Raw genomic sequence first — 53401 nt, 5'->3', positions numbered from 1 at the left:
TGTCAACTTTTGGTTTTTCGGGTCATCGATTGCAACTTATTGATGTGCATGCGATACGAACTTCGGATTTAGCGTCTGCACCGGAGATCAACCCTGGGGTCGTGAACCTTGTCGAGGTTCCGCCGGATGTGCAAACGCGGGAGGGCAGCGGCATCATACCGCTGGACGACATGGCGCATGATCGGCTGCAAGCCATCGAGCGGTTCATCCGCTCGATCCACAGGCAGTACCTTCCCGACGCACTCTTGACCGCAACCCAGCGGCGGCGCCGTGCTCACATGCTGCGATGCCTCGATGGCCGGCAAGAGCGGGCATCCCATTTTGAAGTCGCGACCGCCTTGTTCGGTCGGCGACTGGTCGGCGCCGCCGACTGGCACGACTCGGCTTTTCGCTATCAGACGCATCGCTTAGTGCGCGACGGCTTGAAGATGGTCGAGCGCGGCTATCGCCAATTGCTGCGCGCGCGACGGCGCCTCTCCTGAAGGGGTTCCGACGCCGCTAGTTCACTTATGGCGTTGTCTGCAGGCCAGGCCTGGATCTTGAAGTGAACAGCAGCTCTGCGCCTCATGTCAGCCATTGAGCAAACTTTGCCTCCGCCCGGAAGCGGACACTTCAGGTGACATGCTGGAGGTCGCCGTGCGCCCGAAGAAGACGATGCGAAGTGGACGCCTATCCGCATGTCAGCGTTCGGGCATCCAGCCAGCCTCGATGCTTGGTTCGGCGCCTACCGCCTACTGGGCGCCAGGCGTCCATTCGGGCAGAGGGGCCAGGCTGCGGTTGAACTGCTTCCACCACATGGTCTCATCAATCTCGCAGCAGGCGCGAAGCATAGCGTGCGCCTTCTCAAAAGCCTGGGTAGCGAGATCATCGAACGTCATTTGCGCATCGTACGGCACCGACACAACCAGTTCCTGTCCCGTCTGTGTGCCGCCTTCGTCGACCTGAAGATAAAGCCAAACGACAAAATGCGCGCCTTGGCCACTTGCATCCGCATTGCCGATCTTGATGCGGTCGATGCCTGCTGCGGTGACTTTCATGCCGGGCCTCTTCATTAGATTTCACAACAAACCCCAAAAGTCCGCTGCGATCGTGAAGGTTCCGTAGCAGTTGTCGGCATGGTGAAGAGCTGGTTAGGCCCATTCCACCTTTCTTATGGACTTCACATGGATTGGTGAAAATCAGGGATTGGTGAAAAATCAGGCCAACTGATTGCACCTGGGACATCCCTTGATTGCATTGGTCTGGCCGGCAACCTAATCATGACTCGGAAGGCGTCGGGTGATTTCGGCAGATCGAGATCCACCTCGGATCACGATTTTTTTGTCGAAAGGAACCAATTGCACCCGCTCTGGTTGCTCAAGCGCGGGTTGGGCATTGGAGGCGACTTGCGGCGCGACGACGACCTTCAGGAAACCCGGTCCGGGTTCCAGGCTGCCTGGCAGCCACGGCAGAACATTCAAGGCGGGCTCTCAGCTCGCTGCGTGCGAAACCTGCGGTCCTTCTTGACGGAGAATTTTTCCCGCAAGGTCTCGGTCGCCGAGATGGCGGCGGTGTGCGGGCTCTCAACCTCTCACTTTGCGCGCGCCTTCTCCAGAACGTTCGGGAAGTCACCCCATCAATATGTTCTCGATCTGCGGCTGGATCATGCCGAGAAACTGCTGAGCGACGGACGGCTGTCGATCGCCGATGTCGCACATCAGTGCGGCTTTGCCAGCCAAAGCCACCTCACCACGATGATGAAGAAGCATCGGGAAATAACGCCGATGCAGGCGCAAGCGGGAGCGTTTACTTTCAGGTCCCGAGCGTAGAGCGGACCTAGGCATCTCGCCGGCTAAGTTACTGCTGACTTACTAAAGCGACATCTAAAGTAACAAGGTGTTAACCGCTGCCAAGTCTTGTCGACTTTTTCGAATATCACAGCAGATTCTTGAAATACGTAAGTCTTCGAATCATGTCTTGTTGAGATCAATTGAAACCATGCTGGGTTTCATACGGCTGATGCATGGGCAGGCGACCATCGCCAAGCGCCTTCGCGGGCCGAAACGTGCCGAGGAGGACGGGGGACATGCCGAGCTTTGCCCGACATTGCGGGTTGCAGCACGCGCCTGTCGCCGCCGATTTCCGAGGAGCTGCAGGCATGCTCGATGCACAGGCACCGTCCTTTCGGCCGGCTGCTTGCGATCTCGACCATTGACGCGATGCAACGGCGTTCCGCAGAACCCTGGATTGCCAATTTTGCCCCAAGCCCATCGGGTTTCCGGCGGATGCCTTCGGGGGCGGGGCAGATTACGCAGCACCGGAATCATTCAAATCTCACAGGCACCGGTTGCTGCCGTCGCATGCGCTTTTCAGCTCAAGCTTTGCCGGACAGCGACTATCGCGTGATCCCGGCGGTTTCATCCGCGGCAGCCGGCTTCGGTCCGAATCTTCAATTGCAATCGCATGTGCGCGCCAGATCGCGACCACTCGTCGCGAGACCCGCCAGGCTGGCGCCAAGGGGGAACAATGAGCCTGCTCCAGGATAGTTCAGCTGAGACCCTGAAGCGCGGAAAGCGCTCGCCGGCAACCGCGCCCCGCGCCGCCGCGTACGGCCCGCGGCTGATGCGCGGCGGGCGGATGACCAAATGGAAAGGCCATGTGGCGAGCTGCGCGCCGCATCTGGCGCAATTGGCAACCGCGACGATGGTGATGGCGCTGGCAACGGGCCAGGCCGGCGCCGCGAGCCGCTATTGGGATCCGAGCCAAACCACGGCCGGCCGCGGCGGCAGCGGTACCTGGGACACGACTTCGTCATTCTGGAGCCCGAACAGCGACGGCCTCAGCGGCCCCTATACAACCTGGAACAACGGCAACCTCGACGACGCCTTCTTCGGCGGGACGGCTGTCGGCGCGGTCAATCTCGCGGCCCCGATCACCGTCCACAGTCTGATCTTCGACGATCTCAATTCTCCCAATACCGCCTATACGTTCTCGGGCAGTACGCTGACGCTGGGAGGAATCTCGCCGACGATCACCGTTAACGGTAGCGCCGGCATCGCACTCGACCCTAGCAACACAGACAGCGCCACATTCAACAATGTGATTGCCGGGACGGCTGGTCTGACGAAGGCCGGCGCTGGCGCGCTGGTGCTGAACGGCGCCAACACCTTCTCGGGTGGCATCGCAGTGAATGCAGGCACGCTGAGCGTTAATGGCGATGTGGCACTCGGCGCGGCCGGCAATGGCATTACGCTTGCCAACAACACCACGCTGCTAAGCAGTGGGGCTTTGGCTGCAACACGCGTGGTCACTCTGAGCAGCGGCACGGCAACGATCGGAGGCGCGGGGGTTGGTTCGGCGCGTTTTACCGGCGCTGGCGGCCTCTCGGTGAACGGCAGTGTGGCGGATGTGACGCTGACCAATGACGCCAACGATTACACCGGGCAGACGACATTTTCCGCCGGGCAGTTTGGCAACGCGTTCAGCGTCAGTTCGATCGCCGACTACGGCGTTGCAAGCGCGGTGGGAAAGGGAACAGCCGGCGTTGCGATAGTCCTTGCATCCGGTGGCAATGGTGGTGCCAATTTCAACTACATCGGCGGAGGGGCCAGCTCCAACCGCGATTTCATTTTGCTGCGGAACTTCTACGGATATCCCGCGATCACCAACGCGGGCACCGGCACATTGACGCTGACCGGCAACATGGCGGCTTCCGACGCTGGCATTTTCAACGCACAAACCGCCGATCTCGTACTTTCGGGAGTGATCAGCGGTGGTGGCGTTGGGATTACTTTCACCAGCAGTGGTGCCGGATCCAGTCCGACGCGTACCATCACCCTGGGCGGCAGCAACACCTATACCGGTGTGATCAACATCAATGGCGTGACCGTGCGCGCCAGCGTCCTTGCCGACACGGGCACTAACAGCTCGCTCGGAGTCGCCACCGCTCTCGGCACCAATCCTGCAATTACCTTCAACAGTGGGACGCTGAGTTACATCGGTTCGGGTGCCAGCAGCAACCGCACAATGCAGGTCAATGGCAGTGGCCGCATCAGCAATGACGGCACGGGAGCCCTGACGCTGAGCGGTGCAACGACGCTTCAGAACGGCACCCTTACCTTGGGTGGCAGCTTTGCCGGCAACAACACGTTCTCCGGTGTAATCTCGGGCGTCGGCAACCTGGTGATGAACGGTGGCGCCTCCGATGTGTGGGTGCTCACCGCGGCCAACACCTTTTCTGGCGCCAACACCACCACACCGCAAAGCGTCACGGTTCAGAGTGGTACGTTGCGGGCTGGCAACGCCCAGGCTTTCGGCTCGGCGCCCAACGCGATCGTCAATGGCGGTACGCTCGATCTCGGCGGGTTCGACCTTGCCTTCTCCTCGCTCGCCGGCACCGGCGGCGCGGTGGCGCTCGGCGCCAACAACGCTACCATCAACGGCTCGACAACCACGAGCTATGCCGGCGCCATCACCGGCACGGGATCGCTGATCAAGCGCGGCACCGGCACGCTGACGCTGTCGGGGACCAACACCTATACCGGCGCTACGACCGTCAATGGCGGCACATTGGCGCTGAACTTCGCCGGGGCGGGCGCGCCGTTGAGCAACATCGTCTCGGCTTCCTCCACGCTCAACATGAGCGGCGGCACCTTCTCGATGACCGGTGCCGCAGGCCAGGCAAATACCCAGACGTTCAACGGCATGACGGCCACCGCCGGCAGCAGCACGATCAGCGTCACCTCGGGCGCGGGCGGCAGCGCCACGCTCAATCTGGGGGCTATGGCGAGCACCGGAGGGCTGGTCAATTTCGTGCTGCCGGCCAACGGCGCCATCACCACCAGCAATGCCGACGGCACGCTCGGCTGGGCGACCGTCGGCACCGGAAGCAGTATCGATTATGCCCAGGTGTCTGGCGGCAACATCCAGGCATTCACAGCCTATGTGAACCAGGACAACGCCGCTCTTTGGGCGAATGGCAATGTCGTGAGCGACGCCGGCGGCGCCACCAACACGCCCTATTTCGGCACCGTCGCGGGCAATGTGCAACTCGGCGGCCTCAAATACACCGCGGCCGCAAACTCCACGGTCACGGTCGGCGCCAGCAACACGCTGGGCGTCAACGGCACAATCCTCGTTGCGCCGTCGGTCGGCAACAGTTCGATGACGATCACCGGCGGCTCGCTCACCGGCCCGGCGGGGGGCGGCACGCTCGGCCTGCTGCAAAATGGCGGCGCCGGCAGCAATTTCACCATTGGCTCGACCATCGTCGACAATGGCGGTGCCGTCGGTTTCACCAAGGCGGGCACCGCGCAAGCTACGCTGAGCGGCGCCAACACCTATACCGGCGCCACCACGCTGGGCGGCGGCACGCTGTCCGTTGCCACGATCGGCAACGGCGGATCGGCGAGCAATATCGGCGCCTCGGGCAGCGCTTCTTCCAACCTAGTGCTGCAGAGCGGCACTCTGAACTATACCGGCGCGACGGCGACGACGGATCGCGGCTTCACGCTGGTCAATGGCGGTCCCTCGCGAACCATTACGGTCGCCAATGCGGCAACGAACCTGACGTTTTCGGGCCTCGTCACCAGCCCCGACGATGCGGGTCTGACGAAGGCAGGCCCCGGCACGCTGACGCTGGCCAATGGCGCCAACGACTATGTCGGGCCCACCTCGATCACGGGCGGCGTTCTCTCCGTCGGCACGCTGGCCAATGGCGGCGCGGTGAGCGGTATCGGTAAATCCAGCAATGCCTCGAGCAACCTTCTGCTTTCCGGCGCCGGCACGCTGCAGTACACGGGCGCGACAACCAGCACCGACCGGGGATTCACGCTTGGCGCGGGCGGCGGCGGTTTCGACGTGGCAAATGCAGGCACCAGCCTGACCGTCAGCGGCACCGGAGTTGGTCCGGGCGGCTCGGGCGCGCTGGTCAAGAACGGCGCCGGGACGCTCATCCTGTCCGGCACGAACACCTACACCGGTGGCAATGTGGTGAATGCCGGCACGCTGGTCGCAGGCTCGGCGCAGGCGCTCGGCTTGAACACCAGCCTGATGACCGTCAATCTGGGCGCGACGCTGGATGTGAGCGGGTTCCCGGTCACCGTCGGGGCGCTTGCCAATGGCGCCGGCGGCGGCGGGAGCGTGCTGCTCGGCTCGCAGACCCTCACGCTCCTCAGCAACACCGGGACGTTCGGCGGCGTCGTCAGCGGCACCGGCGGGCTGCTGGTCGGTAACACCCAGACGATGTCCGGATGCAACAACACCTATACCGGTGGCACCACCATTAGCGGCTCACTCACGACCGATTGTCTGGCCAATGGCGGGCAGGCGAGCGGCATCGGCGCTTCGACGAGCAATCCTGCCAATCTCGTTCTCACAGGCTACGGTGCCCTCACCTATACCGGGCCGAGCGTCACTATCGATCGCGGCTTCACCGACACGAGTGGCGGCGGCGCCCGCAGCACCTTTGCGGTGGCCAATGCCGGCACGACGTTGGAATTGACGGGTCAGGTGACCGGCGGCGGGGCATGGAACAAGAGCGGTCCCGGCACGCTGGTGCTCTCCGGCAACAATACACTCAGCGGCGATATCCTGGTGGCGCAAGGCATCCTTCGGGCAGGTTCGAACACCGCCTTCGGCACGGCCGCCATCAATTTGAACAACACCGCCGGCGCCACGCTGGACGTCAACAACTTGAACCTCTCTGTAAGGTCGTTGGGCGGCGGCGGCACCACGGGGGGCAATGTCACGCTGGGCAGCGGCACGCTAACTGTGGCCGGCGGTGGCGGCATCTATGCCGGCGCGATCAGCGGCACGGGGGGGCTGACGAAGAGCGGCAGCGGCGTGCAGACCCTAACCGGCTGCAGCAGCAGTTACACCGGCGCCACCACTATCACCGGCGGCACGCTTGCCGTGAGTTGCCTCGTCAACGGCGGCGTCAACAGCGCGATCGGCGCTTCGAGCAATACGGCCTCCAATCTCGTGCTCAACGGCGGCACGCTGCAATATGTGGGCGCTGGCGGCAGCACCGACCGGCTGTTCACGCTCGGTCCGTCGGCCACGAGTGCTCTCGATGCTTCCGGCACCGGCGCTATCGCCTTCACCAATACCGGGGCGATTGCATTTTCCAGCCCGAACACCGCCCAGACGGTGACGCTGACCGGCGCCAACACCGGCAACAACAGCCTGGCAGCGCTTCTGGCCGACAACGGCACCGGCAAGACCTCGCTGACCAAGAGCGGCGCCGGCACCTGGATTCTCAACAATCCCGCCAGCACCTATACCGGCGTCACCAGCATCACCGGCGGTGTGCTGGGTGTCAGCAAGCTTTCGAACGGCGGCGTCGCCAGCTCCCTTGGCGCGTCGTCGAATGCCGCCTCCAACCTCGTGCTCGGCAACGGTGCAACCCTGCGCTATACCGGCACTGGCGACTCGACCGACCGCCTGTTCACGCTCGCCGCCGGCTCGACGTCGATCGAATCCTCTGGCACTGGTGCCGTCAATTTCACCAACACCGGCGCCGTGACCTATTCGGGCAGCGGCCCGCGCACGATCGGGCTTGGCGGGACCAACACCGGCCTCAACACCATGGGCGGGCTGATCACCGACGGCCCGGGCGGCGCGACCACGCTCGGCAAGAGCGGCCCCGGCACCTGGGTCCTGACCGGCAACAACACCTTCACCGGCAACACCACCATCAACGACGGCAATCTGATGATCGGCAATGGCGGCACCAGCGGTAACGCCGGGGCCGGCAACGTGATCATCGCCAGTGCGACGTCGACTCTATCGTTCAACCGCAGCGATAGCTTCAACTTCACCGGCACGATCACGCCGAACCCGCCTGGCACCGGCATAGGCACGATCGCGCAGATCGGCACCGGCACCACGGTGCTGACCGCGGCCGGCAACAATGTGGGCGCGACCAGGGTCGACGCCGGCACGCTGCAGGTGAATGGCGGCCTGACCACGGCAACCGTGGCGATGAACGGCACCGGTACGCTTACCGTCAATGGCACAGTCGGCGCCGCGGCCGGCGCCACCTCGACCTTCACCGGCGACGCCGGCGCGAGCACAATCAATATCAACAATGGCGGCACGCTGAGGGCCAATGGCGATCTCGGCGCCGGCAACGACACCGTCAATGTGAGCGGCACGCTCGCCACCGGCGCAGCAGCGCTGAACCTCGGCGCCGGCAATGACACGCTGGTGCTCAACGACACTGCCGTATTCACTGGCGCCGGCGTCGACGCCGGCACAGGCGGCGAGACCGGCCCGGGCGATACGCTGCAGGTGAACACGGCGGCCGGGCGCACGCTGGACGGCGCCAATGTCAGCAATTTCGAGACCCTCGCCAAGCAAGGCGCCGGCACGCTGACGCTGACCGGCAACCACAGCTACAGCGCCGGCACGACGATATCGGCCGGCACGCTGCAGATCGGCACCGGCGCCGTCGCCGGCGCGCTGGCGACGCCCAGCGTGACCAACAACGGCACGCTCGCCTTCAACCTGAACAACACCTACGCCTTCGACGGGGCCATCTCCGGCACCGGTTCGGTCAACAAGCTCGGCACCGGCGTGACCACGCTCACCGGCAACAACAGCTATGGCGGGGCCACCAACGTCAATGCCGGGACGTTGCTGATTAACGGCAACCAGTCGGGCGCTACCGGCCAGACCAATGTCGCGAGCGGGGCAACGCTGGGCGGCACCGGCACGATCGGCGGCAGCGTCACCGTCGCCGACGGCGGCACGCTAAGCCCCGGCGGGGTCGGCAACGCTCCAGGCACGCTGAGCATCAACGGCAATCTCGCGCTGGGGAACTCCAACCTCAACGTCAACTTCGGCCAGGCGAACGTCGTCGGCGGCGCGCTCAACGACCTGATCAATGTCGGCGGCAATCTCACTCTCGACGGCACGCTCAACGTGACGCAGAGCCCGGGCGGCAATTTCGGACCCGGCACCTACCGCATCATCAGCTACAACGGCTCGTTGACCGACAACGGGCTCAATGTCACGGACCCGAACTATTTCGTGCAGACTTCCGTGGCCAACCAGGTCAACCTCGTCAACTCGGCCGGGCTGCAGCTCAGCTACTGGGATGGCGATGCTGGTCCCCATTCCAACAGCATCGTCAATGGCGGCAACGGCACTTGGCGGGCCGCCGGCGACCAGAACTGGACCGATGCCAGCGGCACCTTCGCCGCGCCCTTCGCCAACGCCAGCTTCGCCATCTTCCAGGGTGCTGCCGGGACGGTCACGGTCGACAACACCAACGGCCAGGTGCAGGCGGCGGGCATGCAATTCGCCACCGGCGGCTACCTCGTGCAGGGCGGCGACATCGGCCTGGTCGGGCCGCAATCGACGATCCGCGTCGGCGACGGCACTGCGGCCGGCGCAAGCTATGTGGCGACGATCACCTCCAACCTCATCGGCGCCAGCCAGTTGGTGAAGACCGACCTCGGCACGCTGGTGCTGTCCGGGACCAACAGCTACAGCGGCGGCACGGCGATCAACAGCGGCACGCTGCAGGTCGGCAGCAATGGCAGTCTTGGTGCCGCTTCCGGCGGTCTTTCGCTGAACGGCGGCACGCTGCACACCACCGACACCTTCACTTCTGCCCGCGCCGTAACCCTCAATGCCGCAGGCGGCACCTTCGACACCGACAGCGCGACCAAGCTGACGCTGACCAACACCGTGAGCGGCGCAGGCGCGCTGACCAAGGCCGGTGCCGGCACGCTGGTGCTGGCCAGCGATGCCACGCACAGCGGAGGCACGACGATTACGGCCGGCACGCTGCAGGTCGGCAATGGCGGCACCGCCGGCAGTCTCGCCGGCAATGTCAGCGACAACGGCACGCTGGCTTTCGACCGTTCCGATACTCTGTCATTCGGCGGCGTGATTTCCGGCACGGGTAACCTGAACCAGATCGGCACCGGCACCACCATACTGACGGGCGACAGCACCTACAGCGGCGGCACGACGATTGCCGCCGGCACGCTGCAGCTCGGCAATGACGGCACATCGGGCTCGATCCTCGGCGACGTCGTGGACAACGGCACTCTGGCCTTCGACCGGTCGGATGCCGTCACCTTCGGCGGCACCATCAGCGGCAGCGGCGGCATCAGACAGTTCGGCAGCGGCTCAACGACGCTCACCGCCAACAACAGCTACACCGGCGCGACGGTGGTCGACGGCGGCACGCTCTTCGTCAATGGCGACCAGTCGGCGGCCACCGGCCCGACCTCGGTCGATGCCGGCGGCACGCTCGGCGGCACCGGCACGATCGGCGGCGACGTCAGCGTGGCGGATGGCGGCTCGATCAACCCGGGTGCGGCCGGGGCAGCCGGCACGCTCACCATCAACGGCGCTCTTGGGCTGAGCGGCGGATCGAGCCTCAATTACGATTTCGGCCAGGCCAATGTCGTCGGCGGCGCCCTCAACGACCTGACGGTGGTCGCAGGCAACCTGACGCTCGACGGCACCATCAATGTTGCTGTCGCGCCCGGCGGCACCTTCAGCCCCGGCATCTACCGGGTCATCAGCTATGGCGGCACGCTGACCGACAACGGTCTCGATGTCGGCACGATCCCGTCGCCGGACTTCTTCGTCCAGACCTCGGTCGCCAACCAGGTCAACCTGGTCAACACCGCCGGCCTGCTGCTCAACTTCTGGGACGGCGACGCCGGACCGAAGAACGACGGCGCTGTCAACGGCGGCAACGGCACCTGGCAGAACTCGGCCGGCAATGACGACTGGACCGAAGCGACCGGTGCGATCAACGCGCCCTACCAGGACAACGCCTTCGCCATCTTCGCCGGGGCGGCCGGCACCGTCACCGTCGACAACGGCCTGGGACAGGTCAGCGCCGCGGGCATGCAGTTCGCCACGGACGGCTACCTGATCCAGGGCGATGACATCGCTTTGGTCGGGCCGCAGTCGACCATCCGTGTCGGCGACGGCACCGCGGCCAGCGCAACCTTTGTGGCGACCATCGCCTCCAACCTCACCGGCGGCACCCAACTGGTCAAGGACGACCTCGGCACGCTGGTTCTCTCGGGAACCAACAGCTACAGCGGCGGCACCGCGGTCAACGGCGGTACCGTGCGGATCTCCCAGGATGCCAATCTCGGCGCTGCCGCGGGCGGCCTGAGCTTCGACGGCGGCACGCTCAACACCACCGCGGACGTCACGAGCGCTCGCGCCGTCACGCTCGCCGGCGCCGGCACGTTCCTCACCGATGCAGCCACGACAACCACCCTGAGCGGCGGCATCACCGGCGCCGGCGCGCTGACCAAGGACGGCACCGGCACGCTGGTGCTGACGAGCAATGCCGCCCATACCGGCGGCACCACGATCGCCGCCGGCACGCTGCAGGTCGGCAATGGCGGCGCCCTCGGCAGCCTTGCCGGCAATGTCGTCGACAACGGCACGCTGGCCTTCGACCGTTCGGATGCCATCACCTTCGGCGGCGTCATCTCCGGCACCGGCGGCCTGAACCAGATCGGCACCGGCACCACGATCCTGACCGCCGCCAACAGCTATGGCGGGCAAACCAACGTCAACAGCGGCACTTTGCTCGTCAATGGCAACCAGGCCGGCGCCACCGGCCTGACCGCGGTGGCAGGCGGGGCGACGCTCGGCGGCACCGGCATCATCGGCGGCGATGTCACCATGGCGGATGGCAGCACGCTGAGCCCTGGCGGCAGCGGCAATTCCGCCGGCGCGCTGACCATCAACGGCAATTTGACGCTCAGCGGCGGCACCAGCCTTGCGTATAATTTCGGGCAGGCCAACGCGCCCGGCGGCGCGCTGAACGACGTCGTCAATGTCGGCGGCAATCTGACGCTCGACGGCACGCTCAACATCACGGCGACCGCCGGCGGCAGCTTCGGACCCGGTGTCTATCGCGTGTTCAACTACAATGGTTCGCTGATCGACAACGGGCTCGCCCTGACGTCACCCGACTATTCGGTGCAGACATCGATCGCCAACCAGGTCAACCTCATCAACACGGCCGGGCAGCTGCTGACCTTCTGGGACGGCGATGCCGGCCCCAAGAACAACAGCGTCGTCGACGGCGGCAATGGCACCTGGCAGGTGGCCGGCTCCGGCAACAACTGGACGACGCCAGGCGGCGAGGTCAATGCGCCGTGGAGCAACGGCCAGTTCGCCGTGTTCCAGGGCACGCCCGGGACCGTGACGGTGGACAACGGCAACGGCGCGGTCACCGTCAACGGCATGCAGTTCGCCGCCGACGGTTATCGCATCCAGGGCGATACCATCACGCTGACCGGCGGACCGGCAATCATCAATGTCGGTGACGGCACCAGCGGCAGCGCTGGCTACAAGGCGACCATCGCATCGGATCTGGTTGGAAATGCCGGGCTGACCAAGGTCGATTACGGCACCCTGATCCTTTCCGGCAACAGCTCCTATGTCGGGGCGACGACGGTGCAGGACGGAACCCTGGCGGCGGGCAAGGCCGGAGCCTTCAACGCGACCTCCGCCTTCACCGTCCAGTCGGGCGGCACGCTTGACCTTGCCGGCTTCGACCAGACGGTCGCCTCGCTCAACAACAGCGGCGCGGTGCGGCTCGGTGCTGCGGCACCCGGCACGGTGCTCACGGTCAGCGGCGACTATGTCGGCAATGGCGGAAAAATCCTCATCAATGCCGCGCTGGACGGCGATGCTTCTGCGACCGACAGGCTGGTCGTGCATGGCGGCACGTCGGGCACCGGCATCCTGGCGGTCAGCAATGTCGGCGGCGCGGGCGCGCAGACCAGCGAGGGCATCAAGATCGTCGACATCGACGGCAGCTCGGCCGGCACCTTCACGCTCGCCGGCGACTATGTCTTTGAGGGCGACCAGGCCGTGGTCGGCGGCGCCTACGCCTATCGGCTCTACAAGAACGGGGTGAGCACGCCGGCCGACGGCGACTGGTATCTGCGCTCCACGCTGATCAACCAGACCGGCCCGCTTTATGCGCCCAGCACGCCGCTCTACGAGGCCTATGCCGGCGTGCTGCAGAGCTTCAACGAACTGGGCACGTTGCAGCAGCGCATCGGCAACCGGGCCTGGGGCGAGGGCGCGACGCCGCAGGGCGCGGACGTGCCCGGCCAGGGTCCTGTCGACGGCAACGCCATCTGGGCGCGTATCGATGCCGCCCATGGCAAGTTCGAGCCCAAGACCTCGACCACCGGCACCGACTACGACGTGACAACCTGGAAGCTCAATGCCGGCGTCGACGGGCTGCTGCATGAGAGCGAGGCCGGCATGCTGCTGGGCGGCATCACCGTCCATTACGGCACCGTCTCGTCGGACGTGTCGTCGACCTTCGGCACCGGCTCCATCTCGGCCACCGGCTACGGTGTCGGCGGCACGCTGACCTGGCTCGGCAACAGCGGCTTCTATGTCGACAGCCAGGCCCAGGCGACCTGGTATGACAGCGACATCAACTCGGCCGTGCTGGGCAGGCTTGCCGACGGCAACAAGGGCTTCGGCTATGCGCTGAGCATCGAGAGCGGGCAGAAGATCGCGCTGCGCTCCAACTGGTCGCTGACCCCGCAGGCGCAGCTGTCCTACTCGGCGGTCGACTTCGACACGTTCACCGATCGGTTCGGCGCGATCGTGTCGCCCGGCAGCGGCGACAGCCTGGTCGGCCGCCTCGGCATCTCGGCCGACTATGAGGACCAGTGGGCCGACAGCGCCGGGCAGGTGAGCCGGGCGCATGTCTACGGCATCGCCAACCTCTACTACGACTTCCTCGACGGAACCGATGTCGATGTCTCGGGCGTGAAGCTTTCCAGCCAAAACCAGAAGTTCTGGGGCGGTGTCGGCCTCGGCGGCTCGCTCGACTTCGGCGACGGCAAATACTCGGTCTATGGCGAGGCGCTGGCCAAGACCAGCCTGGCGAGCTTCGGCGACAGCAATGTCATCAGCGGCAAGCTCGGCTTCAGCGTGCGCTGGTAGCGGCGTCGGCGAGGCACCGGGCAAAGCCTGGTTGAGCAATAGAATGCGCGAATGTGCGCATTCTCTGTAGTTCGCCTTCTGGGTGGTCCGACTTTTGAGAGATGGAAACGAGATGAAACGAAACAGACAAATTGGATATGCCACGCTGATCGCCGCAAGCCTGCTCTCGCTTGCCACCGCATTCGCGCAAGAAACCGCGGCCCTGCCGGGAGGCGCGACCTCGCTCAGGGAAGGGCATGGCGACTGGACCGTGTCCTGCAATCTTGCCAGCCAGAACGGCGCCGGCGTGAAGGTCTGCGCGCTGTCGCAGGAGCAGACCGACAGCCAGTCGCGCCAGCGTGTGCTGGCGATGGAGTTGCGCCCGGCCGGCGAGGCCGTCCAGGGAACGCTGGTGCTGCCGTTCGGCCTGGCGCTGGACCAGGGCGTGACGCTGCAGGTCGACGACGGCCCGACCCTGCCGCCGCTGCGCTTCCGCACCTGCTTGCCCGGCGGCTGCATCGTGGATCTGAGCTTTGACGCCGAGACCTTGGCGACCCTTCGCGAAGGCAAAAGCCTCAAGGTCAAGGTGGTTGCGGACGGCGGCAAGGAGACCAACCTGCCGCTCTCGCTGAACGGCTTTCCCAGCGCTGTCGACAGGACGGTGGCGCTGTTGAAGTAGGCGTCCTGTATCGCTGCTCCAGCGCTTCGGCAATGTGTTCGCAAAGCAGCTCCCCGGTGACGATGGTCACGCGGAGACGGATGCGTGCGCTTGCTCAGCCGCGCGGGTCAGGGCGCCGTTGAAGCTGTTGGGCTCAGGGTGAGCATGAACGATGAAGATGCGCATCGTGCTTTGCCATAGGTCGGGATGTTCACCTGGCGGATGCCGAGAGGTTTCGCTCAGCGATATAGTCGAGCGAGAACATGCCGGCGCCGCGCGTCAGCACGAGGAGCAGCAACGAGGCCCACAACAGGTGTTCGGCCCAGTTCTCTGGATAGACGAAGATCTGGATGACGGAGACGACGCCGAGCAGCATCAGGGCCGCAAGGCGCGAGAACAGTCCAAAAAAGATCAACACGGAGCCTGTGATTTCGGCCGTTGTCGCCAATGGCGCCGCTATCGAGGGATCGATGAACGGCAGGTTGTATTCGTTTGCGAACAACTGCAGCGTCACTGGCCACGAGGCGAGCTTGCTCTGGGCCGATTGCCAGAAGACATGCGCCACCGCCACGCGCGCGGCGAGTTGGACCAGCGAAAATGGAACGTGTTCGGGCAGCTTGATGACGCGCCTGTAGAGGCCGACAAGGCCGGCCACGCCGGATGGGGAATGATCTGATACTGCGATCATGACTGTCTCCATGAGTTTGAGTGGGAGTTCGCTGCGGCTCGCATAGCGGTGACGAGCCCGTCGCCGAAAAGGCGCACGAGCGCGGATACGAGATCGAAGCCTGGATCGAGCGCGAGAGCGCGGTCGGCGGCGTGTTCAAGGCCGAGGCCATGCTTCAGGGAGTGCAGGAAAGCAAAGTTCGCACGATCGAGCTGAACGAGCCGGATGCTGTCTCCCGCTCGCCACAGCGCCACGCGTTCGGGGCGCCTTGTCCAGGCGCTGTTCCGGTCGACGGGTCCTTCCTGCTGATGCGCAGTCCATACCGAAAGGATCGACCAGTGGGAAATGATCAGCCGCAGCGAAGGCTGCAACACGATATCTGGCGACGGACCGAGCTCTGTACTGTCGTATTCGGCGAGGCTGCGGGGCTGCGACGAAGGTGCATCGAGCGCTTCGGCTATGGCCCATTCGAGCCGCGCCGTTTCGGCAACGATCGGCATGTCGGACAGCGTGTCGGCCGACTTGAGGAAGCGCGGGAAGCCGGCGCCATAGCCTGCCAGCCGCGATTCCGTCGGCGGATGGCGACGAATGAACTCGCTCGCAGCGTAGCGGAAGAAACGTTCGTCGACCAGGCGAACCGTGACCGGAAAGACCGCCATCAGCACCGCTGTCAGCGAGCTGCGTGTGTTGTTCTGGTAGATGCTGAGGCGGGCCAGCGGATCGGCATTGCCCGCGGTCAGCAATCTCGCGCCGATCATTGGGTCCACGGCCAGCACCGCGCGCGCCATGGTGGTCTGCAGGTGTTCAAGCGGCAGCATGGTATTCCTCCTCGAGCGGAGGCAGCGCCAGGGAGATGGATGGTCTCGCGGCCCTGGCAGCCGCGAACGCTGCAAGGACGGGCATGCTGGTCGTCGTTTCGCCTTCGATCGGGATTCGGATCGGCGTCGCTCGGGCCTCTGTTGTTTGCTCGCGCCGCGCGGCTTGCCTGCGGTTGAACATGATCGATGCGGTCAGCATGTCGGCCCACATCGCTTCGCCAAGCAGCACATCGAGAACGGGAACGTCGGTGTCCCACTCGATCAATGTCGGGCGCGGCCCGAGCCGTTCGATGGCATGTCGATAGAGCGTCCACACGATCGGCGGCACGCGCGAGCCGTGATCGTCGATCAGCACGGTGTCGGTCCCGACCCGGTTGGTCGCATGGCCGGCAAGGTGGATTTCGCCTATAGCCTCCGCAGGCAACGCGTCGATGAAAGCCTTGGCGTCATATTGCAGGTTGTGCGCGGAGACCTGGACATTGTTGACGTCGAGCAGCAGACCGCAGCCGGTCCGCGCCACGAGCGCCGCCAGGAACTCGGCCTCGTTCATCAACGAGTCCGCGAAAGCCAGATAGGCCGACAGGTTCTCGATCAGCACACGTCGCTTCAGCGTGTCCTGAACCGTCTCGACGTTGCGGGCAACGATCGCCAGCGCCTCTTCGTCATAGCGCAGCGGCAGGAGATCGTTGAGGTAGGCCCCGTCGGCGACGCTCCAGGCAAGGTGCTCGGAAACCAGATCGGGCTCAAAGCGCTCGCAGACCTTGCGCAGCCTTTCGAGATGATCGCGATCCAGGCCTTGCGCGCTGCCCAGCGACAGACCGACGCCATGCACTGACAGCGGGTACATCTGGCGCAGCTTTTCCAACGCTTGGACGCCGGCGCCGTCACCCATATAGTTCTCGGCGTGGACCTCGAGCCAGCCCGCGGAGGGACGCCGTGTCAGCATCTCCGCGATGTGAGGCGAGCGAAGACCGATACCCGCCGATGCGGGGATTGCGAGTGGTGAAAACATGCCGGACATCGGTCTCCTCCTTCTGGTCTGATTGCTCGAGGTGGAAAGTCGGCTAGGCCTTGGGCTTGTCGCTGCCCCCGGAAATCTTCGCGCAGCTGCCGGCCGGCACGTAGAGCCAGGAGTCAGGCTGGTTGTCGGCGGTCGAAGTGCCGGCGCATGAATGCGTCGCGGTCTGGCAGTCATTCTGGCCGGCCTTGACGACGCCGTAGCACTTCTCGAAGGCGAAGCCGGGCTTGGCGGCGGGGCCGCTATATGCCGCCGTGGCGGCGAGCGAGGTGGCGGCCGCGAGGGCCGAGCCGATAAGGGTCTTGGTGTTGATCACAGGCTTGTCTCCTGGTTGGCGTTTCGACGGAAAGACCGGCCCTGAGGCCCGTCTGCAGATCAGTTTCCACGATCGCCCTGCCGAGCTGAAATGCTGTCTCGGCATGGAATTGATAAGCGGGCCACTATGTGCTGGAGGGCGGCGCGAAAAGGCCCTCCGGCCGGGAACCGGAGGGCCTGGCGCCTGCATTCGGGAGTATGCGAAGCAGGCGCGGCTAGGCGGGAGGGATGCGCCTAGATGTATTGGGTCCTGCAGTCGTTAACCGGGCGCTCGTCGGTGCTGGAAAGATCAGCGGCAAGCCAGTCTTCGGCACATTGCCGTCCCCTGTCGCGAATGTCAGTCAGCTCGCCCCAGTCGATCCAGGGCCTCACAAGCAGCGGAGTGCCAGCTCGATAGTGGCTGTCGAAGATGCTGTGAACCGGGGCGCATCCGGGTACGCATTGGGTGGCGCCGAGGCTGCGATCCGGACACCGCGCCATGAATATCGACCGCTTGCCGGTGACCATCACACGATGGCAGACTCCCATCGATGCCGCAGGCGGCAATTGCGAGATGTCGCCGTCGCCCCAATAGAGATCGCCGTCGATCTCAATGGCCGCGGAAAGGAACGGAACAGTGGCTGCCGCCACGATCGCCTCGACCGACAACTGTTCGCCCGAGAATATCTTCACCGCATCTGTGCGAGCGTTGACGGCCGCCACGCGCAGCTTCCCCGGGCAATCGTCGTCACGGATAGTCTTGAGCTCGATTGACTGTTCCAGCATCGATCGAAGCAGGCTCGTTCTGTCGATGGCCAACATCGAGGCATGGCTGACACGCCGCCAGAAGTTGGCGAGCGCCGTCCGCGCGCCGCGCCTTCCGCCGACGGTCAGCCCATAAGCAAAGACCGCCGCCTGCATCGCTGCAAAGCCCGACGCGGTAATGCCGCTCACGCTGCAGTTCGGCTCGTCCAGCAGCCGATCGAGCACACCCCAGACGAAAGCGGCATGCGCGTCATTTGCCAGGACGATGTCGATCGTCCGGCCCTCGACATTAGGATCCGTCACTGACGTGATAAGATCCGTCGCTGACGTGATCGATTGGACTGTGCTCACTGCGGACTGGGCAAGCATGGCCTGGTCTCCATCCCAAGGTCGCCAGCAAGGGCGATTGGAGAGAGACTGCCGCATCTTCTTGTTCAGCCGAAATGCCAAGGTGGCATGAAGTCCATAGGCAGCTTGCATTGGCTGCCGGGCCTCACGTGCCGCAATCTTCATCCCGGTCAGGCTGGCAGCATTGCCGGAGCCGCGCCTGCAAGGGAGATGAATGATGATGAGACAACCTGCGTGTGGGGCTGTGCTTGCTGGTTGTCTTGGCGCGGGCCGGGCGTCGGCTGATCCGTTCAGCGACCTCGCTGCATTGCCGACCTTCTATGCAGACGCCACGATGAAGACGATGAAACCGATGGCCGGGTTCAAGAAAGCCTGGCTTGCTCTGTCAAAGCATGACCGGGTCAAGATGACAAAGGCGTGCAACGACCCGGCGATGCGCAAGCCCCACGCACAATTCTGCGCCAACGTGCTTGCTTTGCGCGGAGCCAACTAACGAGTGCGCCCGGAAAGCATCTGCGGGATGCAGAAGCGGCATAGTCTTCATACGCAGATGGCATTGGCGAGTTGTCAGGCGATTGCGGCAAGGTTCACCACCAGCAAGGAGGAACCCAGTAATTCTGAATTGCTGTCAATGCAATCAAACGGTAGTCGACAGGACGACTACCTAACCAGAGAAGGACTTGAAATGAATCTCAAAGCTATCTGCCTCGGCGCCTTTGCCCTTTCCGTTCTTGGTAGCGTGGCCTTCGCCGACGCGCTCGACGAGCCCTCCACCATGCAGCCCTTCTTCACCGATTCCGGCATGAAGACGATGAAGTCGAGCGCCGATTTCGAGACGGCGTGGAAGGCGCCCCCCAAGTCGATGCAGGGCGCAATGATGAAGGAATGCAACGACGCCGCCATGAGCAAGCCGCACGCGCAGTTCTGCGCCCAGCTCTTTGCCCTGGGCCATCACAGCTGATACCCCTCGGCATCAGCCACAATCGGACAGTTGGATGGCGGGCCTTGGCCCGCCATCGTCGCATGACGAAACGCTATCGACTTCATAGCCGCCGCGCATTGGCGTGATCCGGTTCATTGCGGCAATCTTCGAGCCGGCAAATGCATTTGTGCAGCCGAGGGACGATACGCATGGACATCCATCACATCCGCTATTTCCTGGCCGTCTGCGAGACCCGGAATTTCACGCGCGCGGGCGAGAAGTGCAACGTTACACAGCCGGCGCTCTCGCGCGCCATCCAGCAGCTCGAGGATGAGGTCGGCGGTCTGCTGTTTCGCCGCGAGCGGAACCTGACACACCTCACCGATTTAGGCGCTTTGCTCCGCCCCAGATTTCAGCAAATTCTCGATGAGGTGACCGGCGTGCGCCAGGAGGCGTCGAGATTTCTTTGCCTAGAGAATGCAAATCTCAAGGTTGGTGTGATGTGCACGATCGGTCCGCGTCGATTTACCGGCCTGCTGACGGATTTCAACCGGCGCCAGCAGGGCATTCAGCTGCAGCTTGTCGAGGGAGTGCCGGCGTCCCTGTCGCAACTTCTGGAAGCGGGTGAGATCGATGTCGCCATCATGGCGTCGAGCGACAGTTTTCCGGAAAGGTTCGATGTTACGCCTCTCTATCGCGAGCGGTTCGTGCTTGCGTTTCCCAATGGGCACCGGCTGGCCCGAAACGACAATGTCGCCATCTCGGAGCTCGACGGCGAGAACTATCTCAGGCGCCTGAACTGCGAATATCGCGACTATCTTGCGGGCCTTTGCAATGAACGTGGCGTGAAGCTCAGGATATCCTACGCCAGCGAACGCGAAGACTGGATTCAAAACATGGTCTCCGGTGGGCTGGGCATCTGCTTCATCCCGGAATTCAGCGCCGTGATCCCGGGATTGCAGATCAGGCCCGTCATAGATCCGGAGGTTTGGCGGGAGGTATCGCTTGTCGTTGTGGCTGGTCGCCGGTTCTCGCCGGCCACATCAACCTTCGTCAACAGCGTCAAGGCGCATAGCTGGCCGGAAAGCGGCATCGATCTGTCGGTAAGAAAACGGCTGCATAGCAAGTCGAAGAAAAGAACCGACGCCATGATCTATGTCGTGGCACGAGCTCCCGCGGCGGTATGATGATCCACGATAGTTTTCAGGTATCGATTTAAGAGCCAGTCAGCATTTCTCTTTCGAGGACGCTCCGGTCACTCTCCTCGTCATGCCCCGCTTCCCGCGATTGGGCACCGACAAAGGAGAAATACCAGATGGCTACCAAGAAACTCCACCTTGCGTTCGCGCTGGGGATGCTGTCCGCGACCGCTGCATTTTCCGCGGCCCCGGCTTTCGCAGGCGACTGCCCCGCCGGCCAGGCCGCCACCACCGATATCCAGGAACATCCCAGCAAGCCGGTCGGCGTGACCGACACGGTGCTTTCCGCAATCGATCTAAGCAGCAAGGGCGACGCCTGGAAAGGCAACATGCTGCGCCTTCGCAAGCTCGTCGTTCAGCCCGGCGGCGTCGTGCCGTGGCATGAGCACAATGTCCGCCCTGCCAACATTATCGTCGTCGAAGGCTCGATCACTGAATACGCCAGCACCTGCAAGGTCGGCATCGAGCATCCGGCCGGCGACGTGACCGCCGAGTTCGGCCAGCTTGCCCACTGGTGGAAGAACAACGGCAAGGTCCCGGCCGTCCTCTATTCCGCCGACGTGCTGCCTCCCGCGATGCACGACGATCACATGATGTAAGCCGCTCGTCGCGGTGAAGATATCCCGGCATCGGAAACCAAAAAACGCGTCCTCGGGCGATGCCTGAGGACGTGGCAACGGAGCCCGTCATGACGACCAGTGAACATTCCCAACCGATGCGGCTTCGCATGGTGGCCGCGGATAGCTGGCGCTTCGGCCTGATCGCGCTGATTGCGTTCCTGACGCTCGTCGACCTGTTCGCCACCCAAGCCATTCTGCCTTCGCTGGTGGTGAAATTCGGCGTTAGCCGCGCCACCATGGGCTTCGCCGTCAATGCCAGCACCTTCGGTATGGCGGTGGCTGGTATCGCCGTCGCGCTTTTCGGGCGCGGTATTGATCGCCGCAACGGCATCTGGATCAGCCTGGCCATCCTGGCGATCCCGACGACGCTGCTGTCGCAGACAGACAATATTGTGGTCTTCGCACTGCTGCGCGTGGTGCAAGGCCTTTGCATGTCGACTGCGTTCACGCTCACCATGGCCTACCTGGCGGAGCATTTTTCGGCGCGGCAGACGACGAGCGCGCTTGCGGCCTATGTGACGGGGAATGTTGCCAGTAACTTTTTCGGCCGGTTGATGTCGGCGGCGGTGGCCGATGCGTTCGGCGTCTCCACCAACTTCCTGACCTTCGCTGCGCTTAATCTGCTCGGCGCCGCCCTTGTCTGGTTCACGCTGCAAAAGACCTCGGCAATGATGCGCGCCGACCTGGACGGCCAGCCTTCCCGCGCCGCCTGGAAAGCCCCGTTGCGGAACCTCGAGCTGCGCGCCTGTTTTGAGATCGGTTTTTTGATCCTGTTCGTCTTTATCGGCACGTTCACCTATGTGAATTTTCAGCTCGTCGCGGTGCCCCTGGCGTTGACGCCGATGGCCTTGGGCGTCGTCTATTTCGTCTTCCTGCCATCGATGCTGACGACCCCGCTTGCTGGCCGAATCGCAGCGAGCCTTGGCCCCAGGGGAGGGATCGGCGCGACACTTGCGCTGGCGATCGTCGGCTTGCTTCTGCTCCTCGCACCCAGCCTTCCCATCGTCCTCGCCGGGATGGCGTTTGTTGCCGTCGGCACTTTCCTGGCGCAGGCGATAGCCACGGGACATGTCAGCCGCACCGCGTCGCGCGATCGCGCTGCTGCGAGCGGGATCTATCTCGCCTCCTACTACGCGGGCGGGCTCGCCGGCAGCTTCCTTATCGGACAGATCTACGACCGTGTCGGCTGGACCGCATGCGTGATCGTGCTGGCCGCGGTTCTCGCCAGCGCGATCGCGATCGCGCGCGTGCTGCAAACGTCGAAGGACTGAGACCTGAAATCGAAACTAAGCTATCCAACCAAGGAGACCGACATGACCAACTTTCTCAAAGCTCTGTTTGCAGGCGCCGCCATGCTGATGGCGATTGCCGTCCCGGCCGCCGCTTCGGATGGCGTCGTCACCGTAAAGAGCGACTATTCCGTTGCCGAAACCGTCGCTCGCATCAAGAAGGACGTGCTCAAGAAAGGCATCAAGTTCTTCGGCGTCATCGACCAGGCACAGCTTGGCAAGAATGCCGGCAACGACGTCAGGCCGTCGCGACTCGTCATGTTCGGCAATCCGGCGCTCGGCACGACCTTCATCACGTCCAATCCCGAGGCCGGGCTCGACTGGCCTGTGCGCGTGCTGGTCTATCAGACCGCCGACGGTTCGGTTTACGCCGCCTACAGTGATTTCGACTGGATCGCTAGGCGGCATGGAATCACGGATCGTCCCGCGCAGTTCAAGATGGCGACCGAAGTCATCCAGTCTGTGACCTCAACCGTCAAGAAGAACTGACGGACGGGGAGGTAGCCGGATATCCAGGGGGCATGAAACGCATGCTGCCTGTCCCGGCAAACCTACTCGGCGGCGGACAGCGCCTTCACCCGCTCGCCGAACCATTTCTTCTGTGTGGCCTCTCGCACCAATGCGCCGACCGCGGGCGAATGCCTGCGGCCGCGCACCGTGACGAGATTGACCTCGCGCCAGAATTCCGGCTCCGTGATCGGCAGAGGCACCACGCCAGGATGCTTGACGGTATGCTCGGGCATGAAGCCGAAGCCAAGGCCGGCAGCGATCATCGCCAATGTCCAGTCGTCACGATCACTCCAGTAGACCGGACTGACCGTCACGCCTTGCTCGGCAAGGATGGCATCGGCGTAGCCGGCGAACTCGCAATTGTTGCGGTGGATGTAGCTTTCGTTGCTCATATCCTTCACCCGCACCACGCGCTGGTTGGCAAGGCGATGGGTCAGGTGAACAGCCATCACCATCTGCTCCTGGAACAGCGGCAGGGAGTGTACTTCTTCGTCGGGAGCGTCTGAAGGCAACGCGTAGATGGCAGCCTCAAGCTCGCCCTCGAGCAGCCTTTTCCTGAGGCTCACCGCGTCCGCATCGCAAAGATGCAACTCGACGCCTGGGTGGTGCGCGCGCACAGCCGCGATGAGCTCGATGATCTCGTCCGGAGCGATCGTGCTCATGATGCCGACCTTGAGGGGCATCTTCTTCAGGGTCACATATTGCTCGGCAATCTGCTTTGCCTGGCGTGAGTTCTCGAAGACGCCCTCGAGATAGGTCTCCACCATGCGGCCGAGCTCGGTAAGGTGAGTGAAGCGGCGCTCACGGTGGAAAAGCGGTCCGCCGAATTCATCTTCCAGGAGTTTGATCGCGCGCGACAGCGCGGGCTGCGTGACATTGCACTGCTCGGCTGCCCTGGTGAAATTCAGCTCCTTGGCAACGGCCAAGAAATATCGGACCTGGCTGATCTCCACTGCACGCTTCCCCTTGGGCGCGCGCATGGCGCACGACCCGCGTTGCCAGGCAATCTTACTAGCTGCCCTCGCGTCAAACAACCCGATCGCTCGATCGACATGCGGGGCTTGAGGCCAACGGTCTGACCGTCGGCTATCGAATCCATGTCTCAACGGCATTTCCGCAGCTTGCGGAGGTTCGTCATATTTGTCGTCACATCCAGAGCCGGCACGCACCCTGTTGCGTGTGGGGCTCAATCAGAAGGACAAGACGATGCTCAATGGCAAGACAGCGCTCATCACCGGTTCGACCAGCGGCATCGGGCAAGGGATTGCCGAAGCCTTCGCGGCCAAGGGCTGCAACATCGTTCTGAACGGCTTCGGCGACGCAGCCGAGATCGAACGCCTGCGGACAAAGCTCGCGGCCGATCATCGGGTCGCCGTTCGATACGACGATGCTGACATGAGCAAGGGCGACGCGATCACGGCGATGATGGACAAGGCCATCGCCGAGTTCGGCGCCGTCGACATACTGGTCAACAACGCCGGCATTCAGCATGTCGCGCCGATCGATGACTTCCCGATCGAGAAATGGGAAGCGGTCGTGGCCATCGATCTGATGTCCTCGTTCTATACGATCCGGCGCGCCTTGCAGGCGATGAAGGCGCGCAAATGGGGTCGCATCATCAACGTGGCCTCGGCGCACGCGCTCGTCGCCTCTCCCTATAAGTCCGCCTATGTCGCGGCCAAGCACGGTCTCGCCGGCCTGACCAAGGCCGTCGCGCTGGAGGTTGCCGAACAGGGCATCACAGTCAACGCCGTTTGCCCCGGCTACGTGCTCACGCCGCTCGTCGAGAAGCAGATACCCGACACGGCCAAGGCGCGCGGGATCACCGAGCAGCAGGTCATCAAGGATGTTCTGCTGGCTGCGCAGCCGACCAAGCACTTCGTCACGGTCGAGCAGGTTGCCGCGCTCTGCCTTTTCCTGGCTTCGGACGACGCGGCCTCGATCACCGGCGCCGTCATGCCGATCGAAGGCGGTTGGACCGCTCACTAGACCCGCACAAGGAGCGAAGGTGATGAACAAGATCACGCAAAACCTATCCGCCCCGGAAGCAGGACCGGCGATCGGCCATCGGGGCGAAGTCAAGCGTCAGACCGTCCTTGTCCTTCAAGGTGGCGGCGCGCTCGGCGCCTATCAGGCCGGCGTGTACCAGGCGCTGGTCGAAGGCAATATCGAACCGGATTGGGTCATAGGCACCTCCATCGGCGCCATCAACGCCGCGCTAATTGCCGGAAACGAGCCCGGCGATCGTCTGCCCAGGCTTCAGGAATTCTGGGATGGTGTGAGCCGGAGCAGCCCATTTGACGAGTTTTTCCGCATGATGGTTCCGAGCAACATCTTTGCCAATATGGGCACGGTGATGCGCGGCATCCCAGGATTTTTCGAACCGAACCCGAGCGCCATGTTTGGAGTGAACCGCGAGGTCGGTGTCGAGAACGCATCCTATTACACCACAGATCCGCTCAAAAGGACGCTGAACAATCTGGTCGACTTCGACTACCTCAATGGCCGCCACACACGGCTGACGGTCGGCGCGGTCAACGTCAACACCAGCGAGCTCAAATATTTCGACACGCGCGAGATGATCTTGTCGGCGGCGCACATCATGGCATCGGGCGCCTTGCCGCCAGCGTTTCCGGCGGTCTGCATCGACGGCGAGCCGTATTGGGACGGCGGCATCTATTCGAACACGCCCATCGAGGTCGTGCTGGATGAGCGACCCAGGCGAGACGCGCTGATCTTCGCGGTCAACATGTGGCAGCCCCGCGCCACCGAGCCGAAATCGATCTGGCAGGTCATGGGGCGGCAGAAGGACCTTCAATACGCCAGCCGCGGCCGGAGCCACGTTGCGCGGCAGGAGCAACTGCATCGATTGCGGCATGTCGTGCGCGAAATGGGAAGGCTCGTGCCGGAGGAGCGCCGCGAGGATCCGATGTTCAAGGAACTCGCCTCCTATGGCTGCCCGTCGGTGATGCACCTCGTGCGCCTGCTTTCGCCGCGTCTGGACGGCGAGGACCACACCAAGGACATCGACTTCACCCGCTCGGGCATCCGCACGCGCTGGCAGGCAGGATACGAGCATGGGCAGCGCGTCCTCGCCGACAAGCCCTGGGAATGCGAGGTCGACATGCTGCAAGGCATCGTCATCCATGAATCCCAAGAGTGATGCGCCGCGCCGAGGAAGATAGGGAGACCACCGATGCAGATCGTCACCCCCGGCATGCGGTTGATCCCGGAAGCCGTGCTCGCCAACAATGCTGCGCTGTTCCGCACGATCCCGGAGACTCCCTCGCATGCGGACAAGTCACTGCATCGCGTGGTCATTGTGGGCGGCGGCGCGGGCGGCTTGGAGCTGGCGACGCGCCTTGGCCGCAAGTTCGGCAGCCGGCGGCTTTCCGTCACGCTTGTCGACCGGAGCCGCATCCATATCTGGAAGCCGCTTCTGCATGAGGTAGCGTCCGGCGCCTTGAGCGCCTCGCACGACGCGGTTGAGTACATCGCCCATGCCAGCCGCCACGGCTACCGATACCGCATTGGCGAGGTCGTCGGCATCGATCGTGCCAAGCGCCAGGTCTTCGTCGCGCCCAGCTTCGACGATGACGGCCGCCAGGTCATCCCGGCACGTGTCCTGGGCTACGACACGCTGGTCATGGCCGTCGGCAGTGTCAGCAATGATTTCGGCACGCCGGGCGCCGCTCACCATGCCATTTCGCTCGACACCGCGGAGCAGGCCGCCCGATTCAACAAGCGGATGATCGACGCATGCCTGCGCGCCAACGCGCAATATGAGCCGCTTTCGCCTGGTCAGCTTCATTGCGTCATCGTCGGCGCTGGCGCCACCGGCGTCGAACTGGCGGCGGAACTGCACAAGTCGATGCGGGAAATTGCGTCGCACAATCTCGACAACATCGATTTCGAACGGCTGATCCGCATCACCATCGTCGAAGCAGGGCCGCGGATTCTGCCTGCCCTGCCCGAGCAGATGGCGCGCGCCACGGCACGCTTGCTGATCAAGTTGGGCGTGCAGATACGCTGCGGGATCAAGGTCACTGAGGTGACCGAAGACGGCATCCGGCTCGGCGAAAAGCTCTTTGTGCCTGCCGAATTGGTCGTCTGGGCGGCCGGTATCAAGGCGCCCGCTTTCCTGAAAAGCCTCGATGGACTCGAAACCGACCGCATCAACCGCCTGATCGTCGATGAAACCTTGCGGACGGTCGCAGACGAGAATGTGTTCGCGATTGGCGACTGCGCGAACTGCATGCTGCCGGGTGAGGAAAGCGCCTTGCCGCCCCGAGCCCAGACGGCCCATCAGCAGGCAGACCACATGGCCAAGGTGATTGCAGCACGTCTCGCAGGGCGGGCCCCGCCGGCATATCGCTACCGCGACTATGGTTCCCTCGTCTCACTCGCCGACTACGGTGCGTTCGGCAGCCTGATCGGCGGACTGAAGATCGAAGGTCTCGTTGCGAGGCTCGTCTACCGCTCGCTGCACAAGATGCATCTCAGGGCGGTTCACGGCTTCGCGAAGACAACGCTTGCTTCGATCGGCGAGATGATCGTCAGGCGCGTCAAACCGCGGATCAAGCTTCACTGAGCGCGGCGGAGGCGATGCGATGGAAAAGTATGACGTCGTGATCCTGGGCGGCGGCAATGCCGGAATGGGCGCCACGGTCGCGACGCGCGCCGCCGGACTCTCCGTCGCCATGATCGAGGCTCGCGATCTCGGTGGAACCTGTCCCAATCGCGGCTGCACGCCGAAGAAGGTGCTGGTTGCGGCGGCCCACGCGATCGACGAGATCGGAAGAGCCGGCACCCATGCAATCAAGATCGATCCGCCGAGGCTCGATTGGCGAGCCTTGATCGAGCGGGAAAAGGACATCATCCGGGACATTCCATCCCGACTGTCCGGACTGATGGCCAAGCGCGGCGTCGACGTCATCCACGGCGAGGCCGCCTTTGTCGCGAGCAACGCCATTCGCGTCGGCACCCGAGAGATCGAGGCCAGAAACATCGTCATCGCCACCGGCTCGAAGCCGCGCCCGCTGTCGATCCCAGGTTCGGAATTTCTGACCATTTCCGACGATGTTCTGAGCGATCCTGTGTTGCCCCGCGCTGTCGTGTTCATTGGCGGCGGCGTTATCGCTTTCGAACTCGGCCACGTCTATGCGCGCGCCGGCGTCGAAGTCACCATCCTCGAGGCGCTGCCGCAACTCCTCGGAGGCTTCGACGAGGATGCCGTCGCCCAAATCCGTGCCGAGAGCGAGCGGCTGGGCATCAGCATCCATACCAAGGCCTGGGTCAAGAAGATCGAAGAGGCCGACGGGCGACTGCGGGTGAGCTTCGCGAAGGATGGCGTGGAATGCAGTGTTGACGCTGATCGAGCCGTTAATTGCGCCGGGCGCGTGGCCAATGTCGAGGGCCTCGATCTCGGCGCCGGTGTCATCGTGCATCGCGAAGGCCGCATCGAGATCGACGATTATCTGAGGTCCCGTTCCAATCCGGACGTCTATGTCTGCGGCGATGCAGTGTGGAATTCTCCGCAGCTTTCGCCGATAGCGACCTACGAGGGCGGCATCGTCGGCCGCAATATCGTCGACGGCCCGAAACACCGGCCCGACTACAGTCACATACCCGCCTCTCTCTACAGCATTCCGGTAGTGGCAACCGTCGGTTTGACCGAGGCCAAGGCGAGGGAACACGGCTTCATCATCAACGTCCAGTCGAACGACATGCAAGGCTGGCTTTCGGCCAGGACTTATGCCGAGCCGGTCGCATGGTCGAAGATCATCGTCGAGGAAACGACAGACAGGATCCTTGGGGCTCACCTGGTCGGCCATGCCGGCGAAGAGCTGATCCACATATTTGCGCTCGCGATGAAGCACGGCATCACGGCACGAGAGCTGTCTGAAATGGTCTGCGCTTTCCCGACCTTCACGGCGGATATCAGGAACATGATGTAACGCCTCGCCTCGGGCCAGCGAAGTAGGACACAGACCTGGCATGTGTCGATGCAGGTGGGGCATCAAATCCATGCAGGAAAAGCATGGCAACTGCCGAGGGGTTACGGTGGTAGGCTGTGTGCGACGTATGAAAGTGCTGACATGGCCGCCGACCAGGCAATGACATTCGAGCAGTCCGTCCAGGCAGCCATCGAACTTGATGCGCCTCTCAATGAACGGCTGGCGGTGGTTGCCGCGGCGGTCCGCCGCCTAAACTCGGAGTTCGCGGACGCTGTAGATCGACTGGTCGAACGCCTGGAGAAACAGGGTGCCGGAGCGGCGGCGCCAAAATCCGGCGATGTCATGCCGCCATTCCTGCTGCCTGACGACGATGGCAGGCTTGTCAGCCTCGCGGAAATCCTGGCCAAGGGGCCAGCCGTCATCACCTTTCAGCGCGGTCACTGGTGCCCTTATTGCCGCTTGAACGCCATCGGGATTGTCGAGGTGCAGCGCGAGATCGCGGAATTGGGCGGACAGGCGATTGCCATCATGCCGGAGCGGCGCAGGTTCGCCAAGGCGATGAAGGCTTCGGTCGGAGCACAGTTCCCGTTCCTGATCGACATGGACAACGGGTATGCGTTGTCGCTCAACCTCGCGATCTGGGTCGGTGCCGAAATGGAGCGGCTTATGGGACTGGGGCTCGACATCCCCAACTATCAGGGCAACTCCAGCTGGTTTATGCCCATTCCAGCCACCTTCGTTGTCCGAACTGACGGAATCATCACGGATCGCTTCGTCGATCCAGACTACCGCCGTCGCATGGACATCAACGACCTGATCGCGGCGCTCAGGCGGGCTCGCTGACGCCGAAGGATGACCAGTCGGCCGCCCGTAGCAGATTAAGCAAAGTCGTCGCGACAGGCGAGCGCTGCCGGCCCGCAACCGCATAGACCGAAACGACCCGCGAGACGTCCAGATCGCGAAGCTTAAGCCGGCGTGTGGTCGGGGATCGCGGTGCCGTAAGCGTGACAAAGCCCACTCCGGCATTGGCCTCCAGCAGCGCAAGGAGATCCTGGTCGGTCTCGACTTCATGCGCAGTCCTGGGCGTATATCCCTTGGCGGAAAGACAACGCGCGAGTTCCTCGCTCGTCTCCCAGTCGATCCGACTGAGCACGGGTTCAGCGGCGAGCTGCGCCAGCGCGACATCAGCCTCGTTTCGCCGGGCGAGCGGGTGATCTGAATTTACCGCGAGCTCGATTCCTTCCTGGAACAGCGGCCACACGTCCAGGCGATCCCAGGCCTGTCCGAGCGGACCGGCGATCGCCAACTCCACTTCGCCGCCTTTCAGCGCCTCTATCACAGCTGCCGGCGAGCCGCGGTGGATCTTGAGATGCACACCGGGATAGGCCCGAAAGAGTTCGGTGAACGGTGAAACCAACAGCGCAATATTGATGCTGTTGGAAATGGTGACGTTGAGCGGCGCAACGTCACTGCTTTGCACCGCCTTGGCTAGTGACTTGGCGGAAGTGGCTGCATCATAGCACTGTTGCAGCAACGGCAGCATGCGGCGCCCGAGTTCCGTGAGGTGCGAGTGCTGACGCTCGCGCCTGAGGAGCTCTCCACCTAGTTCCTCTTCAAGTGTCTTGATTGCACGCGTAAGAGCCGGCTGAGTGACGTTGCATTCCTCGGCCGCTCTCGTGAAATTCAACGTGTTAGACAGGGCCAAGAAATAGCGGACCTGCTGCATCTCCATGAAGTCTCGCCCCTCAGCGAAATGGTCGATTAGCGATTAAGCATGTTTGCAGACTACCGCAATGGTGAGGGCTCGGCAAAGCACATGCAGCTTAAGTGTTCGCTTTCGCCATTCCGGCCCTGAAAACCGCCGGTCAGCATTCGGCCCCACTCACGACATTCGCCATGCTGTCACTAAGCGTCTGCATTGGGCAGCCGCGACGCACATCGGAGTTATATGGCGCCCTTCGCCGGGGCTGTCCCGCATCCCGCCTTACGGTGGTGAGGTAGGCCAAGGGCTCTTGAAGCGGGCGCTCGGCAAAGGCCTTCAGGCTTTCGTCCAGCCGCTTGTTGATGGCCGAGATCGACGAGGCGGAGAAGGCATGCCCGCACAGCTCTTCCGTGATCGCCTTGACCTGCGGGATGGGATCAGCTCAGCATTTTAAGGTATGGACTGAGGATTGCGTGCAGCCCTTCATGCCCCAGGTATGGCGCGACCTGAGCTCAGATGTCGGGTTATTGCGCGCCCTGGCGGCACTATTGTTCGAAAGGCTCTCCCAGCGAAGCCACGCCGTTGAGCTTGAGCAGACGCCGGTTGGAAGAAATGACGCCCAGCACGATGATTGTCACAAGATAAGGCAGGCTCGATAGAAGTTGCGAGGAAACGTCGAGCCCAGTTGTCTGGGCCGCGAGGCTTGCGAGGGACACGGCGCCGAAGAGGCAAGCACCAAGGAAGATACGGCTGGTAAGCCAAGTACCGAAGACGACGAGCGCGATCGCTATCCAGCCGCGCCCGGCGATCATGCCATCGGCCCAGAGCGGCGTGTAGACCACGGCCGCGTAGGCACCGGCGAAACCCGCCAGCGCGCCGCCGAAAGCGACCGCGGCGAAGCGCACAGCGATTACCGGATAGCCGAGCGCACGGGCCGCCTTGGGATTCTCGCCGACGGCGCGGATGACGAGGCCGGTCTTGGTGTAGGCGAACATCGCCCAAATGGCGACGGTCGCAGCAAGCGAAAGCCACACGACAATGTCTTGGGTGAACAAGCCGCCGATGACCGGGATATCTGAAAGCCAGGGCAATGAGAGCTTCGGAAGCCCTTTGACCGTGAGGCTCTCAAAGCTCTTGCCGAACAGCGCCGACAGGCCCTGGCCGAGGATGCCTATGGCGAGGCCCGTCGCAACCTGGTTCGCGCGGAATCCCAGCGCCACGACGGCGAAGACAAGGGAAAGAGCGGCGCTGGCGAGACCAGCGGCGAGGAAACCCAGGAGATGCCCGCCGCCTTGATAGACGATGATGAAGGCGATGACTGCGCCGAGGGCCATCAGGCCCTCCACACCGAGATTGAGGATCCCGGCGCGCTCGGCCACCAGTTCGCCGAGCGCCGCCAGAAGGAACGGCGTAGCCGCCGCCAGCATCCCGGCGAGGACGAATTCCACGGCGTTCATGGCGTGCTTCCGTGGGCGGCATGGCGCCATTCGAGCCGATAGCGGACGAAGGCGATGGCGACAAGATAAGCAAGCAGCAGGCTGCCCTGGAAGGCCCTGACCGCAGCGACCGGCAGATTTGCCGAGACCATGGCGTTATCGCCACCGATATAGAGGGCCGCCATGAGCAACGCGGAAAAGAGGATGCCGACCGGGTGAAGGCCACCGAGATAGGCGACGATGATGGCGGCATAGCCGTAGCCGGTCGAGATGGAGCGCTGCAACTGTCCGAGCGGCCCGGCCACCTCGGCCGCTCCGGCGAGGCCTGCCGCGAAGCCACCGACGAGGAGCGAAAGCCAGATCGCGCGTCCTTCGTTGAAGCCGGCGTATCCGGCGGCGCGCGGCGCGAGGCCGCCGACCTGCAGCTTGTAACCCGCGAAACTCCTCTGCATGAACACCCAGGCGCCGAGGGAGAAGGCGCAGGCGACAAGCAGCGAGACGTTGACGCGGGTGCCGGGGATCAGGATCGGCACCATCGCGTCGTACTGGAACATCACCGATTGCGGGAAGTTGAAGCCGTTTGGGTCTTTCCAGGGGCCAAGAAGCAGGTAGTTGAGCAATTGCGCGGCAACGAGCGCCAGCATCAGCGATACGAGGATCTCGTTTGCGTTGAGCTTCACGCGCCAGAAGGCCGTGAGCGACGCCCACAGCGCGCCACCCAGCGCGCCGATGACGAGCATGGAGGGCCAGATCCACTGGCCCGTAGCCTGCGGGAACCAGATGGGAATGGCCGATGCGAAGATCGCGCCGAGGATGAATTGGCCCTCGGCGCCGATGTTGAAGACCTTTGCGCGAAAGCCGATCGCAAGCCCCTGCGCGATCAGCAGGAGCGGCCCCGTCTTCAACAGGACTTCCGAGAACGAGGCCCAGGACAGGAAAGGCTCCAGAAGCATCGCGTGGAAAACGGCTACCGGATCGCGGCCCATCAGGATGTAGAGGCCAAGATTAAGCAGCGTCGCCAGGGCGAGCGCGACGGGCGGGGCGATCAGTTTGACGGGAAGCGAGGCATGCTCCCGGCGAACCAGAACCGGAAGGAACGGCCTGGAAAGAGCGCTCATGCCGGGACCTTCCTGGCCGTTGAATGCGCGCCGATCATGTAACGGCCGATCTCCTCGGGTCTGGTGTCGCGCGTCACCAGCGGCGGGCTCAGCCAGCCCTGATGGATCACCTGGATCGAATCGCAGAGTTCGAACAGTTCCTCCAGCTCCTCCGAGATGACGAGGATGCCCATGCCTTCGTTGCGCAGGGCGACAAGGCGCCGGCGAATGGCGGAGGCCGCGCCGATGTCGACGCCCCAGGTGGGTTGCGCCACCAACAACAATTTCGGGGACAGCATGATCTCGCGGCCGACGATGAACTTTTGCAGATTGCCGCCTGAAAGCGCGCCGGCCTCCGCTTCGGAACCGGGCGTGCGCACGTCGTATTGCCGGATGCAGTTCTCGGTGAAAGCCTTCGCCCGGGCTGTGTCGACAAGGCCGCGTTTCAGCAGGCCGAACGGATGGGCGGTCAGAAGGCTGTTGAGCACGAGCGACATTTCCGGCACCGCGCCGCGGCCGAGCCGTTCCTCCGGAACGAAGGCGAAGCCCAGCCGACGGCGGGCAGCCGCATCGAGCGCGCCGACATCCTTTCCCATCATGCAGATGCAATCGGACTTTGCGCGCGGCAGCACCGTTTCGCCCGAGATCAGCGCCGCGAGTTCGCTCTGCCCGTTGCCCGATATGCCCGCTATGCCGAGGATCTCACCGGCACGCACCGTCAGGTTGACGTCGCAAAGCGGCACGGCGAAGGGATCGTGAGGCTGATGGTCCAGGCCGATGATTTCGAGGCGCTTTTCGCCGCCGGAATGCGCTAACGCCGGCATGGGCTGCGGCATGTCGCGGCCGATCATCATGCGGGCGAGGTCGTGCGCGTCATGGTCGCGCGGGTCCACATGGCCGGTGACGCGCCCGCCGCGCAGGATGGTCGCTCGGTCGCAGACCGCCCGGATCTCCTCCAGCTTGTGCGAGATGAACAGGATCGAAACGCCGCCGTCGCGCAGCCGCCGCAAAGTCTCGAACAGCTTGTCCACCGATTGCGGCGGCAGGACGGAGGTCGGTTCGTCGAGGATCAGGAGCTGGGGTTCGGTCATCAGGCAGCGAATGATCTCCACCCGCTGCCGTTCTCCCACCGAGAGCGCGTGCACATGGGCAAGCGGATCGACCTCGAGTCCGAAGTCGCGGCCGAGCGCGCGGATACGTTCCGCGAGATCCGATTTGCCCTTGGGCACGACCAGGCGAATGTTCTCCACCACCGTCAGTGTTTCGAACAAGGAGAAATGCTGGAAGACCATGCCGATCCCCTTGCGCCTCGCATCCGCGGGGGAAGCGAGGGCCAGGGGGGCTTCTTTCCAGGTCGCCATTCCGGCGTCCGGCTGCTCGACGCCGTAGATCAGCTTCATCAGCGTCGACTTGCCCGCTCCGTTTTCCCCGAGGATCGCATGGATCGAGCGTGGAGCCACATCCAGATCGATGTCTCGATTGGCATGAATCTGGCCGTAGCTCTTGGAGATGCCGCGCAGCGACAGGAGCGGGACGGTCACGGTCACTTGGGCAGCGGCGTGGTGACACCCTTGACGTGCCAATCCATGGCAACGATCTCGGCCCCGGTCATCGTCTTGCCGGCGGGCACGCCCTCGCTGCCGTCGGCTTTGACGATCGGACCGGTAAAGGGCGAAAAGCTGCCGTCGGCGATCTTGGCTTCAACGCCCTTGATCCTGGCCATCATGTCGGCCGGGATTCCCGGGTTCCAGTCAACGACCTCGACCACCTTGTCGCCGACACCCAGGAAAGCGTTTGCGCCCTTGAAGGTGCCGGCGATGTGGGCGTCGACCGAGGCCTTGAAGAAGGGCGACCAGTCGGTCGCCACGCAGCCGAGATAGGTTTTGGGCGCGTATTTCTTCATTGACGAGTTGAGGTTGAAGGCGGGAACGCCGGCCTCTTCGCAGGCCGAGACGACGGAGGGCGTGTCCTGCGCGTTGGAGAAGATCACGTCGCATTTCTGCGCTAGCAGCGCCTTGGCGGCCTCCTGCTCCTTGGCCGGATCGAACCAGGAGTTCACCCATACGACCGAAACCTCGACATCGGGCTTCACCGCCTGCGCTCCCAGCGTGAAAGCGTTGATGGAGGTGATCAGCTCGGGAATGGCGAAGGCAGAGACCGAGCCGAGCTTGCCAGTCTTCGAAAGCGCGGCTGCCGCCATGCCCATAAGGTAGGTACCCTGGGAATATTGGGCCGCGAAGGGCGAGAAGTTCGGCGCCACCTGGAAACCGGAAGCGTGCAGCACGGTTACGTCGGGATTGCGGCGTGCGATCTGCAGGGCGCCGTTCTGATAGCCGAAGGAGCCGGCGACCAGGAACTTGTTCCCGTCGGCGACCGCCTTGTTCATGATCCGGTCGGCATCGGGTCCTTCCTGTATGTTCTCGATGATGGTCACCTTCACCTTGTCGCCGTAGGCTGCCTTCACAGGCTCAAGCCCGTCGGCGAGCGCACGGCCCCAGCCGACATCGCCGACCGGCGACGGGACCACGAGCACGATGCCCAGAGGTTCGTCGGCGGCAAGCGCGCGGCCGCCCACCGCCACGACGAGCCCAGAGGCGGCCGCGCCTTTCAGCAACGTTCTGCGGGTAAGATTTATCAGCATGTCGGTTCCCCTTGTTTTGGTTTCTAAAATTCCACCGTCGCAAGCGCCGCCTCGGCTTGCGCAAACAGCCTGGCCTCGTCGAGCCCCGGGAATTCGCCTTTGGCCCAGACGATGCGGCCGTTGATCATGGTCATGTCGGTCGGCGCGCCGATGCCCACCTTGGCCAGCAGGCTCAGCGGATCGTGCCGCGTGCCGACATAGTCCATGCGCCGCGTGTCGATGGCGAAAAGGTCGGCGGCCATGCGGGGCGCCAGCCTGCCGATGTCGCCGCGCCCGAGCAATGCCGCGCCTCCGGTCGTCGCATAGCCGAGAAAATCGGCCGGCGGCGGCACCGGATGATCGCGCGTCGACGCCGACAGGCACTGCAGCATGTAGGCGGAATGGATGCAGTGCATCAGGTTGGAATTGTCGTTTGAGGCGGCGCCGTCGCAGCCCAGACCCACACTGAGTCCGAAGGCCGACATCGCCGGAATGTCGGTGATTTCGGCGCCGACGAGATAGACCGGTTCGGGGCAATGCGCGATGCCAGTGCCGCTCGCGGCCATCTTGCGCAGCTCGTCGTGGGTCAGTTCCCAGCAATGGGCATAGAAGGTATCCGGCCCGCAGAAGCCGATATCCGCGCAATAGTCCACCGTGCGCATGCCGTGACGGGCCTCGATTACCGGGCTTTCGCCCTCGCCGACATGGGTATGCATGCGCACCCCGCGGTCGCGCGCCAGCGCCACCGATTCCACGAAGGTGTCGCGATAGCAGTTGACTGGCTGGCAAGGCGCGACCACGACCTGCCGCATGCCGAAGGGGCCGGCATCATGGTAGGCGTCGATCAGCCGGGCGCAGTCCGCGATGAATTCGTCGGTCGTTTCCAGCATGGCGTCGGGGATGGTCGAGCCTTCCGATTTGGGCAGCGTGTTGCCGCCACGTCCGGCATGGAAGCGCATGCCGAGCAGTTCGGCTGCTTGGAACTGCCGGTCGATCAGCCGCTTGCCCGCCTGCCGCGGAAAGCAATACTGATGGTCGAATGCCGTCGTGCAGCCGTGCTTTATCAGCTCGGCCATCGCCGTGACCGATGCGTGGTAGAAGCATTCCTCAGTCAGCCGCGAGAAAATGGGATAGATGCGGTCGAGCCATTCGATGACCGACAGCTTCGTCCAGTCCAGATCGGCCCGGTTGCGCACGAAGCATTGAAAGAAGTGGTGATGGGTGTTGACGAGGCCGGGATAGACGAACCAGCCAGCGGCGTCCTGCGTGATTGTTCCAACGGGCAGGTCTGCCTTGTCGAGGCCTGCGCCGATGGCCCGTATTGCCGGGCCGTCGGTCAAGATATCGACATTGCGTCGGATGTCGGGACCGTTGCCCTCGTCCACGATGACCGCAGCGCAGCCCTTCAGCAAATAGCCCGCCACGTCAGGCCTCGCCGACTTTGAGAACGGGCGCGGGTGTCAGTTCGTGCAGCCGGTGGATGCCCGGCATCTCGATGAAGCCCTCGAGACTGCGGACCGCCCGTGACCAGAGCCGGATCGCGGGATAGGGGTCGAGCGAAACGCCGCCGTCCGGCGCCAGCGCAACATAGGGAAAGCAGGCAACGTCGGCGATCGTCGGTCGATCCGATGCGAGGAAGCGCTGGCCGCGGATATGCTGTTCGACGAGGCCGGCTTCCAGCTCCCGCAGAGCCGCTATTCCCTGCTCCCGAAGGGCGGCGATATTGCCCGGACGCAGCAGCATCTCGTGCAAGCGCGCCGCCCCAAGGCTCGCGGTCAGCCGGTGCGAGAAGGACAGCCATTGCTGGACGCGCGCCGTCCGCCCGGCCGTATCATTGCCCAGCCATTGGGGTGCCGCCTTCGCGGCGAGATAGACCAGCATGGCCGAGGATTCGGTCAGCACGAGGTCGCCATCCTCCAGGATCGGGATCGAACCCGCCGGATTGAGCGCCATGAGCTCAGGACCGCGATGCTCGCAACCGGGATGGAAGTCGACAGGGCGGATGTCGAGCGTCACACCGATCAGCGCAGCCATGAGGCGCACCTTGTAGCAGCTCGGCGACAGCGCGTAGTCGTAGAGCTTCATTGCGCCACCAGTTGCGCGCCGTAGGTGTAGCCGTGGCGTTTCAGCCAGCGCCGGTAGGCAACCGAGGTAAGGTCGGCGCGCGTGGGAATCTCCATGCCGGGATCGAGCGGCAGCAGCCTCGGAATCTGGTTTTCGAGGATCGACCGGTCCTGAACGAAGATCGTCTGCTGGAAATGGATCAGGTCGGTCATCGGTGTTTCGTCATCGAACAGCGCCATCCATGGCCAGACGTCGCACAGGTCTTCGGCAAGTGGCTGCACGAAAAGCGTGATGACATCCCATTCCGCCGGGCGAGGCGGGCAGGTCTTGTAGAGCACCGAGCAGGTCGGCGCGGGCACGCGGTACATATATTCCGTGGTGATGCCACCTTCCGCCGACTTGGCGGCCTGCGGCTGGTAGAACTTCACCTGAGTGGCCCAAACCTCGTCTTCGTCCTCTCGGATATCGACCTTGTAGTTCTGCACCTCCGTATGCGGCTCGGCCCCCAGTATGTCGGTATGCACGAAAGGAAAATGCGCGATGTCCAGGAAGTTCTCCACCGCACGCAATGGCGAGCAGCGCACGCGCACCACCCCGACTTCGACGAGCCGGCGGCCCGGCTGATCTGCCTCGGGGATCGCAAACAGCGGCTTTTGTGGATCGCCGAGCGATGACCACACATGGCCATAGCGGATGCAGGCCGGCAGGTCACGTCCGTTGCCGCCCGTGACCTGCGCGTTTCCGTCTTCGCCGCGCCTCACCGCGATCGGCTCGCCCATCAGGGCCGTCCTGCGCCCATGCGCATCGAGCTGGCTAGCAAGGCTGACAGGGTACCATCCGTCGATCATCGTGTTGCGGGTCATCGGACGATCCTGGCGCGTGCAATATCCTCGGCCGCCCGCCGCAGCGCCTCGGCGGCCCTCGACGCGGCGATACGCTCGTCCGGATTGCTGTTTTCGTCCACCAAAACATGCATCAGCGTGCGCGCCTGCCCATCGGGAGCAAGCAGCAGCCGGACGGCCCGGCCATCGTGGGTGTAGTCGAGCAGACCTCCAGCGGCCTTCGTGCCCGCGGCCGCCTCCAGCGCCACGATGCCCGCTTCCACCACCATGGAGCGGAGCGGCGCAAGGCCCTCGAACCGCGGCGGCCCGGCGGCGGGTTCGCCAACCGAAATCCATATGATGCCGCCGCCATCCTCGACGTGCTGCGTCGCGACACGAATCGTGTCCGGCGGCGTCAATGCCGGATGGGCCGGAATGCGCTGGCAGTTTCCCGCGTTGGCGTAGCTCCAGCCGTGATAGATGCAGGCCAGGGTCTCACCGCGTACGAAGCCGTGGGAAAGGCGCATGCCGCGATGGGGGCATCTGTCGGCGAAGGCCGCCGCACGGCCGGAGCGGGTTCGCCAAAGGGCAACCGGTCCGGCCGGAGATGGCGCCGGCATTACGGTTCCCGCCGGCAAGTCGGCGGAGAGGGCAACAGGCATCCATGAGCCGGTGGGATAAGGCGGCATGCATCAACTTTCAAAACGGCACCAGCATCTTCCTGAGCCAAGCTTCGCGGTCAAGGATATGCTAATACGCCGGGTTACGTTTGCACAACATTTCCTCACTGGCAATAATGCCTAAAAAAGGTGCATGACACCTCGGCAGGCAGAGGGCCGCAGGCCCAGAAACCTAGTCCGATTCGCTCTCGATCGGCGCCCGGCGGATGGTCTCGACCCAGACATCGATTGGTCCAAGAGAGCACCCCATTTCCATCATGTCGATGAGTTCGGCCGGACCGGCAATGTCGAGTTCAAGGCGGTCGGGACCGGCAACGAATACTGCCTGCGCGAGCCCGAGCTTGGCGGCATGACGCTCGATCCACGGAAGAAAGGATGCCGCCTCGACATCGCCGAGGATCGTCATGCGCTCGCGCCAGGAACATCGATTTTGCTCGCTCATAGAAAACCTCGGCAATGAAGCTGATCTATCTATCTATCTATCTATCTATGTATCTACATCGTGCTCAATCGCTGAAGCATCTGCTTTTGACAGCGTCGTTACGCCAGACCTGAATTCGAAGATGGAATGACCGCTATGTCGCCTTGGAGAGGACAGCGTAAGGGGCAAAGAAAACCGAGAACATGATGATGATGGGCAAGAGGAAGATCCAGAAGCCCACCGTGACGAACTTCGAGGTGGGGCCTTCCTCGCCATGCCGGGTCGCCGAGAGCAGGGCCGTGGCTGCGGCCCAGCCGATACGGATCGCGCGGCGCGCCGCCAGCCGTGATGTCGCTCATGCCGAGCGATCATCCATCGATCCATTCGTCCCTCGCGGTTTCGGCGTTGCGGGAACCTCGGCGCCACGGTCCGGTTATCTCGCTGCGAGGAGGCGCTCCATGAACGCGACGAAGGAATTCCTGCGCAGCTGGCTGGAGGAGAATGTCGGCAACTTGCCTGCCGATACCGAGGTCAGCGTTGCGATGTTGGCGCAGCAATTCGAGCAGGATGCCGACGCCGCCGGCTACGGTCGCGAGGTGCGCGAGCAGGAGGTCGGCAATATCGAGGACGCGATCCAACGCGCTCTCGATAAACCGCCGCGGGAACCGGAGAGGTGGAATCCAGTCCCGATGAGGGGAATTCACTGGCGCCGGTTGTCGATGCCCTGGAAGCCGCCGAGCCCGAGACTTCGGGCGACGCAGAGGGCCGCCCGAAGCCGGCTGGCTAGCGGCTCTCCTTCTCCAGCCTCGCGACCACCGCGTCCAGAAGCGCCTTCGGGCAGGTTTCTCCCTCGCGCAGGGCTTCGAACAGCGAGGCAACCCAGCTGTCGAGTGTTCCGCCGTGATCCTTCGACAGCTTCGAAGCAGCCTGCTTGAGCGCTTCGAATTCCAACAAGCTGAGTGGGGAATCGCTAGACATTATTCCTCCGTCGCGAGCGGACGCAACGCAACCGGGCGCGCGCCGCATTCCTAGGAGCGCAGCAATCCGGCCTCAACAACATTTGTTTCAGAAGCAGCTACCGGTTCCGCCTGCTTGCGGAGCCAGCGGCGGCTGCGCGACGCGTCCCGGCCGCTCGCGGAACAAAGGCGGGCCGCAGAGGTTTGGAGCTGCTTCCCGCAAGCCGCAGACACTTGGTCAGCAGAGGTATCCGATGACGAAGCCCCATCAAAACGACGGTCCCGCGCGACCGGCCCCAAGCAGCGACCGGACCGGCCGGCATACAGGGACTGACAGGGATTCGCCGCAAGAAGATCCCGCGGAAGGCTCGCGCAAAATTGTGGATCGCGAGCTCGCCCGGCAAAAGCAGCCGTCCGGGGCTGAGAACAAGGAACCCGAGCAGACCCTGCGGGATCAGGTCGAGGAAGAGACAAAGCTGCCTCAGAAAGGGTCGGCCTGATCGCGGCGAGCAGCGACCCGACTGCTCCCATGACGGCAAAGTCCAGGCGAAAACTGCTTCTGTTGCTTGCGGCGGCGACGACTGGGCTGGCGCTCTACAACAATCTCCTGGCGAGACGGGCATTGGCCGGACGGCCGCTCGGGCGCTTCATCCATCTCCGCGGAACGAAGCTGCATTTCTTGGAGGCGGGCCATGGGCAATCATTGCTGCTCCTGCACGGCAACGGCGCTTCGGCGGAGGATTTCACGACAAGCGGCATCTTCGGCGAAGCCGCTGCCAGATATCGCGTGCTTGCCTTCGACAGGCCGGGCTTCGGCCTGAGCCCACGCCCGGCGGGCGGGCCTTGGACCGCTGGCGCCCAGGCCGATCTCATCCAGGCCGCGGCCGAAAAACTCGGCGTCGAGCGCTACATCGTTGTCGGCCATTCCTGGGGGGCCGCCGTAGCGCTCGAGATGGCGCGCCGGCATCCCCGATCCGTCGCCGGTGTGGTCGTTGTCGCTGGCTATCATTACCCGCCGCCAAGGCTGGCGCTTGCCATCTCCGCGCTGCCGGCGGCGCCCCTGATCGGGACCGTGTTGCGTCACGCCATACTGCCTTCGCTGGTCAGGCTGAACTGGCGCTGGGCGATGAAGAAGATTTTCCACCCGGCAACGATCGCGACGCCTTTCGCGGCAACGACAAGGGGATTGGCGAGCCGGCCATCGCAGCTGTGGTCCATCTCTGCGGAATCCTTCCTGATGCTGGCCTCGGCACTGTTCCCAAATCGCCGGTACGCAGAGATCGCCGTTCCTGTCGGGATAATTGCCGGCGCCGGCGATCAGCTGTTCGACGCCAAGGCCGAGGCGCTGCGGCTACAAACCGAGATAAGCCACTCACTGCTGGATATCGTCCTGGACGCCGGACATATGGTGCATCAAAGCAAACCGCAGGCGGTTCTAGCCATGATCGACAAGGTTGCCGCTCTCGCGAGCGTTGCCGGCCCGGTCTCTGGGACCGCTCTATGATGCGACAGCTCCAGACGCGCACCGTCTTGTGTCGATCGGTGTCGCGGCTGCGAGCCCAAAGGGGCAGCCAAGTGGGTAGCGAAGATACTTGCGTATTTTATAAAATAATGAAATACGACGTGCTCTTCCGTTGGGGAATGTGCAGGAGATGTATTTTCCGCAGTTTTTCGTTGGGATGGTCGCGACACTCAGCGCCGTGGCAGCGTGGGTTTTCACTGCTACCGGATTAGTGTGGTTTGCCGGCGTTTGGACCGCAGCAGCAGCACTGCTTTTGCAGGTGGGGTACTTCGGGCTGCTTATCGGCCTGACATACCAAAAACCGCGCGTTGACCAGCCGGGCGCACAGGCCCTTAAAAGACAGCCAGCCAACGGTCGAGATAACGCTTCTAAAGACCTTCGTGGCGCTCGCCGCCATTGATCGGCCAGATCAGCCCCAAGTTGGAATTGGGGCCGTTTCTCTGCTGGGAAAGCCCTGCCCGTCGTGGCCCGGCTCGCCCAAGCTATCCGAACTGACCACGTCGGCCGCCAGCCCCGCTGTGACGCTTGAGAAGCAGTAGCGGATGCGATGTTTGGCGCGGGCGGCCCGGCCGGTAGCGGGGTAGACCACGAGCCGGGCCTGACCGACGCAGGCTTGTTGGGCATACCGCCGGCTAAGCAATTTTATCAGCAGTCACTGATGTTTCCGCCATGTGAACGGATGACGTGTATCAGCCTCGAACACCAAGCTCGGCATAAATTTTGCTTCACCTCCAGCGGCGGAGGCGAAACGATGACACTTGCACGCGAACTGTTCGAGACTGATCTAACTTTCCATTGCCCCGGGTGTGAAACTGCGGTGGTCCGAAAAGGATCGTGGATCAAGAGCGCCAAGGTCTTCATCTGCGACGCCTGCAACACGCAAACTCGCCTCACATATGGGCTTAAGCTCGCCATCTTCGATGCGCATCTCCATCGCGACGCGCCGCCTGGCTTGCCAGCGACCAGAGGGCAGAGCCGGCGGTAAACAAGCCTGGCGTCATCGCGGCATGTCGTGCAGCCACAGACCGCGGCGGCGAGCATCACGGCTTGGGGGCAAATCAGGGAGTGCGGCTTGGCGCGCTTCCAGCAGTCGCCCAAGCCCAAAGCGCACCAATCCGCTACCCACGATTGGTCTCAGTATCCCGGCATGCTCCTCACTTGGTGCCAGGCGGTATTCCCAAAAGCTCGCCTAAGCGGACCGGCAAGTGAGGTGAGGCATGCAACTCGGCACAGCTGTCTTTCCATTGCTGGAGATATTCGCCGGCCGGAACGCCGCTGCGGCCAGGCCAGCGGTTGAGGGCGGCAATTGCCTCGATGGATTCTGAAACCTGCTCGTATTCTTTTAGAACGGTCAAGGACATCGCTTGTGCGAATGGATTAAGACCCGGAATTTCGATCTCGCTTCGGTGACCGGCAAACCATGCTGCGGGGTCGCGGGTGAGGCCCTGCGTGTCGGCGAGTGCCTCATAGCGTTTGATGATGTTCTGGCGGTATTCGGCAATGGCATCGCCGAAGGCGTTATCGCCGGCGAAGGGCGGGTTTTGTTTCCAGCCCTTCGCCAGATGCCCTAGGCCACGCAGTGAGAAAGCCTCCACGATCGCTTCTTCCAACCATTGGCATGGGGGCGCCAACTTGGCGTCGGCCTGCCAACTGTTCGCAAAGACATGGCCGAGCTCATGCCCGAACTGATAGGCCAGCTTCGACCAGTCGCGTTCGCCGATATCGACGATGATCCACGCCATGCTGCTGCCGTCCGGATGAAGCCAGATGGCAGGCTGTCCTGAAGTGTGCTCGTCGACGCGAAGCCGCGCCGGCTGGCGGTCGGAAAGAAGACGGACACCATCAAGGCAGGCATGACGCATGCGCTCAACGACCTGTTCCGCGGTGCGCGGAAGCATATGCCCCCAATCGCCAGCGAGTTCGATCGGGGCGGTGAGGAGGGTAGGAGACCGACTGTCATGAAGCCCGTTTGCCACCATCGCATAGGGGACCTTTCGAAAGGCGTCTTTAGCGGTGGAGGCCGCTATAACCAAACTGCCGGCCACCGAGCCAAGTATCCGAACAAGATCTCGCCTTAACATTGCTATTCCCGATATCGGACAAGCCGAAACTGGAATAGCATCGAGGATCTTCAAGAGGCAGGGGTGAGCAGTCGATCATGGACCGCGTACGCGTGATCAATCTCGATCGCAGCTTGGATCGACTGGCAAAATTTCGCACAGTGAACGCCCATCTGAAAAATGTGGAGAGATTTGCCGGTGCGGATGGACGCAGCTTGGATCGCGGTCGGCTTGTCGAGGAAAACATCATATCACAGGATCTGGAATACACGGCTGGCAGCCTGGGCTGCGCCGTGTCTCACATCGCGTTGTGGAAGGAGGCAGTGCAACGAGATCAGCCTATCACCATCGCAGAGGACGACGCGATTTTTTCGCGTCACTTTGAAGTTGAAATGCACTCGCTTGTGGCCTCCGTCAAAGCTGATTGGGACTTCATCCTGTGGAGCGCAAGTTTGCGGTGCTATGCTTGGCTAGACGCCCTTCCAGGAGGAACCGGTGCAAGGCTCGAATTTTTTTCCGGTGAAGTGATGGGTAACATCCAAAATTTCCAAGAAGCACAAACCGAACCCCGCCTTCTTCGCGCACGCTATCTTCTGGGGCTCGTTTGTTACTCGATTTCCCCCCGTGGGGCGCGTGCATTGCTCGACTGGTGCTTGCCGATACGCCCCATGATCGTGGATTTTGCCGGATTTGGCCTCAGATTAAGCAACACGGGAATTGACTGCCTGATGAACGGAGTCATGCCTTCGCTGAAGGCATATATCTGCCTCCCACCGCTTGTGATCAGCAACGAACAGCCCGAAGAGTCGGTGCGCATCAATACATGAGGTGCCCAGGTGAGATGTCTTCCACCTCGGTTAACCTATTCCGGTCTCCGATGAGTTCATCTGGCTCTCCGGGCCAAGAGATGAGCTAAGGTCGCTTTCTCGATCCTCTTTGCGCCGCCGAACGAAGAAATCGAAGTTACTCTTAAGTCGCTCGTTGCCTGGGTCAAGTTGCAGCGCCAACTGCCCCCATTCGACAGCACGGTCCATCGCATTCAGGCGCCACGATGCAATCGCCCCCAGATCGTATAATCGAAAACCCCAGCAACTCGCGTCATCCAGATAGCTTCCAGTGCGGCGCGTCCTCTCGATGCCGTTGCTGCAGGCCCAGAACAGATTGAGCCAGTCGCCCTTGCCATGAAGCTCCTCGGCAAGGTCAAGCCAGATCTCACGCCGGTGCGGCGCTTCCATCCGGGCTTTGTCCAGCCAAGCCAACCTTTGCTCCGGTTGCATGCGGGCGATATAGCGCATGGCCTCGGATCGTTCTTCGTCCCATCTGCTTGTCGGCAGGGCTAGATAGCGCTCAAGCAGTTCGACCGCCCGCTCCTGTTGGCCGGCCCACATCAAGTCCCGTCCAAGCCAGAAACAAATCTGCGCGTCTTCGGGATCTTCCTTGTGCGCTACTTGCATCAGCGGCAGGTAGTTGCTGCGCGTCGGCTTGGATAGATCCTGCACCTCGTACATCACAATGTCGCTGCTGTTCGCCGTCACCTCCTTCTCCCCGGCGAAGACGAGTGCCTCGTGGACCGGTCGCCTGAAGCGATATCCCCATCGGTGATGAAAATTCTTCGTCGACCACCCTCGCAGCGGCGTCGGGTCGTCGACACTGGATCTGTATATGGTCTGGCAATAAAGGGCCGTGGTCTCGGGGGTCCAGGCGGCCTCGAGCTTCTGTCGCCAGCCGGCTTCGAGAAACCGATCCATGTCCATCGTACAGCACACGTCGACGTCGTCGGGGAGCAGCGCCATGGCGGCATTGCGGGCATCGTCGAAGCGCCAGGGGCGGATTGCTATCTTGTGCACCGTGACCCCAGCAGCGGTCAGCCGTTCCACTGTATCGTCGGTGCTACCGGTGTCGGCGACTATCCGATAGTCCGCGTCGGCGGCGGAATTGGCCCAGCGTTCCGCGTTGGCTGCTTCGTTCAACGCGATGGTGTAGACTGCGACTTTCACGACGCCTTCCCAACCCGTGCGACGTTGTTATGTCCAAAATCCAGACTTGCGCGCTTGCGGACGGCTACGAGCCCGCCGAGCAATTGCGCCCGGTCGAGCTCATAGTGGCTGTCGAAGAACAGGATTTCGGCAAATTGGCCGGCAAACGCGCTGACACCCAGCGGATCAACCGACCGTGCGGTCCCGCAGTCCTTGATTTCCTGCAACAATGTCTTGGTCGGCGTGATCTTGGTGATGTCTTCGCCAGGCGGCTGCCAGTCGAGGTCCTCGATGAAATACCAGCCGCCATCTCGAAGCAGCGGAAAGAACTCGCGCAGTGTCAGTTGTTCGTCGAAGGATGCGTGACTGCCGTCGTCGATTATCGCGTCGAATGAGGCAGGTGCGAGCTTCGCGGCCACTCCGCGAAGATCCTCCGCCTTGGACTGATCGCAAACGAAGGATTTGAACCTTTCGTTGTTGAGCCGCGAAAAATCCGTCAGGTCAACGCCGATCACCTCGCAGAAAGGAAAATAGCTCTGCCACAGCGCAACGGAAGGCGTCTCGGTCTGGCCCTCCGACATCACGCGACACAGCCCTATCTCCATAAGCCTCCGCAAGGATAGCCGGCGGCTCGACAGCAGGCGATCGTAGATCCTGGCGTATGCATGACGGTTGCCGATATGCCGGTTTTTGTCAGTGTTGAAGCGGTCGGCGAGATTTGTGAGTGCCGGGAAACCATCAGCAGGTGTGATTAGCTGCGAGATCAAGGGCTGCCCACCGCCGCTGGTCCGGGCTTCGTTGCGCGCCGTCCAAAGGTGGATGCCGAAAACGCGATCGTCGTTCAAATAGTCTGCCAGTTCCGCGATCGGCTTTCCAAATCTGTCCGTCTCTGTCCAGTCGATCGAGTTGAAGAACATCGGGCTGAAGACCTGGCCGTGCAACTCGGAGCCGGCATCCGAGGCGATGTAGTCGGACAGCAGTTTTGGTCCGATGTCACCGAATTCCTTCCCCGCTGCCGCGTGGAAGCGCTCGATGGACATTTCATAAAGCGCCCTGAGGTGTCGGCTGTAGGGCTTGGCGTAGATAACGTTGCCACAAACAAAATGACCCTTGTGCGATCCACGCCATTGCAGATTGAAGAAATGATCGCCACTGAAGGGAAACGGCCGCAGCATGACGACGTCGGAATCCATCCATAGCCCGCCATGCTCGTAGAGCACGGCATAGCGAAAGATATCGCTGAAGTACCTGATCTCGGAACTGGAGACGATGCGCTCGAACATAGCGCGAGGCATGACGTCTTCGGCGGCACTGACCTCAACGCCATGCGGCAGCAGGAACTCCAACCTCTTCGGAGAATAACTCCACACGCGCACCGGATGGCCGGCCGCCCTCATCGAGGTGATGGCGGCGACCAGAGTGCCGTGCTCGACCTTGTCGGACAGCACCTCGTAGAAGCAGTGGATCTGCGGCAGAGCCGCGCCATCGCTGATGAACGGCAGTATGCGCCGATCGAAATCCCGCGATTGCCTTTGCCGTTCCGCCGGCGAGTCGACCGCTTGCAGGAATGGCGCGAACTTGTGGAAGAATTCCTCTGTTGTCCCGCGGAACGCGAAAGACGTCGGCTCGACGGGTGCGCCGGCGCCGTTCGCGCCTCCGCTGCCGCTGTCAAACCCGATCTGGCCGGAATTTCCGGCGCCAGGCGAGTTGAGGGATGGCGACGGCTTGACGCCAGCACCGGCAACGCTCACCCCCGAAGCCAGCTCCGCAACGTCGTCGAGCAATACGGTGACCTGGTCGGCCTGCACGGTCGCAATCCAAGACTCGCTGTCGCCTGCGCCGTAGGAGATCATGAGTCGCTTGGCGTCTGGATGCCAGGCGAGCCCGGCAGCGAACTCCGGGCCCTTGTCATGGAAGTAGAAGGGCCGCGAAACTTTGGCCAGCCGGTGGGCATCGTCGAACCAGACGAAGCGGTGCTGGTGATAACGCAGGCCCTCGTTTGGCCCGGCACGTGCCTCGTATAGCAGCGCCAGCCAGCCGCCGTCGAACACAACCGCCTGCGAGCTGCCGCTGAACTGTGGCGCGGCGATCATCGGCTCCTGCTCCGAAACCGTACGCCCGTTCTCGTCCAGTATCTTCGTGGGACCGCACAGAGAGACAAAACGGAACCGGTCGCTGCCGTCAGAAATGGGCTCGACCAGCGGCATCCAGTTCTTCTCGTGCTGCCGTTGGCCGGCCGGGTGAATGACGCGCCAGTCGGTAAGGATATGCGATCCGAGGCCAGTGTCTTCGATTCTCGCCAGTACCTGCTCGCACGATCCATCCGGCGCGAGCTGCCGCACGCAAGCAATTCCCCAAAGCTTGTCGCGCCAGGCGAACAGCCGCATGTCCGCAAAACCGAGCACCCGATCGTAGGGGGGCGACGGCAGATCGGACGGCTGCAGCACTTCGCTTGCGTCCTTCGTGACGAGATCGCTGTCGAGGCGCAGGAGGAAATTGCGCGTGGTGATCGGCGCGCCCGCGGGCGTTGCGTATTGGCCGCCATTCGTCAGCGTGCAGTTGACGGTCGGCTGCAGCAGCACGATTCCATCGCCCAGGCGCGCTACCGAAGGGTTGGTTGCCACATAACCCACTGGCGCGGCAAAACCGATCCGTCGCGCCTTAAAGGATGGCATGATCTCATTCGCCTGCCGCATGTAAAAATAAAGATTGGATCGCGCCAAGTCTCTCGGCCCGTCTCCGATTTCCCGATTAAGCGCAAGCCAGTTGCAAGCCGCGAAACCGCGGTCCTTGCGCGCCGGATCGCGGGCGTAGTTCGCGGCAATCGAATACTCCTCCCACAGTCCTGCGGTGTAGACAAAGTCCTCGAGGAACAGGATGTCCTGCTCGGGTCGCTTGATTGCCAGTCCGGCTTCCGAAAACAGCACGCTCGCGTCGTTCATGCCCTTCTCGCGATAGTGGTGGGCAAGGTCATAGAGCGGCTCGGCGCGCTGCGGGCGCTCGTTGAACGCGGCGAGGGCCTGTTGGATGAAACCGGCATCGTCGCCCATCTTTTTTAGGCAGCGAGCCTCCTGGAGACGGGCGTTCCATGCCTCCTCGTCCCAGCCGCCCATTGCGGCGCGTTTGGCATACGCCACCGCCGCCTCCGGCGTCCGCCCGGCGTCCCGGTAAGATTGCGCCAAGTAGAACCAGTAGCGATGGTTTTCCGGATCCTTGTCCAGAGCTCCCAATAGGAGCTTTATGTCACGCTCGAACTTGTCAACGCGGTTCGAACCTGTGGCATGGTCCTTGTACCAGATACCCCGCAGTTCGTGCACGCCATCAGGCACGTCTATGTATTCGTGGGTCACACCGTGATAGCGCGCGCCCGATGTGCGCCTCACCAGACGCGTGTTCCAGTAGGCGAGGCCAGACTCCGATTTTTGGAGGAGCCGGTAGCCCGGCGCATCGAGCTGCTCTCGAAACCGGTGATCCTCAACGACGAGCTCCATGTCGGCGTCGTCGAAAAGCAAGTAGTCGTAGCCGAGGCTCGAGGCGTAGGCATGCTCGAGGGCCGCGTTGCGCGCCTGCTCGAAATTGTGGAACGGGAACTCATGCAACTCGCCGGGTATGTTGCGGGCGGCAAAGAAAGAGCGGATGAAATCCTGCGTCCCATCGGCCGAGCCGGTGTCGCCAATCACCCAGCAGTCAATGTGATCGGCAACCGCGCCGAGACAGCGCTCAAGATTGGCCATCTCGTTCTTGACGATCATATTCAGGCAGAGACGTTTTGCGGTACTCATTCGCTGACTCTGGACTCCACGGAACATTGTGAGCAGAGGCTTTGGTGATTGTCTCGCGGTGCCATATGAGACAGCGGTTTATTCGGATGCGCAACCATCCATATCCTTACGAAACGCCCGAGCTGCTGCTTCGGTCGTTTGGATGATTTCGTAAAAGCGCTGGACCGGTTTTGCCCGATCTGCTCCACTCTCGCTCCTCCGTGCGGCTCTTGAGACATCCTGCGGCGGCATCGCGCTCTGGACAGGCCCGCTGCAACTTCCGGTCGAGCCAACTGAGCTGACCGGCACCAGCTGGTCCGCGGGCCGTGTTCCGACCTTGCCGCATTTTTTTGGTTGCACGGGAGCGGCTCGATCTAAACGCCGGATTTCCCACAACGTTTGGGCTTGGGACTGCATTGCTAGGTTGACGGCATGGCTGTTGCTGCTCTCGTGCAATTCGTAATTTATTAACGAAGCTATTTACAAGTTTATAATTTTCGAATTTACTAATATCTAATTAAGGAGAGGGTAATCGCGGCCGTGCGGGAGACCGTCGGTGCGAATGTCTGCGAAGCTTGGGTTCGGGAGTACAGCCACTTGATGCGTGAGGGCGCAGCATCGTGGTTGACCAGGATGTTGTCATTCCTTGGTGGCTTCCAATTAAGTATCCCCTCGCAAGCGGGTCGGTTCCCTCACTAGTCGTAGTCGAAAGATTGCGATGCGCGTGATGGAGTCCACGGTGGTTCGAGTGATACCCCCCGCCCAGCGACGCTGTACCGATGCGGCAATCCGTCTGGCTGCACCCCCAATTGATCCGAATCTCTCAGCTCCCAACGACTTGCGAACAGCCGTCAGTCGGTCGTTCGCTGATGCGCTCCAACGAGTGAAATCACTCCTTGGAATTGGCCGATTTTCAGGATCCGCGAGCCCGAGCCACCTGGTTCGATCGCGGGCCCGCGGCACCGACTGAAACATCAAGGTACGAAACAGTAAATGCGGCGGCGCAGCCGCCGGCCAATCAGGAGGACTGTGATGAGCTACACGGCAGGCTTTGCGGTAATGGAAGTTACCATTCGGGGCGTCTTGCCCATCGGCGATATAACCGAGAATGAAACCTATTTCATTCTCGATACCGCCAAGAGCGCGATCGTTGGCCAGGTTGTCCTTCCTAAGGCCGTCAAGCAAAGCCTGGCCGTTGCGCTCACCGTGAAAATCCCAAGCACCGCCCGATCGCTCGCTATTGGCACGTTTGACGGTGGCGGGAATTTTGAGGCCGTCAGCTTCCTCCGTGTAGAAACCCCCGCTGTCGGGCATCCTGGCGGCGCCGTGGGTCCATCTGGAAGATGACTGTTCCCAAGCCCCTTTTTGCGAGCGCTCGCTGGCCGCGCCAACGCGCGATTTTCCATTGAATTGAATTCAAAGCCAACAGGAGCCAGTCATGGCCCGTGCCTCTGAAATTCTGTTTCTGGACCCCTCAATCTCCGATCTCGACACCGTTCTCGGCAATCTTAGGCCTGAGGTTCGGGCGGTCGTGCTCGATGCCCGCCGCCCGGCGGCGCAGCAGATCGCGGCTGAGCTCGCGGGGCAGGAAGCACTGGATGCGATTCATATCATGGCGCATGGCGCGCCGGGACGGGTTCAATTCACCGCGGGAGAGTGGTCCACCGCCACGCTGAAAGATGCCGTCGCGGATTTCACCGCAATAGGCAGGGCGCTCACTGCCGAGGGCGAGCTGCGGCTGTGGAGCTGTCGAACGGCGGCGGGCAGTTCGGGCCAGATTTTCGTTGCGGCGCTGGAAGCAGCGGTCGGGGCGGATATTCGCGCATCCAGTGCGCCGGTTGGCGCGGCCGCCTTGGGCGGCGCCTGGGAGCTGTCCGCCAGCGCGTCCACTCCCTTGCCGCCGCTGACCTCGAACGGATTGGCGCAATATGCCGGGGTCCTTGCTGCGGGCGACCTGACGCTCAACGGCACTATAGATTCTGGGTCCAGCAAAAATATCAATACATACTACCTTATTGATACTAATAGTACGGTAGCTACCACAGACGACACAGTCGTTGGCAGTTTCAATCTTCCGTCAGCGGCTAATTCAGCAGCACCAAACTTCTCGATAACGATAACTGTCCCAGACGCCACTCATACGTACCTTATCTACGATTCCGGATTTCATCTATACGGCACACTTACGCCTGTTGTTCCTGCCACCAATCCTCCAACCTATACTTTTACGACGACGGCTATCAACAGCCCCGGTGGCTCAGGAAATGATGGCAACCACTTTACCGGGGGCCTTCTGACCGTCACGTCCAGCGGTGCCCCAGGTGCGACAGGCCCGGCAGGTCCAACGGGGGCGACGGGGGCGACCGGAGCTACCGGAGCCACGGGCGCGACGGGTGCAACAGGTGCTACGGGCGCCACCGGAGCCACCGGTCCGACAGGTGCCTCGGGCGCGACGGGTTCCACCGGCGCGACGGGGGCGACTGGCTCTACGGGCGCCACAGGTTCGACGGGAGCAAGCGGAGCCACAGGCTCGACCGGCGCGACCGGAGCGACAGGCTCTACTGGAGCAACGGGTTCGACAGGAGCAACCGGGGCCACAGGTGCGACGGGCGATACCGGCGCCACTGGAGCAACTGGTGCCACGGGCTCGACGGGAGCAACCGGAGCCACAGGCGCGACGGGCGATACTGGAGCGACTGGCTCGACCGGGGCAACCGGAGCTACGGGTGCGACGGGTGATACCGGCGCCACTGGAGCAACTGGTGCCACCGGCTCGACCGGAGCGACTGGAGCAACCGGCTCTACGGGAGCAACCGGAGCCACAGGTGCGACGGGCGATACCGGAGCAACTGGAGCGACTGGCTCTACTGGTGCAACAGGCTCGACCGGAGCTACCGGGGCGACGGGTGATACCGGAGCAACTGGCTCGACTGGTGCAACAGGCGCAACCGGAGCTACCGGATCCACGGGTGCAACGGGCGGTACCGGCGCCACTGGAGCAACTGGTGCCACCGGCTCGACCGGGGCGACCGGCGCCACCGGTGCGACCGGCGCCACCGGTGCGACGGGCGATACCGGAGCAACTGGCTCGACTGGTGCAACAGGTTCGACCGGAGCTACCGGGGCCACTGGTGCAACAGGTTCGACTGGAGCGACCGGATCCACGGGTGCGACCGGTGCGACCGGAGCAACTGGTGCCACGGGCTCGACCGGGGCAACCGGCGCGACGGGCGATACCGGCGCCACTGGAGCAACTGGTGCCACGGGCTCAACCGGAGCGACCGGATCCAC

The 53401-nt window shown here is 63.0% G+C and carries 43 protein-coding genes and 2 pseudogenes; 21 read left to right on the top strand and 24 right to left on the bottom strand.

All coding sequences use genetic code 11. The annotated features are described in order from the left end of the window. A partial coding sequence (locus tag LB553_RS28365) for a DUF2285 domain-containing protein (RefSeq protein ID WP_224518192.1) occupies positions 1–482 on the top strand: 482 nt, incomplete at its 5' end. Positions 483–731: 249 nt separating this feature from the next. On the opposite strand, the gene LB553_RS28360 is transcribed toward LB553_RS28365, so the two are convergent. Further along, positions 732–1037, bottom strand: coding sequence for a hypothetical protein (locus tag LB553_RS28360; RefSeq protein ID WP_224518191.1), 306 nt, complete (start codon positions 1035–1037; stop codon positions 732–734). A gap of 348 nt (positions 1038–1385) precedes the next feature. On the opposite strand from LB553_RS28360, the gene LB553_RS28355 reads away from it, so the two are divergent. From LB553_RS28355 to LB553_RS28345, 3 genes are all read left to right on the top strand, one after another. Then, complete coding sequence (locus LB553_RS28355) at positions 1386–1808, top strand: helix-turn-helix domain-containing protein (RefSeq protein WP_224518190.1); 423 nt, start codon at positions 1386–1388, stop codon at positions 1806–1808. Positions 1809–2505: 697 nt separating this feature from the next. After that, entirely contained in the window at positions 2506–13950 is an 11445-nt protein-coding gene (locus LB553_RS28350; protein ID WP_224518189.1) for an autotransporter-associated beta strand repeat-containing protein, read from the top strand. 112 nt (positions 13951–14062) lie between these two features. Continuing rightward, on the top strand, positions 14063–14608 hold the full coding sequence (locus LB553_RS28345; protein ID WP_224518188.1) for an invasion associated locus B family protein: 546 nt from the start codon (positions 14063–14065) through the stop codon (positions 14606–14608). Between the two features lie 190 nt (positions 14609–14798). Here LB553_RS28345 and LB553_RS28340 read toward each other — a convergent pair whose 3' ends face one another. The 5 genes from LB553_RS28340 to LB553_RS28320 all read right to left on the bottom strand — a co-directional run bounded on the left by LB553_RS28340 (position 14799) and on the right by LB553_RS28320 (position 18518). After that, complete coding sequence (locus LB553_RS28340) at positions 14799–15275, bottom strand: DoxX family protein (RefSeq protein WP_224518185.1); 477 nt, start codon at positions 15273–15275, stop codon at positions 14799–14801. After that, entirely contained in the window at positions 15272–16072 is an 801-nt protein-coding gene (locus tag LB553_RS28335) for a DNA-binding domain-containing protein (RefSeq protein ID WP_224518183.1), read from the bottom strand. Before LB553_RS28335 ends, LB553_RS28340 begins: the two co-directional genes overlap by 4 nt. Beyond that, on the bottom strand, positions 16059–17093 hold the full coding sequence (locus tag LB553_RS28330) for a DUF692 domain-containing protein (RefSeq protein ID WP_224518181.1): 1035 nt from the start codon (positions 17091–17093) through the stop codon (positions 16059–16061). Before LB553_RS28330 ends, LB553_RS28335 begins: the two co-directional genes overlap by 14 nt. Before the next feature lie 43 nt (positions 17094–17136). Further along, positions 17137–17406, bottom strand: a complete 270-nt coding sequence (locus tag LB553_RS28325) for a DUF2282 domain-containing protein (protein WP_140700495.1) — start codon at positions 17404–17406, stop codon at positions 17137–17139. A 233-nt stretch (positions 17407–17639) separates the two neighbouring features. Beyond that, positions 17640–18518 carry a patatin-like phospholipase family protein gene (locus LB553_RS28320; protein ID WP_224518179.1) on the bottom strand — a complete coding sequence of 293 codons (879 nt, stop codon included), beginning with the start codon at positions 18516–18518 and terminating at the stop codon, positions 17640–17642. A gap of 193 nt (positions 18519–18711) precedes the next feature. Here LB553_RS28320 and LB553_RS28315 point away from each other — a divergent pair, with 193 nt between their 5' ends. From LB553_RS28315 to LB553_RS28290, 6 genes are all read left to right on the top strand, one after another. After that, positions 18712–18990, top strand: coding sequence for a hypothetical protein (locus tag LB553_RS28315; RefSeq protein ID WP_224518177.1), 279 nt, complete (start codon positions 18712–18714; stop codon positions 18988–18990). Between the two features lie 27 nt (positions 18991–19017). Beyond that, entirely contained in the window at positions 19018–19458 is a 441-nt protein-coding gene (locus LB553_RS30740) for a hypothetical protein (protein ID WP_318011541.1), read from the top strand. Between the two features lie 170 nt (positions 19459–19628). Beyond that, positions 19629–20606, top strand: a complete 978-nt coding sequence (locus LB553_RS28305; RefSeq protein ID WP_224518175.1) for a LysR family transcriptional regulator — start codon at positions 19629–19631, stop codon at positions 20604–20606. Positions 20607–20734: 128 nt separating this feature from the next. After that, positions 20735–21217, top strand: coding sequence for a cupin domain-containing protein (locus tag LB553_RS28300; RefSeq protein WP_224518173.1), 483 nt, complete (start codon positions 20735–20737; stop codon positions 21215–21217). An 89-nt stretch (positions 21218–21306) separates the two neighbouring features. Continuing rightward, the gene (locus LB553_RS28295) at positions 21307–22509 is read left to right on the top strand and encodes an MFS transporter (RefSeq protein WP_224518171.1); all 1203 of its coding nucleotides are present in this window, start codon (positions 21307–21309) and stop codon (positions 22507–22509) included. Between the two features lie 42 nt (positions 22510–22551). Continuing rightward, a complete protein-coding gene (locus LB553_RS28290; protein ID WP_224518169.1) occupies positions 22552–23016 on the top strand; it encodes a DUF302 domain-containing protein in 465 nt (154 codons plus the stop codon). Positions 23017–23078: 62 nt separating this feature from the next. On the opposite strand, the gene LB553_RS28285 is transcribed toward LB553_RS28290, so the two are convergent. Further along, positions 23079–24017: a LysR family transcriptional regulator gene (locus tag LB553_RS28285; protein WP_224518167.1), complete on the bottom strand. Its 939-nt coding sequence runs from the start codon at positions 24015–24017 to the stop codon at positions 23079–23081. A 226-nt stretch (positions 24018–24243) separates the two neighbouring features. Here LB553_RS28285 and LB553_RS28280 point away from each other — a divergent pair, with 226 nt between their 5' ends. From LB553_RS28280 to LB553_RS28260, 5 genes are all read left to right on the top strand, one after another. After that, the gene (locus tag LB553_RS28280) at positions 24244–25026 is read left to right on the top strand and encodes a 3-hydroxybutyrate dehydrogenase (RefSeq protein ID WP_224518198.1); all 783 of its coding nucleotides are present in this window, start codon (positions 24244–24246) and stop codon (positions 25024–25026) included. Positions 25027–25048: 22 nt separating this feature from the next. Then, positions 25049–26200: a patatin-like phospholipase family protein gene (locus LB553_RS28275; RefSeq protein ID WP_224518165.1), complete on the top strand. Its 1152-nt coding sequence runs from the start codon at positions 25049–25051 to the stop codon at positions 26198–26200. 33 nt (positions 26201–26233) lie between these two features. Then, entirely contained in the window at positions 26234–27628 is a 1395-nt protein-coding gene (locus LB553_RS28270; RefSeq protein WP_224518163.1) for an NAD(P)/FAD-dependent oxidoreductase, read from the top strand. Positions 27629–27647: 19 nt separating this feature from the next. Further along, entirely contained in the window at positions 27648–28994 is a 1347-nt protein-coding gene (locus LB553_RS28265) for a dihydrolipoyl dehydrogenase family protein (protein WP_224518161.1), read from the top strand. A 141-nt stretch (positions 28995–29135) separates the two neighbouring features. Continuing rightward, the gene (locus tag LB553_RS28260) at positions 29136–29837 is read left to right on the top strand and encodes a peroxiredoxin-like family protein (RefSeq protein WP_224518159.1); all 702 of its coding nucleotides are present in this window, start codon (positions 29136–29138) and stop codon (positions 29835–29837) included. Here LB553_RS28260 and LB553_RS28255 read toward each other — a convergent pair. The 14 genes and pseudogenes from LB553_RS28255 to LB553_RS28195 all read right to left on the bottom strand — a co-directional run bounded on the left by LB553_RS28255 (position 29821) and on the right by LB553_RS28195 (position 40813). Further along, positions 29821–30726, bottom strand: coding sequence for a LysR family transcriptional regulator (locus LB553_RS28255; protein ID WP_224518157.1), 906 nt, complete (start codon positions 30724–30726; stop codon positions 29821–29823). The genes LB553_RS28260 and LB553_RS28255 overlap by 17 nt on opposite strands. A 262-nt stretch (positions 30727–30988) precedes the next feature. Continuing rightward, positions 30989–31123: pseudogene (locus LB553_RS28250) on the bottom strand (transposase); the annotation flags it as partial. Between the two features lie 118 nt (positions 31124–31241). Further along, the gene (locus LB553_RS28245) at positions 31242–32153 is read right to left on the bottom strand and encodes an ABC transporter permease (RefSeq protein WP_224518155.1); all 912 of its coding nucleotides are present in this window, start codon (positions 32151–32153) and stop codon (positions 31242–31244) included. Continuing rightward, the gene (locus tag LB553_RS28240; RefSeq protein ID WP_224518153.1) at positions 32150–33250 is read right to left on the bottom strand and encodes an ABC transporter permease; all 1101 of its coding nucleotides are present in this window, start codon (positions 33248–33250) and stop codon (positions 32150–32152) included. The genes LB553_RS28245 and LB553_RS28240 overlap by 4 nt, the downstream gene beginning before the upstream one ends. Next, positions 33247–34770, bottom strand: a complete 1524-nt coding sequence (locus tag LB553_RS28235; protein WP_224518196.1) for an ABC transporter ATP-binding protein — start codon at positions 34768–34770, stop codon at positions 33247–33249. The genes LB553_RS28240 and LB553_RS28235 overlap by 4 nt, the downstream gene beginning before the upstream one ends. 2 nt (positions 34771–34772) lie before the next feature. Beyond that, positions 34773–35867 carry a BMP family ABC transporter substrate-binding protein gene (locus LB553_RS28230; RefSeq protein WP_224518194.1) on the bottom strand — a complete coding sequence of 365 codons (1095 nt, stop codon included), beginning with the start codon at positions 35865–35867 and terminating at the stop codon, positions 34773–34775. 26 nt (positions 35868–35893) lie between these two features. Beyond that, entirely contained in the window at positions 35894–37273 is a 1380-nt protein-coding gene (locus tag LB553_RS28225; RefSeq protein ID WP_224518151.1) for an amidohydrolase, read from the bottom strand. A gap of 1 nt (position 37274) precedes the next feature. Beyond that, entirely contained in the window at positions 37275–37934 is a 660-nt protein-coding gene (locus LB553_RS28220; protein ID WP_224518150.1) for a glutathione S-transferase family protein, read from the bottom strand. Then, positions 37931–38776, bottom strand: a complete 846-nt coding sequence (locus LB553_RS28215; protein ID WP_224518148.1) for an aromatic ring-hydroxylating oxygenase subunit alpha — start codon at positions 38774–38776, stop codon at positions 37931–37933. The genes LB553_RS28220 and LB553_RS28215 overlap by 4 nt, the downstream gene beginning before the upstream one ends. Continuing rightward, positions 38773–39423, bottom strand: a complete 651-nt coding sequence (locus tag LB553_RS28210) for a Rieske (2Fe-2S) protein (protein ID WP_224518146.1) — start codon at positions 39421–39423, stop codon at positions 38773–38775. The genes LB553_RS28215 and LB553_RS28210 overlap by 4 nt, the downstream gene beginning before the upstream one ends. A gap of 163 nt (positions 39424–39586) precedes the next feature. Beyond that, complete coding sequence (locus LB553_RS28205; RefSeq protein ID WP_224518144.1) at positions 39587–39856, bottom strand: acylphosphatase; 270 nt, start codon at positions 39854–39856, stop codon at positions 39587–39589. A gap of 136 nt (positions 39857–39992) precedes the next feature. After that, positions 39993–40130 (bottom strand): annotated as a pseudogene (locus LB553_RS30865) (cytochrome o ubiquinol oxidase subunit III); the annotation flags it as partial. A 73-nt stretch (positions 40131–40203) separates the two neighbouring features. Further along, on the bottom strand, positions 40204–40473 hold the full coding sequence (locus LB553_RS28200; protein WP_224518143.1) for a hypothetical protein: 270 nt from the start codon (positions 40471–40473) through the stop codon (positions 40204–40206). A 145-nt stretch (positions 40474–40618) separates the two neighbouring features. Next, complete coding sequence (locus tag LB553_RS28195; RefSeq protein ID WP_224518141.1) at positions 40619–40813, bottom strand: hypothetical protein; 195 nt, start codon at positions 40811–40813, stop codon at positions 40619–40621. A 232-nt stretch (positions 40814–41045) separates the two neighbouring features. On the opposite strand from LB553_RS28195, the gene LB553_RS28190 reads away from it, so the two are divergent. From LB553_RS28190 to LB553_RS28180, 3 genes are all read left to right on the top strand, one after another. Further along, positions 41046–41291 carry a hypothetical protein gene (locus tag LB553_RS28190; protein ID WP_224518139.1) on the top strand — a complete coding sequence of 82 codons (246 nt, stop codon included), beginning with the start codon at positions 41046–41048 and terminating at the stop codon, positions 41289–41291. Between the two features lie 29 nt (positions 41292–41320). Then, positions 41321–42295, top strand: coding sequence for an alpha/beta fold hydrolase (locus LB553_RS28185; protein ID WP_224518137.1), 975 nt, complete (start codon positions 41321–41323; stop codon positions 42293–42295). Positions 42296–42443: 148 nt separating this feature from the next. Beyond that, positions 42444–42713: a hypothetical protein gene (locus tag LB553_RS28180; RefSeq protein ID WP_224518136.1), complete on the top strand. Its 270-nt coding sequence runs from the start codon at positions 42444–42446 to the stop codon at positions 42711–42713. 754 nt (positions 42714–43467) lie between these two features. On the opposite strand, the gene LB553_RS28175 is transcribed toward LB553_RS28180, so the two are convergent. Continuing rightward, positions 43468–44358, bottom strand: a complete 891-nt coding sequence (locus LB553_RS28175; protein ID WP_224518134.1) for a hypothetical protein — start codon at positions 44356–44358, stop codon at positions 43468–43470. A 113-nt stretch (positions 44359–44471) separates the two neighbouring features. On the opposite strand from LB553_RS28175, the gene LB553_RS28170 reads away from it, so the two are divergent. After that, complete coding sequence (locus LB553_RS28170) at positions 44472–45200, top strand: glycosyltransferase family 25 protein (protein ID WP_224518132.1); 729 nt, start codon at positions 44472–44474, stop codon at positions 45198–45200. Between the two features lie 30 nt (positions 45201–45230). Here the strand turns inward: LB553_RS28170 and LB553_RS28165 are convergent, their stop codons facing one another. Continuing rightward, positions 45231–46370, bottom strand: a complete 1140-nt coding sequence (locus LB553_RS28165) for a glycosyltransferase (RefSeq protein WP_224518130.1) — start codon at positions 46368–46370, stop codon at positions 45231–45233. Continuing rightward, a complete protein-coding gene (locus LB553_RS28160; protein WP_224518128.1) occupies positions 46367–50131 on the bottom strand; it encodes a glycosyltransferase in 3765 nt (1254 codons plus the stop codon). Before LB553_RS28160 ends, LB553_RS28165 begins: the two co-directional genes overlap by 4 nt. Before the next feature lie 1011 nt (positions 50132–51142). Here LB553_RS28160 and LB553_RS28155 point away from each other — a divergent pair. After that, a complete protein-coding gene (locus tag LB553_RS28155) occupies positions 51143–51457 on the top strand; it encodes a hypothetical protein (RefSeq protein ID WP_224518126.1) in 315 nt (104 codons plus the stop codon). Positions 51458–51548: 91 nt separating this feature from the next. Then, the coding region (locus LB553_RS28150; RefSeq protein WP_224518124.1) for a DUF4347 domain-containing protein at positions 51549–53401 on the top strand (1853 nt) is incomplete at its 3' end.

Source organism: Mesorhizobium sp. CA8 (assembly GCF_020164955.1).
In the GTDB taxonomy this organism is placed as follows: Bacteria; Pseudomonadota; Alphaproteobacteria; order Rhizobiales; family Rhizobiaceae; genus Mesorhizobium.
This window is presented reverse-complemented; position numbering and strand designations above follow the sequence as displayed.

Bases quoted from the DNA above. Each gene is read 5' to 3' on its own strand.
- LB553_RS28360 (WP_224518191.1), bottom strand. From the start codon at position 1,037: ATGAAAGTCACCGCAGCAGGCATCGACCGCATCAAGATCGGCAATGCG.
- LB553_RS28350 (WP_224518189.1), top strand. From the start codon at position 2,506: ATGAGCCTGCTCCAGGATAGTTCAGCTGAGACCCTGAAGCGCGGAAAG.
- LB553_RS28345 (WP_224518188.1), top strand. From the start codon at position 14,063: ATGAAACGAAACAGACAAATTGGATATGCCACGCTGATCGCCGCAAGC.
- LB553_RS28340 (WP_224518185.1), bottom strand. From the start codon at position 15,275: ATGATCGCAGTATCAGATCATTCCCCATCCGGCGTGGCCGGCCTTGTC.
- LB553_RS28335 (WP_224518183.1), bottom strand. From the start codon at position 16,072: ATGCTGCCGCTTGAACACCTGCAGACCACCATGGCGCGCGCGGTGCTG.
- LB553_RS28330 (WP_224518181.1), bottom strand. From the start codon at position 17,093: ATGTCCGGCATGTTTTCACCACTCGCAATCCCCGCATCGGCGGGTATC.
- LB553_RS28320 (WP_224518179.1), bottom strand. From the start codon at position 18,518: ATGCTTGCCCAGTCCGCAGTGAGCACAGTCCAATCGATCACGTCAGCG.
- LB553_RS28315 (WP_224518177.1), top strand. From the start codon at position 18,712: ATGATGATGAGACAACCTGCGTGTGGGGCTGTGCTTGCTGGTTGTCTT.
- LB553_RS30740 (WP_318011541.1), top strand. From the start codon at position 19,018: ATGCAGAAGCGGCATAGTCTTCATACGCAGATGGCATTGGCGAGTTGT.
- LB553_RS28305 (WP_224518175.1), top strand. From the start codon at position 19,629: ATGGACATCCATCACATCCGCTATTTCCTGGCCGTCTGCGAGACCCGG.
- LB553_RS28300 (WP_224518173.1), top strand. From the start codon at position 20,735: ATGGCTACCAAGAAACTCCACCTTGCGTTCGCGCTGGGGATGCTGTCC.
- LB553_RS28295 (WP_224518171.1), top strand. From the start codon at position 21,307: ATGACGACCAGTGAACATTCCCAACCGATGCGGCTTCGCATGGTGGCC.
- LB553_RS28290 (WP_224518169.1), top strand. From the start codon at position 22,552: ATGACCAACTTTCTCAAAGCTCTGTTTGCAGGCGCCGCCATGCTGATG.
- LB553_RS28285 (WP_224518167.1), bottom strand. From the start codon at position 24,017: ATGCGCGCGCCCAAGGGGAAGCGTGCAGTGGAGATCAGCCAGGTCCGA.
- LB553_RS28280 (WP_224518198.1), top strand. From the start codon at position 24,244: ATGCTCAATGGCAAGACAGCGCTCATCACCGGTTCGACCAGCGGCATC.
- LB553_RS28275 (WP_224518165.1), top strand. From the start codon at position 25,049: ATGAACAAGATCACGCAAAACCTATCCGCCCCGGAAGCAGGACCGGCG.
- LB553_RS28270 (WP_224518163.1), top strand. From the start codon at position 26,234: ATGCAGATCGTCACCCCCGGCATGCGGTTGATCCCGGAAGCCGTGCTC.
- LB553_RS28265 (WP_224518161.1), top strand. From the start codon at position 27,648: ATGGAAAAGTATGACGTCGTGATCCTGGGCGGCGGCAATGCCGGAATG.
- LB553_RS28260 (WP_224518159.1), top strand. From the start codon at position 29,136: ATGGCCGCCGACCAGGCAATGACATTCGAGCAGTCCGTCCAGGCAGCC.
- LB553_RS28255 (WP_224518157.1), bottom strand. From the start codon at position 30,726: ATGGAGATGCAGCAGGTCCGCTATTTCTTGGCCCTGTCTAACACGTTG.
- LB553_RS28245 (WP_224518155.1), bottom strand. From the start codon at position 32,153: ATGAACGCCGTGGAATTCGTCCTCGCCGGGATGCTGGCGGCGGCTACG.
- LB553_RS28240 (WP_224518153.1), bottom strand. From the start codon at position 33,250: ATGAGCGCTCTTTCCAGGCCGTTCCTTCCGGTTCTGGTTCGCCGGGAG.
- LB553_RS28220 (WP_224518150.1), bottom strand. From the start codon at position 37,934: ATGAAGCTCTACGACTACGCGCTGTCGCCGAGCTGCTACAAGGTGCGC.
- LB553_RS28215 (WP_224518148.1), bottom strand. From the start codon at position 38,776: ATGACCCGCAACACGATGATCGACGGATGGTACCCTGTCAGCCTTGCT.
- LB553_RS28210 (WP_224518146.1), bottom strand. From the start codon at position 39,423: ATGCCGCCTTATCCCACCGGCTCATGGATGCCTGTTGCCCTCTCCGCC.
- LB553_RS28205 (WP_224518144.1), bottom strand. From the start codon at position 39,856: ATGAGCGAGCAAAATCGATGTTCCTGGCGCGAGCGCATGACGATCCTC.
- LB553_RS28195 (WP_224518141.1), bottom strand. From the start codon at position 40,813: ATGTCTAGCGATTCCCCACTCAGCTTGTTGGAATTCGAAGCGCTCAAG.
- LB553_RS28190 (WP_224518139.1), top strand. From the start codon at position 41,046: ATGACGAAGCCCCATCAAAACGACGGTCCCGCGCGACCGGCCCCAAGC.
- LB553_RS28185 (WP_224518137.1), top strand. From the start codon at position 41,321: ATGACGGCAAAGTCCAGGCGAAAACTGCTTCTGTTGCTTGCGGCGGCG.
- LB553_RS28180 (WP_224518136.1), top strand. From the start codon at position 42,444: ATGTATTTTCCGCAGTTTTTCGTTGGGATGGTCGCGACACTCAGCGCC.
- LB553_RS28170 (WP_224518132.1), top strand. From the start codon at position 44,472: ATGGACCGCGTACGCGTGATCAATCTCGATCGCAGCTTGGATCGACTG.
- LB553_RS28160 (WP_224518128.1), bottom strand. From the start codon at position 50,131: ATGAGTACCGCAAAACGTCTCTGCCTGAATATGATCGTCAAGAACGAG.
- LB553_RS28155 (WP_224518126.1), top strand. From the start codon at position 51,143: ATGAGCTACACGGCAGGCTTTGCGGTAATGGAAGTTACCATTCGGGGC.